A 55,536-nucleotide genomic window follows, 5' to 3' on the forward strand; every position below is an offset into this window, starting at 1 on the left:
GATGATCACTGATGGGCTGCGAGCCCTTCACGTCCGGGTCACCGCCAGCCGCGAACCCCGCTCAAGTTCGAAGAGCCCGCATGCGTCGTCCCGGAGGACAGGTCCTCGAGGCTGTTGACCAGCTTCGACCGGGCGACCTTTGAGTGGGTAGTTCACCAACAAGTGGGACACGAAGACAAGCGGGCATGCGGCACGAAGGCGCCAATGCCTGCCATTGCGAGCGCTTCCAATACCAGTCATAGGCCAACGCTAGATTGTTCAACGTGCAACTCCGGTACAACTTCCGCCTCTACCCGACTTCCGCTCAGCAAAAAGCGCTGGCGCGGGCGTTCGGGTGCGCGCGGGTGGTGTTCAACGACGGGCTGCGCGCACGCCGGCAGGCCCATGAGGCCGGCGAGGCGTACCTGCCGGACGGCGAGTTGTCGAAGCGGGTCATTACGCAGGCGAAGCGGACGCCCGAGCGGGCGTGGCTGGGTGAGGTGTCGGCGGTGGTGCTTCAGCAGGCCCTGGCGGACCTGAACACTGCGTACCGGAACTTCTTTGCCTCGGTCAGCGGTAAGCGCAAGGGGCGCAAGGTGGCGCCGCCTCGGTTCCGGTCTCGCAAGGACAACCGGCAGGCGATTCGGTTCACCGCGAACGCCCGGTTCACGGTCCTCGACAACGGCCGGCTCCGGTTGCCGAAGATTGGCGACGTGGCGGTGCGCTGGTCCCGGCGACTGCCGGCGGCATCCACGTCGGTCACGGTCATCCGGGACGCGGCGGGACGGTACTTCGCCTCGTTCGTCGTGCAGATGACGAACGAGCCACTGCCGCCCACGGACGTCGAGGTCGGCATCGATCTGGGTTTGACGAATTTCGTGGTCCTGTCCGACGGCACGAAGGTAGCCGCGCCGAAGTTTCTGCGCCGGGCTGCCCGCAAACTCCGCAAGCGGCAACAGGCGCTCTCGCGCAAGCAGCGAGGCAGCGCGAATCGTAAGAAGGCTGTCGTCAAGGTCGCGAAGGCGCATGCCCGGGTGGCTGACACGCGGCGGGACTGGCAGCACAAGCTCTCCACGGCGATCATCCGCGACAACCAAGCGGTGTACGTCGAGGACCTGTGCGTGACCGGCCTCGCCCGCACCCGGCTGGCGAGATCTGTGCACGATGCCGGCTGGTCGCAGTTCGTGCAGATGTTGGAATACAAGGCCGCCCGGTACGGGCGGACCTTCGCCAGGATCGACCGGTTCGCGCCGACCTCGCGGATGTGCTCGGAGTGCGGCCGGGTCGACGGGCCGAAACCGCTGTCCGTCCGGTCGTGGACCTGCCCCTGCGGGGCGGTTCACGACCGGGACGTCAACGCGGCGATCAACGTGCTCGCGGCGGGACGCGCCGAGAGCCTAAACGCCTGTGGAGCGCAGGTAAGACCGGCACCCGTGCCGGCACCGCGCCGAGAAGCAGGAATCCACCCGGACGTTGCGCGTCCCACGCGCAACGCAGAGGGAACCTCCGTCCTCTAGGACGGAGAGAACGTCAAAGCGAGGTCATCTCGCCGGTGTCGAGGGCCTCGTCCCGCTCCGCCTCGGGCTCCCACAGGTCGGGCTGGGCCGGCTCCTGCACCCCGATCCGCACCGCCTCCAACTGGGCGGCGAAGGCCAGCCCGCCGAAGAGCGCCATCCCGGTGAGGTTGGCCCAGAGCAGCAACGCCATCATCCCGGTGAGCGCGCCGTAGGTCTGCCCGAACTCGTCGCTGAACGCCACGTACCCGGCAAGCAGCAGGCTGGCCAGCCACCACAGCGCGGTGGCGATGGCGGCGCCGAAGATCAGCCAGGACAGCCCCGGCTGCTTGCGCCGGGGGGCGTGCCGGAACAGCACGGCCACGGCCAGCACGGTCAGCCCGAGGCTGAGCGGCCAGCGGACCACGTCCCAGACGCCGTGGACGGACTCGCCCCACGCGTAGTGCCGCTGCACGGAGTCGCCCATCGGGCCGCCGCCGACGAGGATCAGGAAGCCGGTCAGCGCCGGCACGCCCGCGCTCAACGCGAGGATCGCGGCACGCAGGTACTTCCACAGCGCCGGGCGGTCCCGCTCCACGCCGTAGATCCGGTTGGCGCCACGCTCGATCTGGGCCATCGTGGTGGTCAGCGCCACCAGCCCGGTCAGCAGGCCGAGGGTGAGCGCCAGCTCACCGGCGCGCTCGGTGCTCTCCCGCTCCCCCAGCAGTTCCGCCACCATCGGCTCGCTGGCGCCGGGGGTGAGCGCTAGCACGGTGTCCGCGACGACCTGCCCGCCCTCCTCCACACCGAGCTCGCTGATCAGACCGGTCAGCGCGATCATGAACGGCACCACGGCGAGGCAGAGTTGCAGCGCGAAGGCGCGCGAGTGGCTGAACCCGTCGCCGTAGCGGAACCGGATGAAGGCGTCCCGCAGCAGGTGCCAGCCGCCCTCCCGGCGCAGGGTGTGCCAGGCGTCGTCGGCGGAGAGTTCCTCGTCGGCCATCAGCCGGGTCTCCGGAACGATCCGGGTGCTACTCACGGCGGGCCTCCTCGATCAGCTGCTCGCCCCGCTCGGCCGCGGCGTCCACGTCCACGGTCAGGTCGCGCGCCCGCTCCGGCTGCGGTACGCACAGCCAGAGCGCCCGCCGGCGGATCTCCGCCTTGAGCGTGCGGCCGGGCGTGATCAGGTCGCCGTCGAGTTCCCGGGGCTGGGCCCGGTTGCTGGTGATCTCCACCCGCCGGCAGCGGAAGACCTCCATCCGCGGGACGCGGTCCCGCCGGCGCAGCACGGCCCAGCCGAGCGCGAGCCAGTGCCGCAGGGTGTTCGGGGTGAGCACGGCGACGTCGAGGTAGCCGTCGTCCGGCTCGGCCTCTGTCAGCAGGGTCAGCCCACCCTGGAGCCGGCCGACGTTGGCGACCAGCACCGAACGGGCCCGCCGCCGCAGCGGTGGCTGGTCGTCGAGGCTGATGGAGACCCGCATCGGCCGGTCCCGCAGGTGCCGGACGGCCCCCACCACGTACGCCGGCCAGCCGATCCGCGCCTTGGTCGTCTCGCTGGTCGCGGCCAGCATCTGGGCGTCGAAGCCCATGCCCGCCATCACGGTGAAGTAGTGGTCCTCGACCGCGCCGACGTCGAGCAGCCGCCGCCCACGCTCGACCGCGACCTCGATGCCGGCGGCCAGGTCGGTGGAGAGGCCGAGGTTGGCCGCGAGCAGGTTGCCGGTGCCCTGGGGCAGCACCGCCAGCGCCACGTCGGTGCCGACCAGCCCGCGGACGCAGGACATCACGGTGCCGTCGCCGCCGCAGGCGAAGACCACCTCGACGCCAGCCTTGACCGCCTGCTCGGTCTGGCCCCGGCCCGGGTCCTCGACGGTGGTCTCGTACCACAGCGGCTCCGGCCAGCCGGCGGCGGCGAGCGCGTCGGTGACGGTCCCGCGCAGCTCGTCGAGGTCGGCCACCTTGACCGGGTTGACCACCACGGCGGAGCGCGGCCCGCCGGCGTCCGCCGTCGGTCGGCTGTCCTGTCCAGCATCCACGGCGCCAGTGTGCAGCACCCGGGGGCGTTCAGCGAGCCCACGCGCACCCGCCGTCGGCAGTGCCACAAACAGGTTTGCCGCGCTCCGACCCGCTCACCGCGCCACCGGGGTCAGGCCGCGGTACGCAAGGCGACCTCCACCCGGCGACGCAGGTCGTCGAGGTCCAGCCCGGCCTCGGTGAGCACCTGCGCGGCCAGCCCCTGCCCCTCGCGGAGCAGCCCGAGCAGGAGGTGCTCGGTGCCGATGTGGTTGTGCCGCAGTCGGACCGCCTCGCGCAGCGACAGCTCCAGCACCTTCTTCGACCGGGGCGAGAACGGGCCGCCCGCGTACCGTCGGCGGCGTCCCCACCAGCGGCGCGGCGCCGGCACCGCCTCGCGGAGCGCGTCCGGGCCGAACGACGCCTCGATCCGGGCCACGATGGCGGCCAGATCGATGCCGATCTCCCGCAGCGCGGCGGCGTCGGCGTCGGCGAGGCCGCTGGCCCCGTGCGCGGTGTGCCGCCGGATCCGCTCCCGCAGGTCGTCGCCGCGGACGCCGGCGTCGGCGAGCACCCGCGCGGCGAGGCTGTCGCCGTCGGCGAGCAGCGCGAGCAGCAGGTGCTCGGTGCCGACCGGCCGCTGGCCCTCGGTCCGGGCCTCCTCGCGCGCCTGCCGCACCACGGTGCGGGCACGGTCGGTGAACCGCTCGAACATCACGCCTCCCAGGATTGTCCGACCGCCGGTCGCCCGGCGTGCTTCTTGTGGACCGCCTGCCGACTGACCTCGAGCGCGTCGGCGATCTCCTGCCAGGACCAGCCCTGTCGACGGGCGTTGTCCACCTGGACCACCTCGAGCCGCTCGAGCAGCCGGCGCAGCGCGTGGACGGCACGCAGGCCGACCCGGGGGTCGGTGCTGCCGGCGGCCGCCGCGAGTTCCGTCGCCTGACTCATGTCGTCAACTTACGTTGACAGTCGGGATCTGTCAACCCATGTTGACACCCGGTCCGCTCCGGCCGGTGCTACGGTCCGCGCGTGCCGCACGTCCCGTACCGTCCCGACCTGCCACTCCGGTGAGCGCCGTGGTCGGCGGATCCGGCAGCCGATGGTCGGCCGGCGGGGTCACCGTGGAGATCGCCGGTGGCAGCGTGGTCGGCAACCGCTACCGGGCCAACTACGACGTGCTGCACGTCGATCCGGCGCTGCCGTTCGCGGCCGTCGCCGACGGGATGGGCGACGGCGACGGCAGCCGGCGGGCCGGCGCGGCGGCGATGGGCACGCTGGTCGAGCAGGTCCGGGCCGGGTGGCCCACGTCCGGGCCCGGGCCGTTGCGCACCGCCGTGGCCCGGGCGCAGGCAGCCGTACGGGCCGCCGGGGCGGGCCGGGTCGAGCTGACCGGTTGCACGCTGACCGCCCTGCTCGTGGAACCGGACGGCGGCCGGGGCTGGCTGGCGCAGCTCGGCGACTCGCGCGCCTACCGGCTGCGCGGTGGCCTGCTGGAACTGCTCACCGTGGACCACACCGTGGCGTGGCTCGGCGTCGTGCACGGCTGGTATCCGGCCGACTCACCCGCCGCCGCCCGGGCCCGCTACCAGCTCACCCGGTACGCCGGCCACCCGGACGAGCCGGAGGCGGACCTGCTCGCCGTCACGCTGCGTCCCGGCGACACCTGGCTGCTCTGCACCGACGGGGTCAGCGACCAGGTCGGCTACCACCGGCTGCGGGAAATCCTGTCGACCCACCCGCCGGCCGACGCCGTCCACGCGGTCCTGGCCGCCACGCTGACCGCCGGCGGCGACGACAACGCCACGGCCGCCGTCCTGCGGGTGCAGCCCACCCCGGCATCCTGACCGTTCCACCTGAACCCGACCCACGCCGGCCGTGGCGGTCGGTGGCGGATACGCCGCTGGCCGGCACCCGTCACGGGTGCCGGCCAGCGGTCAGGTCATGCTTGTTCGGTTGTCAGCTCTTCCAGTACCTGGCGACCAGGTCGGCGGCCTGCTTCTCCCACTGGGCGTAGGCGTCCGGGTAGGCCGACACCTGCACCGTCTGGGCGGCCTCGGTCAGCGGCATGTCCTGCCACCCGTCGACCTGCTTCAGACCCTTGAGGAACGCCTTGGTCGAGTACTCGGGGTCCGTGATCTGCTTCGGGGTACCCCAACCGCTCGACGGCCGCTGCTGGAACAGGCCCAGCGAGTCGTGGTCGTTCCGGTCACCCAGGTGACCCAGGTTCTCCAGCTTCGACTCCTGCAGCGCGGTCGCGATGGCCACCACGGCGGCCCGCTCGTGCATGCCGGACTTCTTCGTCGCCTTGATGATCGCCTTCACGTTGCGGACCTGCTCGTCGTTCAGGTCGATCCGCGACTGCTTGCTCTGCACACCGTGCGGGATCAGCTTCGCCTTGTCCGGCTTGTCGGCCTGCACCACGGCGACCGGCTTGGCAGCCTCGACCGGGGCGGCCTGCGCGGTGGCCGGGCCGGCGAAGACGCCACCGGCGAAGGCCAGACCAGCAATACCCAGCACGCTCTTCCGCAGAATCGTGTTCATCAGAAAGCTCCTTGGGGGTCGGCACCACCAGCCCAGATGGGGGAAGGACTGAAGGCGCAAGCACCGTCCGGCGCTCTAAGACTTGGGGGAACGATCCGGCCACACTCGCGGGCGGGGGGCCCGTCGTGGCCGGGAGTCCGGCGATCTCCGCGGGGCGGGGGTGCCCTTGCGGCTCCGGGACCATGTGTAACGACCGGCCGGCCACCGTCATTCCGGGGCCTGGACCCCACGCGGCCTTGGTAGGCGGCGTGGTCCTGCTCGATCGTCCGCATGATGTAACGCCCCCGGCCCGGCCCCGATTCCACCGCCCGGATGCCCCCGGTCACACCCACAAACCCGACATCCGACCCATCACCCGACACGCGACGCCAGCAGATCGCACCGGTTCGGGGCATCGTGTGGCATCCGGCGGAGATCGACCCAATGGGCGGTATGTCGGGGTGTCCGGTTACCGCGCACACCGCAGGTTGCCGCACAACGAATGGATCTTGCCCGCCGGGCAGGCAGAGCGGGCGATCCCGCCCCACCGCCGTACGGTCGCGACTAACCTCGGATGGGAGTCAGTCGTGCCGGGCGCGACGCCTGCGGAGGTGATGCCGGATGGCCGCAGCCGCCGACGCAGCGGTGCTGGTCGGCGTCGGCTCGGAACGCAACTACCCGGTGGTCCGACTGGCCGCCCAGGAGGCCGCCGCGCACAACCGGGAACTGCAGCTGCTGCACGCGTTCAACTGGGCCGCCGCGTTCGAGGCGCCCACAGTGGCCAAATCCCGCGCCACGGTCGAGGAGTTGCTCGCCGAGGCCACCCGGATCGCCACGGAAGTCGCGCCGGAGTTGTCGGTGCGCCGCGAGATCGTGGAGGGGGCGGCGGTGGCGGTGCTGGTCCGCCGCTCGGAGACGGCGCTCCTGGTCGCGGTCGGCGACGGCGGCATGGCGGCCTGCGCCGACTGCGTGCCGGCCGACGCGCCCGGCGTACAGTTGGCCGCGCGGGCCGGTTGCCCGGTGCTGGTGGCCCGCCGGGATCCACCGCCGCAGGGGCCGGTGCTGGTCGGCGTGGACGGTAGCGCCAGCTCGGCGGGCGCCCTGGAGTGGGCGTTCGACTGCGCCGCCCGACGCGAGGCGCGGATGCTGGTCATCCGGGTGGTCGAGCCGGACGAGACCACCGAGGACGCGACCGGCCAGCTCGAACAGGTCGTGGCCCGGTACGCGGACCGCCACCCGGCGGTGCCCACCGAGTGCCACGCGATCCGTGGCGACCCGGGCACCGTCCTGGTCGAGCAGTCCCGGTCGGCCCAGCTGGCCGTGGTCGCCGCCCGGGGCGACGAGCCGGGGCGGGGCATGCTCGGCGCGGTGAGCCAGTCGCTGCTCTACCACTCGCCGGCGCCGGTGATCGTGATCCGGGGGCTGACCGGGATGCCGATGAACGGGGCGTAGCGCCCGCCCGACGCGGGACCAACGGCCCTGCGCCGTACCGGCACCGGCGGCGAAGCTGAGATCGGCCCGGACGGATCCGCGCCGTGAAGATGCAGGACTCCCCTACCCGCGAGAGGCTCAGGCAGTATGGACACCGCTGCGGACCTGCACGGCCCCCTGACCGGAGACGAGCTGCGCCGGCTGGACGCCTACTGGCGGGCGACGAACTATCTCACCGTCGGGCAGATCTACCTGCTGGACAATCCGCTGCTGCGCGAACCGCTGACCACCGAGCACGTCAAGCCGCGCCTGCTCGGCCACTGGGGCACCTCCCCCGGGTTGAACCTGCTCTACGCGCACCTGAACCGGGTGATCGTCACCCGTGACCTGTCCGCCATGTTCATCACCGGGCCCGGCCACGGCGGCCCGGCAATCGTGGCGAACACCTGGCTGGAGGGCACCTGGAGCGAGAAGTACCACGGCACCGGCCGCGACGAGGCCGGCATGGCCCGGCTGTTCCGCCAGTTCTCCTTCCCCGGCGGCATCCCGAGCCACGTGGCGGCGGAGGTGCCGGGTTCGATCCACGAGGGCGGCGAGCTGGGGTACGCGCTGATGCACGCCTACGGCGCCGCGTTCGACAATCCGGACCTGGTGGTGGCCTGCGTGATCGGCGACGGCGAGGCGGAGACCGGCCCACTGGCCGGCAGCTGGCTGTCCAACGTCTTCCTCAACCCGGCCCGGGACGGCGCGGTGCTGCCCATCCTGCACCTGAACGGCTACAAGATCGCCAATCCGACGGTGTTGGACCGGATACCCGAAGACGACCTGCTGGAGATGATGCGCGGCTTCGGCTACCAGCCGTACGTGGTGGCCGGTGACGAGCCGGCGCGGGTGCACCAGGCGCTGGCCGCCACGCTGGACCGCGCACTGGACGAGATCGCCGCGATCCAGCGCGCCGCCCGCTCCGGCGGCGCCGTCGAGCGCCCCCGCTGGCCGATGATCGTGCTGCGGACGCCGAAGGGCTGGACCGGCCCGCGCGACGTCGACGGCAAGCAGGTGGAGGGCACCTACCGCTCGCACCAGGTGCCCCTGTCCGCGGTACGCAAGAACCCGGACCACCTGGCCGAGCTGGAGCGCTGGCTGCGCAGCTACCGGCCGGAGGAGCTCTTCGACGCCACCGGCGCCCCGGTCGCCGAGCTGGTCGAGCTGCCGCCGAAGGGGGACCGGCGGATGAGCGCGAACCCGGTCACCAACGGCGGGATGGTGCTGCGCGACCTGAACCTGCCGGACTTCCGCGACTACGCGGTGGACGTGCCCCGACCGGGCGCGACGGTCGCCGGGGCCACCGGCGCGCTGGGCCCGTGGATCCGGGACGTGATCGCCGCCAACCCGGAGACGTTCCGCCTCTTCGGCCCGGACGAGGTCACCTCGAACCGGCTCGGCGCCGCCTTCGAGGTCACCGACCGGGTCTGGCTGGCCGGCACGGTGCCGGGCGACGACCACCTCTCCCCGGACGGCCGGGTGATGGAGGTGCTCTCCGAGCACCTGTGCCAGGGCTGGCTGGAGGGCTACCTGCTGACCGGCCGGCACGGCATCTTCACCAGCTACGAGGCGTTCATCCACATCGTCGACTCGATGGTCAACCAGCACGCCAAGTGGTTGAAGGTGACCCGGGGCATCCCCTGGCGGCAGCCGCTCGCGTCGCTGAACTACCTGCTCTCCAGCCATGTCTGGCGGCAGGACCACAACGGCTTCTCGCACCAGGATCCGGGCTTCATCGACCACGTGATGAACAAGAAGGCCGAGGTCGTCCGGGTCTACCTGCCGCCGGACGGGAACACCCTGCTCTCCACGATGGACCACTGCCTGCGCAGCCGGCACTACATCAACGTGGTGGTGGCCGGCAAGCAGCCCGCGCCGAACTGGCTGTCGATGGACGAGGCGGTCCAGCACGCCCGCCGCGGCATCGGCATCTGGGACTGGGCCAGCTCCGACAGGGGCAGCGAGCCGGACGTGGTGCTCGCCTGCGCCGGGGACGTGCCGACGCTGGAGACCCTCGCCGCGGCGGACCTGCTGCACCGGCACCTGCCGGACCTGAAGGTCCGGGTGGTCAACGTGGTGGACCTGATGCGGCTCCAGCCCGCCTCGGAGCACCCGCACGGCCTGGCCGACAAGGAGTTCGACACGATCTTCACCGAGAACCGGCCGGTCATCTTCGCCTACCACGGCTACCCGTGGCTGATCCACCGGCTCACCTACCGCCGTACCAACCACGACAACCTGCACGTGCGCGGCTACAAGGAGGAGGGCACCACCACCACGCCGTTCGACATGGTGATGCTCAACGACCTCGACCGGTTCCACCTGGTCATCGACGTGATCGACCGGGTGCCGGGGCTGGCCGCCCGGGCCGCGCACCTGCGCCAGGAGATGGTCGACGCCCGCCAGTCGTGCCGGGACTACACCCGCCGGTACGGCGAGGACGACCCCCGGGTGGCGGAGTGGCGCTGGATCCGGGAGACCGAGCCGGGTCTGCGGGGCGGGCAGTGAACGCGCGGCGCGCTCCGGCGGGCCCGGCGTACGGAGGGCGGACGCGATGAGCGGCGGGGAGATCCTGGTCGGCTACGACGGCTCCACCGAGGCCGCGGCGGCGCTGACGTGGGCGCTGGACGAGGCCCGCCGCAGCGCCCGCCCGGTCCGGCTGGCGTACGTCTACGAGTGGCTCACCGTGGCCGGCTGGATCGGCCCCGGGATCGCCCCCGGCGTCTGGCCCGACGAGACGGCCCGCCGGCAGGTCGAGGAGTTGGTACGCAAGGCGGCAACGGACGCCGGCGCGGCGAACCCGGGCGTGACCGTGCACGGCGAGGTGTTCGACGGACCAGCCGCGCTGGTGCTCGAGGAACGGTCGGCGCAGGCCGGCCTGCTGGTGCTGGGCAGCCGCGGGCACGGCGGCTTCACCGGGCTGCTCGCCGGTTCGACCGCGGTGGCGGTCACCGCGCACGCACACTGCCCAGTGGTGGTGGTCCGCGGCGAAGCCGGCCGGCGCTCCGGGCACGTCGTGGTCGGCGTGGACGGCTCCGAGTACTCACTGGTGGCGCTCGGGTTCGCGGTCGAGCAGGCCGCGGTACGGCAGGTGCCGCTGCGCGTGGTGCGGGCCTGGCACCCGCCGGCCGGCCAGCGGTCGCCGGCCGGCCCGGAGGCGCGGGAGGCGGCGATGGCCGACCGGGCCGAGCTGGACGAACCGCTGGCCCGCTGGCGCCGGGCCTTCCCCGACGTCGAGGTGGCCGTCGAGGTGACGGCCGCCGCCCCGGCCGCGCTGCTGGTCGACGCCAGCCGTGAGGCGCAACTGGTGGTGGTCGGCAGCCGCGGCCGCGGTGGGCTGCGCGGGATGCTGCTCGGCTCGGTGAGCCAGCAGCTCATCCAGCACGCCCACTGCCCGGTCGCGGTGGTCCGCGAGCGCTGACCACGCGCGGCCTCCGGGCGGCGCCCGCCGCAGCGATCAGGCACCACGCCGGCCGTCGCGGCGGCACTGCCCGCCGTCGCCCGATCTCCCGTGCATCTCCCGGTCGCGGCGGCCGCGGGAACGGGGACGGGCGGTGCGCTCCGGCCGTGGCGAGCGCGGCGGGACACCTGGGCGGAGGCCGAAGGACCCGGTCTCGACGGGACCTGCGTCCCGTGCGGCGGCGCGGCGGATGTCGCAGGATGGAGCGGCAGCCCGCCGGCGACGCCGCCCGGGTCGGGCCCGATGGGCAGAGACGAGAGGTCGTGACGATGAGCCACGAGACGCCGGCGACGGATCGCCCGCTGAGCACCGCGCTCGCGGAGGCGGCCGCCATGGCAGGTCACGCCCCGTCGGTGCACAACACCCAGCCGTGGCGGTGGCGGGTGCTGCCCGACGCGCTGGAGCTGCGGATGGTCCCCGAGCGCCGGCTCGCGGCGACCGACCCGGAGGGGCGGCTGCTGGCCGTCAGCTGCGGCACGGCGCTGCACCACGCCCGGCTGGCGCTGGCCGCCGAGGGCTGGACGGCGCTGGTGGAGCGGCTGCCCGACCCGGGCGACGAGGAGCTGCTGGCCCGGCTGACCGGGTTCTCCCGCACCGGGGCCGACCCCGACGCGATGCACATGGTGCAGTGCATGCAGGTGCGGCACACCGACCGGCGGCCGGTCAGCGACGAGCCGGTGTCCACCACGGTGCTCGGGCAGGTCGCCTCGGCGGTCTCCGCCGAGGGTTGCCGGCTGCAGATCCTCGATCGGGACCAGGTGATGCGGCTGGCCGCCGCGGCCGGGCACGCCGCCACGGTCGAGGCGGAGGACCCGAAGCTGCGCGAGGAACTCGACTACTGGACCAGCCGGGCCGGCACCGGCACCGGGCTGCCCCCGGAGGTGCTGCCCGAGCAGCCGCCGCAGACCACCGTGCCGGCCCGCGACTTCGGCCGCGCCGGCACCCTGCCGATCGGCCCGGGCCACGACCGGGCGGCGGTGTACGCGCTGCTCTACGGCGACGAGGACGAGCGGGACAGCTGGCTGCGCGCCGGCGAGGCGCTCTCCGCGGCGTGGCTGACCGCCACCCGGCATGGCGTGTCGGTGGTGCCGCTGAGCGGGGTGGTGGAGCTGGAGGGCACCCGGCAGACGCTGCGTCAGCTGCTGGCCGGGCTCGGCCACCCGTACCTCGTGCTGCGCCTGGGGATCGCGGACCCGGCGCACGCCGGACCGCCGCCCACCCCGCGGCTCGCTGTCGAGCAGGTGGTGGACACCTCCGCGGTCCGCGGCGGGCAGGGTTGACGGCCTCCTGCTCGCCGCCGGACGGCCGTTAGGCTCGGCCGATGGCGGCCGACACAGCGAACCCCCGGCAGGAGCCCTCGGCGACCCCGTCGCTCGGTCTGAGCCCGCTGTCCCGGGTCCGCCTCGACGAGTTGCTCCAGGAGATGCTCGACCGGGTCGGCGAGGTGGTCACCAGCCGCGAGCGGTTGCGGGCGCTGCTGGACGCGGTGGTCGGCATCAGCACCGACCTGGACCTGCGCAGCACCCTGCAACGGATCGTCGAGGCGGCCTGCGAGCTGGCCGGGGCCCGCTACGGCGCGCTCGGCGTGATCGGCCACGACCGGATGCTGTACGACTTCATCACCCACGGCATCGACCCGGAGCTGCACGCGAAGATCGGTGACCTGCCGCACGGGCGGGGCGTGCTCGGCCTGCTCATCGACGACCCGCGCCCGGTGCGGATGCCCGACATCACCCAGCACCCCAACTCGTACGGCTTCCCGCCGCACCACCCGCCGATGCACAGCTTCCTCGGCGTGCCGGTGCGCATCCGCGAGAAGGTCTTCGGCAACCTCTACCTGGCCGAGAAGCAGGGCGCCGGCGAGTTCACCGACGACGACGAGGAGATCGTGGTCGCGCTGGCCGCCGCGGCCGGCGTGGCGATCGAGAACGCCCGCCTCTACGCCCTGGCCCACCAGCGGGAACGGTGGCTCGCCGCGACCGCCGAGATCACCTCGGTGCTGCTCGGCGAGGTGCGCCGCACCGACGCGCTGGCGCTGGTGGCCCGGCGGGCCCGCGAGGTCGCCGAGGCCGAGCTGGCGCTGGTGCTGCTCTACGACCCCGAGGCCGACGAATTCACCGTCGAGGTCGTCGACGGGGCCGGTGACCAGTCCGGCGCGCTGGTCGGCACGGTGCTGCCGGCGGCCGAGACCAGTTTCGCGGCGGCCGTCGCCGAGCGCCGGCACGACGTGGTCGACGACCTGGCGCACGCCGCGCCCTGGCCGGCCCTGCTGCATACCGGGCCGGCGGTGGTCTCCCCGCTGGCCACCGCCGACACCCTGCACGGCGTGCTGCTGATCGCGCACCGGGCCGACCACGCGCTGCCCGCCGCCGACGACCAGGCGCTGGCCCTGCTCGGCAGCTTCGCCGGTCAGGCGGCGCTGGCCATGGAGCGGGCTCGGGGCCAGGAGGAGCGGGAGCTGCTGGTGGTCCTGGAGGACCGCGAGCGGATCGCCCGGGACCTGCACGACGTGGTCATCCAGCGGCTCTTCGCCACCGGCCTGCAGCTGCAGAGCGCCGCCCCGATGGCCACGAAACCCGAGATCGCCAAGCGGATCAACGCGGCGGTCGACGACCTGGACGCCACCATCAAGGACATCCGCCGCACCATCTTCGAGCTGCGTACGCCGATGAGCGCGGCGCTGCGCACGGAGATCCGCGAGGCGGTTGAGGTGGCCGCCGAGGCGCTCGGCCACCGGCCGAGCCTGGAGCTGGTCGGCCCGATCGACAGCGCCGTGCCGGACGCGGTCCGCCCGGACCTCACCGCCGTGCTGCGGGAGGCGCTGTCCAACGCGGTACGCCACGCCCGCGCCCGCCGGGTGGCGGTCGCCGTTCGGGTCGACGGCGGCCAGGTGGCGGTCACCGTCACCGACGACGGGGTGGGCTGCGACCCGGCCGGCGCCCGGGGCGGGCTGGTCAACCTGCGCGAACGCGCCGAACGGCACGGCGGCGTGTTCGAGGTACGCCCGGCCACCCCACGCGGCACCGAACTGCACTGGTGCATCCCCCTCCGCGACTGACCCTCCCCGCCCCACCCCCACCCCACCACGACCAGATGGGGCGCTCGTACAGAGAACGAGTGGCCTCCGGGCGCGGCGAAGCCACTCGTTCTCTGAAAGTGGGCGCCGGGGTCGGCGGGTGGGGCGGCGGGGTGGGGGTGGGTTAGGGGGTTTTGCGGAGGAGGCGGGTGGCGAGGACGGCGGCCTGGGTGCGGCGCTCCAGGCCCAGCTTGGCCAGCACGCTGGAGACGTAGTTCTTGACCGTCTTCTCCGCCAGGAACATCTTGCCGGCGATCTCCCGGTTGGTGAGCCCTTCGGCCACGTACTCCAGGATGCGCCGCTCCTGGTCGGTGAGGTCCTTCAGCTCCCGGGGCTGCTCGACGCCGCTGCGGATCCGCTCCAGCACCCGGGTGGTGATCGCCGGGTCGAGCAGTGACTGCCCGGCCGCCACCCGGCGCACCGCGTCGACCAGGTCGGTGCCGCGGATCTGCTTGAGCACGTAGCCGGCCGCGCCGGCCATGATGGCCGCGAACAGCGCCTCGTCGTCCTCGTACGAGGTGAGGATCAGGCCCTTGATGGAGGAGTCCACGGCCCGGATGTCGCGGCACACGTCGATGCCGTTGCCGTCGGGCAGCCGGGCGTCGAGGATCGCCACGTCCGGCCGGAGCGCCGGGATGCGCCGCGCCGCCTCCGGGGCGGAGCCGGACTCGCCGACCACTTCGATGTCGCCGCTGCTCTGCAACAGGTCGGCGAGGCCGCGACGGACGACCTCGTGGTCGTCGAGGAGGAACACCCGGATCATTCCTCGTTTCTACCCGCTGCCGGGCGCACCGGCACGGGCCGAAGGTCCCGAACCGCCATGACCTGCCGCCGGACGGACGCGAGCCGGGCCGACCACCGGCCGGCCGCCGACACTCGGGAGACTCAGCGCGCCGACCCTCGAGAGGCCCGGCTGGACCGGGCGGCGCAGCCGCGGCCGCCGAGGCGGGCGGATGCCGGTGGGCGGCGGTCACCTGACCGTTGACCTGCGGCGGAGGGCGGTCGGGCCCGGGCGGACGGGACGTCCGGCCCTGTCCGGCGGGGGCCCGGCCGGCGCACCGTCGAGGTGAACCCCGCCGAAGGAGCGCGACCATGGACACCGCCTACACCGTCGAGCAGTTGCGGGCCGCCGTCACCGACGCGGTACGCGCGCCGTCGCTGCACAACACCCAGCCGTGGCGGTTCCGGCTGCGCGACGGCGGGATCGAGGTGCTCGTCGACGCCTCCCGGCGGCTGCCGGCCACCGACCCGAGCGGCTGGGGCGTCCGGATCGCCTGCGGGGCGGCTCTGTTCAACCTGCGGCTCGCGCTGGCCGTGGCGGGCCGCCCCGCGAAGGTTCGGCTGCGCCCGTACCCGGCCGAGCCGGACGTGGTGGCCCGGCTGGCGCCCGACCTCCCCCGCCCGCCGACCCCGGCCGAGCAGAGCCTGCACGCGGCCATCCCCCGCCGGTTCAGCAACCGGGCGCCGTTCTGGCCCGACCCGGTGCCGGCCGACGCCCGGTGGCGGCTGGCCGAGGCGGCCCGGGCCGAGCAGTGCTGGCTGGAACTGCTGATCGGGGTGAGCGCGGTGAACGCGTTCGCCGAGATCGCCCGCGGCGCCCACCGGGTCCTCGAACGCGACCCGGCCCACCGGGCCGAACGCACCGACTGGGTGCGCGGCGAACCCGCCCCGGACGGGGTGCCGGCCGCCGCCGGCGGCCCGCGGAGCGAACCGCAGGACCTGCTGCCGTCCCGGGGCTTCGGCGGGCAGGACCGGGCCCTGGGGCGGGACTTCGAGCCGGAGCCGCTGGTGGCCGTCCTGGGCTCCGTCGGCAACACGGCGGTGGACCAGGTGCGCGCCGGGCAGGCGCTGCAGCGGGTGCTGCTCACCGCGACCGACGCCGGGCTGTCGGTGTCGATGCTCTCGCAACCGATCGAGGTGCCGGGGGCCCGGGAGCAGCTGCGGCTCTCGCTGGGCCGGTTCGGCACCCCGCAGATGGTGCTGCGGGTCGGCTACGGCCAGCCGGGGTCGCCGACGCCCCGCCGGGACGTCGACGACGTGCTGGACCTGCCCGTCCGGTCGTGACCGCCCGTCGGTCAGGCCGGCGTGAGGCCGGCCAGCAGCGCCGCCTCCCGGGCCGGGTCGAGCCCCACCTTCGCCCGCTGCGGCCGCCCGGCCCGCGGCGGCACCGTGCCCACCCGGCGCAGCCAGGCCCAGGTGTCGGCGACCGTCTCGGCGGCCGGGCGGCAGGTCAGCCCCGCCGCGTACGCCCGGCTGACGTCGCGCTCCTGCAACCAGCGGTACTCGTGCCCGAGCGGGATCCAGATCGGCAGGTCGTTCCAGGGCACCACGCCCGCGGCCAGGATCGGTTCCGGGTCGACCCAGCGCAGCCGGGCGTCCGAACCGGTGGCCGCGACGCACACGTCGAGCAGCTCGCCCATCGTGGTGTGCCCGGTGCGACCGACCACGTTGAAGGTGCCGCCGAGCCGGTCGGCGCCCCGGTCCAGCAGCCAACCGGCCAGGTCCCGCGCGTCGACGTACTGCAGCGGAAGGTCGGCCGGGCCGGGCGCGAGCACCTCCCCGCCGCGGGCGATCCGCTCCAGCCACCAGGGCAGCCGGCCGATGTCCTCCCCCGGCCCGAGGATCAGCCCGGCCCGGGCGATCAGCGCCGCCTCGCCGTACACCTGCCGCACGGCCCGCTCGGCGCCGGCCTTGAGGTGCGGGTAGTCGCCGTCGGTGGCGTCCGGGTCGGCGTCCACCACCGGCGCGTCCTCCGCGGAGCCCGGCTGGACCGGCTCGGCGTAGACCGACCCGCTGGAGACGTAGGCGTAGTGCCCGACCCGGCCGTGCAGCGCCCGCGCCGCGTCGCCCGCCGCCCGGGGCGCGCCGTCCCAGGTGTCCACCACCAGGTCCCACTCGCCGCCGGCCAGCGCGGCCAGCCCGTCCGGCGCCGTCCGGTCACCCCGCAGCCGGTGTACGCCCGGCGGCGTGCTCCCGTGCAGCCCCCGGTTGAGCACCGTCACCGACCAGCCCCGGCGGGCCGCCTCGGCGACCGTCGCCCCGCCCACGAAACCCGTACCACCCAGCACCAGCAGTCTCATGCGCTCCACTGTGCCGCCTCGCGGCGGCGCCCCGGCCCGATGTTCACGGTGAGCGGATCTGCTGACAGCAGAAGCCGCCCGGAGTGCCGGCGCCTCCTGCTGCCGGCCTCCTGCGGTCGGAGGAGGCGCGGCCGGTGGCAGGAGCTCGGTCCGGCCGCGCGGCAGGAGGTGCCGGCCATCGGCCACGACGATCGTCGAAGGCATGACGACCTCACTGCGCACCGCCTGGCGGGGCAGCCCCGCCCTGACCCTCCTCGCCGCCCTGATGGCCGGGCTGCTCCTGGTCAGCGCCGTCGGCCTGGTGGTCGACGGCCGTACCCTCGGCGGGCAGCCGATATGGCTGAAGCCCGCGAAGTTCGCCGCCTCGTTCGTGCTCTACGGGCTCACCCTGGCCTGGCTGATGGCGCACCTGCGGCGCGGCCGGCGCACCGCCCGCTGGACGTCGTACGCCGTCGTCGCCACCGCCGTCCTGGAGGTCGGCATCATCGTCACCCAGGCCGCCCGTGGCCGGGCCAGCCACTTCAACGAGGCCACCCCGTTCGACGAGGCGATGTGGCGAGCCATGGGCAGCTTCATCGCCGTGCTGTGGCTGGGCACCGCGATCCTGACCGTCCTGCTCTGGCGGGACGGCATGCCGGACCGGGCCGGCACCTGGGCGGTGCGGCTCGGCATGGTGGTGCTGCTGGTCGGCCTGCTGCAGGGCCTCACCATGGTGGTGCCGACCGAGGCGCAACTGGCCCTCGACGAGCGGGGACTGGGCACCACCATGGGCGCGCACGCGGTCGGGGTGCCCGACGGTGGGCCGGGCATGCCGCTGACCGGCTGGAGCACCACCGGCGGCGACCTGCGGGTCGGGCACTTCGTCGGCATCCACGGCCTGCAGGCGGTGCTGCTGTTCGCGATGCTGCTGCCCGGGCTGGTCCGGGACGCGGCGCGGCGCGCCCGCCTGGTGTTCGTCTTCGCGTTCGCCTGGACCGGGCTGCTGGTGCTGGTGACCTGGCAGGCGCTGCGCGGCCAGCCGCTCACCGCCCCGGACGCCACCACCCTCGCCGTGGTCGCCGCGCTGGTGCTGACCACGGCGGTCGCCGCGACGGCCTCCTGGCTGCTTCCCGTCCGGTCCGCCGCGCTACTGCCCGTCCGGCCCGCTGCGTAGGATGCCGGCATGCTCTGGGTGGAGCGGCTGTTCGAGGAGCGGTACACGGCGGTCAGGCTCACCCTGGTGAGCCTGACCGGGGTCGGCTACCTCGTGCTGACCCCGGACGGCGCCGCCCTGAGCCCGCTGGACCGGGGGCTCGCGGTGGGCGTCCTGCTCTTCGGCTACGTCGGGATCTGGTCCCCGTTCACCGTCGTCTGTGGAGTGTCCGCGGCGTTCGCGGTGGGCTACCTGTTCGGCGCCGACAACGACGCCGTCCCCGCGGTCGCGCTGGCCTGGGCGATGTTCGAGCTGGGCGCCCGGCGCTCCGGCTGGCAGGTGTGGACCGGGCTGGCCGTCGGCGTCGCCGGCAGCATGCTCTCCGACTACGACGAACTCGTCGACATCGCGCTCACCGTGGTCTACGCCGCGGCCGCCGGGGTGGCGGCGCCGCTGCTGCTCGGCATGCACGTGCGGGCCCTCGGCGAGCTGAACCGGCAGGCCGCCGACCGCGCCCGGCACGAGGTGTCCCGGGTACGCGCCGAGGAACGCACGGCCATCGCCCGGGAACTGCACGACCTGGTGGCCCACCACGTGGCCTCGATCGTGCTGCGGGTGGCGGTGGCCCGCAACGTGCTGCCGCTGGACGACCCGCGCGTGCGGGAGGTGCTCGACGACGTGCACGCCACCGGTTCCGGGGCGCTGACCGACCTGCGCCGGCTGGTGGCCGTGCTACGCGACCCCGGCGCCACCCGGGACGCCGCCTTCGTCGACCCGGAGGGGCTGCCGGTCGCCCTGCGTACCGCGGTGGACCGCAGCCACCGGATCGGCCTGGACGTGCAGGCGGAGATCGACCCCGACGTGGTCCGGTTGGACTCCCGCACCGCGCTGGCCGTGCTGCGGCTGACCCAGGAGGGACTGGCCAACGTGGCCAAGCACGCCGGCCCGGCGGCCCGGGCGCGCCTGTCGATCCAGGTCGACGACGATCGGGTCGAGTTCGACCTGCACGATTTCGGCGGCCCGACCGGGAGCCCGTCGGGCGGGCCGGCCGGGCACGGGCTGGTCGGCCTGCGCGAGCGGGTGGAGGTCCTCGGCGGCCGGCTGGACGCCGGCCCGGCCGGCGCCGGCTGGCGGCTGACCGCGCGAGTGCCCACCGGAGCCGCGGCATGATCCGGGTGCTGCTCGTCGACGACCAGCAACTGGTCCGCGCCGGCCTGCGGATGCTCTGCGGCTCCGTGCCGGACATGGAGGTGGTCGGCGAGGCGGCCGACGGGGCGGCCGCGGTCCGGCTCGCCGAGCAGTTGCGCCCGGACGTGGTGCTGATGGACCTGCGGATGCCCGGTGTCGACGGCACCGCGGCCACCGCGCGGATCCTGGCGCACCGGCCCTCGATCCGGGTGGTCGTGCTGACCACCTTCGACGACGACGACCACCTCTACCCGGCGCTGGCCGCGGGCGCCTGCGGCTTCCTGGTCAAGGACAGCAGCCCGGCCGAGCTGCTGGACGGGGTGCGGCGGGCGGCCGGCGGGGACAGCCCGTTCAGCCAAACCGTGCTGCGCCGCCTGGTCGAGCAGGCGGTCCGCACCCAGCCGAACCGGTCCCCGGTGGTCGCGCCGGCGGGCGTCACCGACCGCGAGCGCGAGGTGCTCGCGCTGGTCGGTCAGGGGCTCTCCAACCCGGAGATCGCCGCCCGGCTGCACCTCGGCGTCACCACCGTGAAGACCCACGTGGCGAACCTGATGACCAAGACCGGCAGCGCCAACCGGGTGCAGCTCGCCGTCTACGCCGCGACCGGCGGGCAACCCGGCTGACCGGTCCGCGGCTCGATGGTGGGCGATACTGGGTTTGAACCAGTGACCTCTTCCGTGTCAAGGAAGCGCGCTCCCACTGCGCCAATCGCCCCTGGTGACCACCCGGCGGCAGTGTCGGGGTGGATCGAGCGGACGACGGGATTCGAACCCGCGACCCTCACCTTGGCAAGGTGATGCGCTACCAGCTGCGCTACGTCCGCGTGCCGCCGGCGGTCCCGGCGACGGGCTGAACTCTACCCGATGACAAGATCCGCCGGTCCGTCGGCCCACCCCCGGCCCGGCCGCCCGGCCGGGCCACGGCATGGTTGCGCTGGTCAGCGCCGGGGTACTGAAGACCCTCGACAGCACACCACATTCCCTGACAAGGAGGCTGTCGTGGGTATCGGCACCAGCATCTTCCTGATCGCGGTCGGCGCGATCCTCACCTTCGCGCTGGACGCGAGCGTCGGCGGCATCGACCTCGACGTGGTCGGCTGGATCCTGATGGCGGCCGGCGTCCTCGGGCTCATCATGACCACGCTCATCTGGGGCCGGCGCCGCCAGGTGGTCAGCACCACCGAGCCCGTCGAGCCCGTGGAGTACCGGCGGGTCGAGGAGCGCCGGGACATCGCCCCGCCGCTCTGACCGGCGTCGGCGCGGCCGACGGAGCTGGACGGTCGCGGCGGTGACGTGCCGGCCACCACCCCGGTGGCCGGCACGTCACCGTGCGCCGGTCAGCCCATCAGGGCGTTCAGCGTGCCGTAGTCGAGCCCGTCGGCGAGCGCCCCGTACGTCCCCGCGCCGAGCGCCTCGTCGGTGGCCCGCCGGGCCACCGCGTACGCCGCCTGGGCGACGGACGACCCGAGGCTGACCCGGGCGACCCCCAGCCGGGCCAGCTCCGCCACCGCCGGGGCGCCCGGCCCGGCCATCACGTTGACCGGCGCGGACAGGCCGGTGACCAGGGCCCGGATGGTGTCCGGGTCGACCACGCCCGGCACGAACACCCCGTCCGCGCCGGCGGCCAGGTACGCCTTCGCCCGCACCACGGTCGCCTCGGCCCCCTCGACGGCGCGCAGGAAGGTGTCCGTGCGGGCGTTGACGAACACCGGCACGCCGGCGGCGTCCGCGGCCGCCCGCACCGCGGCGATCCGGGCGCACTGGTCGTCCACGTCGCGCAGGACCGGCCCGCCGTCGTACCGGGCGTCCTCGATGTTCACCCCCACCGCGCCGGCGGCGATCACCGCCCGGGCGGTCTCGCCGACCTCCGCCGGGTTCGCCCCGTAGCCGGACTCGATGTCCGCGGAGACCGGCACCGGCACCGCGGCGACGAGCCGGCGCACCAGGTCGACGGCCGCCTCGCGGCCGAGGGCGTCGCCGTCCGGGGCACCGAGGCTCCAGGCGACGCCGGCGCTGGTGGTGGCCACCGCGCGGGCGCCGGCGGCGGCCACGATCCGGGCGCTCGCCACGTCCCAGGCGTTGACCAGGACCAGGGGCGACCCGGCGGTGTGCAGGGAACGGAACAGTTCTGCTCGGCTGTGTTGATCGCTCACCCGGCCAGTCTGGGCGGGTCCACCCGCCGGCAGTATCGTTTCAGTCCCAGCTGAATCCAACGGGGGGTGCCGTGGTCGCCATCGGCCTGTCGGCGGGCGGGGTCGCCCGGATCCGCTTCGCCGTCTCCTGCCTGTGGGAGGTGGCCGCCGGCGTCCGGGTGCTGCGCGCGCCGGGCCGTCACGCCGTGCATCTGCCCTGGGTGCGCCGGGTCCGGCCGCGCCTGGCCGAGGCCGGGCTGGTCGGGTCGGACGGCGGGCTGCTCTGGCAGCTGATCCCGGCCGCCCCCGGCTACTTCCCCGACTTCCTCACTCCGCCACCGGCCGGGCTCAACCCCGACCTGGCCGCCGAGCTGGCGGCGCTGCGGGCCACCCCCGCCGCGACCGTACGGGCGCAGCTCGACCTCTGCCCCGGCGACCGGCCGCCCGCGGTGGCCGCCCTGTACGCCGACCCGGAGGCGGGCCTGCGCCGGCTGGCCGGGGAGATCGAGGCGTACTGGCGGACCGGGGTGGCCGCCGACTGGCCCCGGATCCGGGTGCTGCTCGACGCGGAGGTGTTCGCCCGGGCCCGCCGGCTGGCCGAGGACGGCGCCGCCGCGCTCCTCAACGACCTGCACGAGTGGGTCCGCTGGGAGGACGGCACGCTCCGCATCGACCAGCGGCACTGCACCGCGCCCGACGTGCCCGCCGGCGGCGCCCTCGTGCTGATCCCGTCGGTCTTCGTCTGGCCGTCGGTGCTCAGCGTCGCCGCCGGGGACGCCCCGCAGCTCGGCTACCCGGCCCGCGGCGTCGGCACGCTCTGGGAGAGCCCGGCCGCCACCCCCGCGGCGCTGGCAACCGTGCTCGGGGCGGGGCGGGCCCGGTTGCTGGCCGAGCTGGCGGCGCCGACCTCCGGCAACGAGCTGGCCCGCCGCACCGGAATGTCCCCGGCCGGCGTGTCGCAGCACCTCACCGCGCTGCGCGCGGCCGGGCTGGTGGCCACCCACCGGCAGGGCCGGACGCTGCTCAGCGTCCGCACCGAGGTCGCCGAGGCGCTGCTCGCCGCCGCGGGCTGACCGTCGCCCGCAATGCGGGCCGCCCGGCCCGACGTGCTGCGGGCGCTGGCCCACGAGTGGGAGCATCCGGGGAAACCGAACGGCTCGTTACCGGATGTCCGGTAACGAGCCGTTCGATGTACTGACTTACCTGGTGGGCGATACTGGGTTTGAACCAGTGACCTCTTCCGTGTCAAGGAAGCGCGCTCCCACTGCGCCAATCGCCCGCGTCTGTGTCGAGGTGGGGACGGGATTTGAACCCGCGTACACGGCTTTGCAGGCCGTTGCCTCGCCTCTCGGCCACCCCACCGAGGTTGCCCCCGTCATGCGTGGCGGCAGCTCCGAGCGGACGACGGGATTCGAACCCGCGACCCTCACCTTGGCAAGGTGATGCGCTACCAGCTGCGCTACGTCCGCGTGCCCCCGGCATTACCCGGTGACGGATGAGAACTTTAGCCGAGCCGGCGAACGGTTGCCAACTCGGGGGGCGACTCGGCGCGTCCGTGTCCGCGGGCACGCACCCCCGGGCTTCCTAGGAGGGTCGCCGGGCCCGGGCGACCGGCGAGCGTCGATCTTGACGACGAACTGACAGGCGACGATACGTGATTCACGTTTCCGCAGGTCAGGAACTGTCTGGCATCTGACTTTAGGGGCGCGGCAGGCCGTTTCGGTAACGGACTGTGTTCGGACAGATGGGCTACGGTAACGGACGTGACGAGACGTGCGGCCGAGATCCGCCTGGATGCCCTGCTGCGCACCGCCTGTGAGGTGATCGTCGAACGCGGCCTGGCCAACACCCGCACGGCCGACGTGGCACAGGCCGCCGGGGTGAGTCAGGCCTTGGTCTTCTACCACTTCGCCACCAAGGAGCGACTGCTCTCGCAGGCGTTCGCGTACGCCGTCGAGCAGGACCTGGCCCGGCTGGGCGCGGTGGTCCGGTCCAGCGCCCCGCCACTGACCAAGCTGCGGCGGATCCTCAAGCTCTACACCCCGGCCGGGCGGACCATCTCCTGGGCGATGTGGATCGACGGCTGGGCCGAGTCGCTGCGCACCCCCGAGCTGGAGAAGATCTCTCGCCGGCTCGACCTGCGCTGGCGGGAGGATCTCGCCACGGTGATCTCCGACGGGGTCCGCGACGGCACCTTCGAGTGCGCCGACCCGGCCGGTGCGGCGTGGCGGATCAGCGCGCTGATGGACGGGCTGGCGGTGCAGCTCGCGGTGCACGACCGGGTGATCTCCCGCCGCCAGTTCGCCGAGTGGGTCCGCCTGGTGACCGCCCGGGAACTCGGCCTCGACCCGGCCGAGCTGGACTGACCCCGGCCGGGGTCGGCCGGCCCGGCCCGGGAAGCTGGACCGACGCCCCCCCCGATCCGGTCGAAGGGGGCGGGACCGCTCAGCGGGCGTACCGCCCGGAGCCGGCCGCGGCCCGCCGGCGCTGGCGCTCCCGCAGCCGGGGCAGTGCCGGCCGGTGGACGTTGGCCCGCTCGATGTCGCCGCCGTAGTGCTCGACCACCCGGTGATCCATCATCCGCCGCCACAGCGGTGGCACCAGCGCCGCGACCACCATGGTGGCGTAGCCGGCGGGCAGCTGCGGCGAGGAGTCGAAGCTGCGCAGCGTCTGGTAGCGGCGCAGCGGGTTGGCGTGGTGGTCGCTGTGCCGCTGGAGCTGGAAGAGGAAGACGTTGGTGACCACCCGGTCGCTGTTCCAGCTGTGCCGCGGGTCGACCTTCTCGTACCGGCCGGCCGCGGTGCGCCACCGGGCCAGCCCGTAGTGCTCCAGGTAGTTGACCGCCTCCAGCAGGGAGAACCCGACCACCGCCTGGAGCAGCAGGAAGGGCAGCACCCCGGGGCCGAACGCGACGACCAGCGCCACGAACAGCGCGACCGTCATCGCCCAGGCGTTGAGCACCTCGTTGCGCCAGGTCCACCGGGAGCGGCCGCGGATGGCGAACCGGCCGGTCTCCAGCCGCCAGGCCGAGCGCAGACTCCCGGCGACGGTACGCGGCCAGAACGCCCAGAAGCTCTCCCCCAGCCGGGAGCTGGCCGGGTCCTCCGGGGTGGCCACCCGGACGTGGTGGCCGCGGTTGTGCTCGACGTGGAAGTGTCCGTACCCGGTCGGCGCGAGGGCCACCTTGGACAGCCAGCGCTCCAGCCGTTCCCGCTTGTGGCCCAGCTCGTGCGCGGTGTTGATGGCGATGCCGTTCACCACCCCGACGGTGAGCACCAGGCCCGCCGCGCCGAACGGGGACAGCCCGCCGCGGGCCCACACCGCGCAGCACAGCACCAGGGCGGCGTACTGGGCCGGCAGGTAGAGGTAGGTCAGCCAGCGGTAGTAGCCGTCCGCCGCCAACTGCGGCACCGCCGCCTCCGGCGGGTTGCTCCGGTCGTCGCCGATCAGCAGGTCGACGATCGGGATCAACCCGAAGACGATCGCCGGGGTGAGCCACCAGGCCCAGCCACCGTCGGTGCCCCGCCACGTCGCGTAGCCCAGGAAGGGCAGCGCCGGGACGAGCAGCGTCAGCGGCCAGAACGGCCGGCGCGGGTCGCGCCAGCGGGTGGGAGGGACGGTCGCGGGAGCACCGGTCGCCATGGTCGACCTCCGATCCGGGGACTGCCCCGACCCTGGCACCCGAGCCAACCCTTTACAAGACCTGTCCTTTTGTAAAGAGGCTGACCGCGAAAACGGACAGTGGCGGACCTTGTCCCCACCGCGACCGGCTGGTATCCACAGATGCGCATGCTTCACCGCGCTGCACCGGTCGGCGAAGGGCCGGCCATCCCGCTCCCACGAGGAGGACCCGTGCCACAACCGGAGTGGACACCCTGGATGAGCCGGCGCCGACGCCGGCTCATCCCCGTTCTGGCGGCGACCGCGGTGGTCGCCGCCCTGCTTCCCGCCGGCCCCGGCGCCGCCGCGCCCACCGGCGGCGGCGCCACCACGGAACGGCGCTCCGGCCCGTTCGCCGAGGGCCATCAGCACGCCGACGTCGACAACCGCGCCGGCACCGCCGCCCCGGACGCCCGCCAGCGCGGGCTGGCCCGCAAGGCCGACCCGGACGTGCGGTGGAACCGGCTCGGCACCCCGCACGCGCTCGGCCCCGGCCGCGCCCCGCTCGCCACCGGCCTGCCGGCCGACCCGGAGGCGGCCGCCCGCGCCTACCTGACCGGCAACCAGGACCTCTTCGGCCTCGACGCCGCCGAGGTGGCCGCGATGGACCGGGTGCTGGTCCGCCCGATCGGCACCGGCGCGGTGGTCACCCTGCGGCAGCGCTTCGGCGACCTGCCGGCCGGGCACGACGGCCTGGTCACCCTCGCCGTCGCCGACGGCACGGTGCTGTCGGTGAGCTCCTCGCTGGCCCGCGACGCCGCGGCCCCGGCGCCGGCCACCCTCACCCGGGAGCAGGCGTACGCGGCCGCGCTCGCCGACGCCGGCCTGGACGCGGCCGGGGTACGCAGCCACAGCGTGCAGCGGGTCGCCGTGCCCACCCCGCTGGACGGGGCCCGGGACGCGTACGAGGTGACCCTGATCGGCGCCGACACCGACCACCCGACGGCGTACACCAGCTACGTCGACGGGATCACCGGCCAGGTGCTGGTCCGCGAGGACCTGGTCGACTACGACTCCGACAACCCGAGCTGGGCGGTCTTCCCCGCCACCCCGCCCCGCGACCTCGGCCCCGGGGTGGACCCGCGGGTGCGCTGGTGCGGCGACCCGGCGCCGGAGTGCCAGGCGGCCTTCCGCGACCCGGCCACCGGGCAGCCGTGGGACGTCGACGCGGCCACCGGCACGCCGACCGGCACCTCGCGCGGCAACTCGGCCAACACGGTGCGCTCCTGGGGCGCCGGCACTCCGGTCGTCCCGGCCACGCCGAGCCCGGAGCGCCGTTACGAGTACCCGTTCACCGACCAGTGGCACCAGGCCCGGTGCAACCCCGAGGTGTTCACCTCCGCCCAGCGCAACGACGACGACGCGGCGATCAGCAACCTCTTCGCCATGCACAACCGGATGCACGACTGGGCCTGGCACCTCGGCTTCACCGAGGCGACCTGGAACCTCCAGGCGGTCAACCTGACCCCGGACGGCCTGGGCGGGGACGCCGAGCAGGGCCGCGCCCAGCAGGGCGCGCTGAGCGGCAACCGGAACAACGCCAACCAGGGCACGCCGCGCGACGGCCTGCCACCGACCACCAACATGTACCTGTGGCAGCCGCAGGCCGGCGGGCCGTACCCGCCCTGCGTCGACGGCGACTACGACATGACGGTGATCGGGCACGAGTACACCCACGCCATTACCAACCGCATGATCGCCGGCCCGAACAGCGGCATCGGCGGGCACCAGGGCGGTTCGATGGGTGAGTCGTGGAGCGACCTGCTCGCCGCGGAGTACCTGTTCCAGCACGGGCTGCGCGCTCCGGGCGAGACGCCGTACATCACCGGCGGGTACGTCACCGGCAACCTGGTCAGCGGCATCCGCAACCACGACTTCAGCCGCAGCCCGCTGAACTACTCCGACGTCGGCTACAACACCGGCGGCCCGGCGGTGCACGCGGACGGCGAGATCTGGAGCGCGACCAACTTCCGGGTCCGCGCCGCCCTGCTGAAGCGGTACGGCGTCGGCACGCCGCAGCGGCAACTGGACTGCGCGCGCGGCGTGGTGCCGGTCGAGCAGTGCCCGGGCAACCGGCGCTGGTCGCAGCTGGTCTTCGACTCGTTCCTGCTGCAGGCCGCCAGCCAGGTGAGCATGCTCGACATGCGGGACAACATGCTCACCGCCGACCTGCTCCGCTTCGGCGGCGCCAACCAGGACCTGATCTGGGCCGAGTTCGCCCGCTCCGGGATGGGTCGGGACGCGGCCACCGACGGCGCCTCCGACACCGACCCGACGCCGAGCTTCGCCGCGCCGAACGCCGACAACGCGCTGCTCACCCTCCGGCCGAAGGGCGACAGCGCCGACGCGCCGATCCGGGTGTACGTCGGGGCGTACGAGGCGCGGGCGGTGCCGGTGGCCGACACCGACCCGGCCACCGCGCTGCCGGACACCGTCGAGCTGGTGCCCGGCAGCTACCAACTGCTCGCCGTCGCGCCCGGCTTCGGCCACCAGCGACTGACCGTGGTCGCCAAGGCTGGCCAGGAGGGGTACGTCGACCTGCGGATGAGCCGCAACCTGGCGTCCATCGCGTCCGGCGCGACGGTCACCGGGGACGGGGTCAACCTGGACCGGATCGCCGACGACACCGAGGCGACCAACTGGGCTTCCCTGGACGGGGTGGCCGGGCGGCAGGTCACCGTGGCGCTGCCCGGGGACGCGCCGCAGGTGGTGAAGCGGGTCAACGTCAGCGCCATGCTGCGCCCGGCGATCACCGACGACGCCGACCCGGGCAGCCAGAACGCGCTCAGCGCGCTGCGGTCGTTCGCGGTCTCGGCGTGCAACGCGAAGACCACCGACTGCGCGGATCCGGCGAACTGGCAGCGGATCTACACCAGCGCGGCGGACGCGTTCCCGGGCGGGGCGTACCGGGCGTACGTGCGGGACATCAACCTGCGCGAGTTCCCGGTGCCCACCACGCTCGCCACCCACCTGCGACTGGAGGTGCTGGCCAGCCAGTGCACCGGCGGCCCGAACTACGCCGGTGAGCAGGACGACGATCCGGCCACGACCACCGACTGCGCGACCGCCAGCCCGGCGCGCACCCAGGTGCGGATCGCCGAGTTCCAGGCGTTCTCGCAGTGACGGGTCCCGGGGCCGGCCGACGTATGCCGGCCGGCCCCGGGCCTATCTTCCGGTCACCACCGCCGCGGACCGGCGGGCCGCTCCCACCGGTCCACCGGCCCCGGTTCGCCGTCCCCGCCGGCGGTCCGGGTCAGGTGCCGCAGCCGCAGCAGCAGCCCGACGCCGAGGAAGAGCAGCAGCCCGCCGAGCAGGAAGGCGGCCTGCGCCATCCCGAACTCGCCGGCCTGTGCGACCGGTCGACCGGCGGCCGGGGGCACCTCGGCCACCGGCTCCTCGGTCGGCTCGGCCTCCTCGCTCTCCTCGGCCGGCTCGCTGGGCCGCGCCGGCTGGCTGCTCTCCGGCGCCGGGGTGGCCGTGGCCTCCGGTCCCACCACCGACCGGGTCGCCGTCTGCCGGGCCAGCAGGCGCAGGTTCGCGTCGTACGCCTCGGCCGCCAGGGTGACCCGCCCCCGGGCGACGTCCTCGGCGAAGGCGAGCCGGTAACGGGCGGTCACCGTCCGGTTCGGGCAGAGCGTGCCCGGGTCCAGCTGCCGGTCGGTCAGCCGGGCCACGTCCCCCTCGGTACGGATCTCCAGCGGGAACGAGCCGGTCTCCTCGACCCGGTCCACCTTCACCTGGTCCAGCCGGATCCCGCGCACGCTGAGCACCATCGACCAGCGCACCTTGACGCAGCGCCCAGGGTCGGTGCGGGAGACCACCGCCGAGACAGTCTCCACCCGGTCGCCGGCGGTGAACTCGTCCGGCAGGCCACTCAACTCGGTGGCGAAAGCCGCCCGCGCGGGCGCGGCCGGGCCGAGCGCCATCCCGCCCAGGCAGGCCAGCACCACCCCGGCCCGTAGCGCGTACCGTCGCATCGTCACCGTTCCGCCCTCCCGGTCGCCTCCACCCGGCAACGCTAGGAGCCCGCCGGGCCAGGGACCAGACGGGTGTGTTCGCGCCGATCGCCAAGCGCGGGGGTGGTTATCACCGAGCGTGGTGAACCGGTCACCCCTCCCCCGCGACACGCCCGGAGCGGGCCACGGGAGAATCACCCGGTGTCCGAGCTTCCCGCCGCCTTCGTCCGACTGCACGCCCGCCTCGCGCCGGTCGCCTTCGTCCCCGAGGTGCGGCTGCACCAGGCGGACGAGCCGATCGGGCTCTGGGAACTGACCGAGGGCGAGTTCCGCAGCGCGCAGCCGCCGCCGTTCTGGGCCTTCGCCTGGGCCGGCGGGCAGGGGTTGGCCCGGTACGTCACCGACCATCCGGAGGTGGTCGCCGGGCGCCGGGTGCTCGACCTGGCCGCCGGCTCCGGCCTGGTGGCGATCGCCGCGGCCCGGGCCGGCGCCGCCGCCGTCCGCGCCGTCGAGGTCGACGAGCTGGCCGTCGCGGCGGTCGCGCTCAACGCCGAGGCCAACGGGGTACGCGTGGCCGCCGAACTCGGCGACGTCCTGGACGGTGACGCAGGGGACGCCGAGGTGGTGCTCGCCGGGGACGTCTTCTACAGCGAGGCGATGGCCAACCGGATGCTGCGCTTCCTGCTGCGGGCCGCCCGCTCCGGGGCGCGGGTGCTGGTCGGCGACCCGGGCCGGGCGTTCCTGCCCCGCGACCGCTTCGACGAGGTGGCCCGGTACGACGTGCCGGTGCCGGAGGCGCTGGAGAGCGTCCGGGTGAAGCGCACCACGGTGTGGCAGTTGCGGCCCGGCCGGCCGAGGGCCGCCGACTAACGTGTCGGCGTGCTGTTCCGCAGCTGGGCGCAGGCCGTCGACGCACCCTGGCCCGACGTGGCCCGGGTGGCCGACCACACCGGCGTCGAACACCTGGTGGTGACCCGGCACGCGTTGGTCCGCCGGGTGCTCACCGACCCCGGGACGTACCGGCCGGACAACGCCCTGGACGCGGTGACCCCGATGCCGGTGGCCGCGCTGCGGGTGCTCGCCGGGCACCGGTTCCGGCTGCCGCCGACGCTGGCCAACAACTCCACCGCCAGCCATCCGGGGATCCGGGCGATCGTCGCCGACGCGCTGCACCCGACCCGGGTCGCCGCCCAGCGGCCCTGGTTGACCGGGCTGGTCCGGGAGCGGGTCGGCGCGCTCGCCGCCGAGTTGAACGCCGGCGAACCGGTGGACCTCTACGCCCGGCTCGCCGCCGACCTGCCGCTGCTGGTGCTGGCCCGGCTGATGGAGCTGCCCGACGCGCCGGTCGGCGCGGTGAAGGAGTTCGCCCGCGCCGCGCTGGAGCTGTTCTGGGCGCCGCTGGACGCCGACCGGCAGCTGGCCCTCGCCACCGAGGTGGGCCGGTTCCACCGGGTGCTGCGGGAGTTCGCCGCCACCGGTGGCGGGCTCGCCGCCGACCTGCGGGCCGTCGGGCACCCGCCCGACCAGGTGGTGGGCGCGCTCTTCTTCCTGCTGGTCGCCGGCCAGGAGACCACCTCACAGTTCCTCACCCTGCTGCTGCACCGGCTGGCCGGCGAGCCGGCCGTGCTGGCCGCCCTGCGCTCCGGCGCCGTGCCGGTCGCCGACGTGGTCGAGGAGGGGCTGCGGCTGGAGCCGCCGATCGTCACCTGGCGCCGGGTGGCCGCGACGGACACCACGCTGGGCGGGACGGCGGTGCCGGCGGGCACCAGCATCGTGCTCTGGCTGGCCCGCGCCGGCCGGGACCCGGCCACCGTGGACGCGCCCGGCGAGTTCCGGCCCGGCCAGCGCGGGTCCCGCCGGCACCTGGCCTTCGGGGCGGGCGCGCACCGCTGCGTCGGCGACCAGTTGGCCCGGATGGAGGCGGCGGTGGTGGTCACCGAGGCGGCCCCGCTGCTGGCGGGCGCGACGGTGGTCCGGCCGCCGTGGTGCCCGGACAACCTCACCTTCCGGATGCCCGACGCCTTCGTCATCCGCCGCGACTGACGGGCCGGGCCAGTGCCATCCGTCAGCCGCCGCGCTGAACGGGCGGGCGATGCCTCACCGCTCCGGCGCCGGCTCGAGACCGAGGCGGGCGGGCAGCCCGGCCACCACCGCCGCCAGCCCGGGGGGCATGGGACGGCGGGTGACCAGGAAGAGGGTGAGCCGACCCGGCACCGGCACGGGCAGCACCCGCTCCGCCGGCTCGGCGTAGGCGACGCCCAGCCCACGGGGCAGGACGACCGGGGCCCGCAGCAGTCGGCCCATCCGCACCGCCGTCTCGGCGGTGGCAGCCGGGCGCGGTCGGGCGCCCAACTCCGAGAGCCGCCGGTGCAGCGTGTCGGTGGACATGTCGTAGGTGTAGACGACCACCTCGACCCCGGCGAACGGCCGGCGGCCGGTGCCGGGCTCCAGGTCCGGCGGGGCGAGGAGGGCCAGCCGGTCGTACGCCAGGGGCAGCGCGGTCACCGTGCCGGGCAACCGCATCTGGTTGGCGATCGCGACGAAGGCCGCGTCCAGCGACCCCTCGCCGACCCACTCGACCAACCGGTCGCCGTGGTCGGCGACCTGGTGCACCGTCGCCTCACCCAGCAGTTCCTGCAACGCGGGGAACAGCCACGGGGCGAGGCTGCCGAAGGTGCCGACGGTGAGGGCGCCCGCCCGCGCCGCCGCCCGGGTCCGGTCGAAGATCGCCTCGAGGTGCCCGAGGACGTGCGCCGCCTCCGCGGCCAGCGCCCGGCCGGCCGGCGTCGGCCGGGCCCCGGTGGTGTCCCGGTCGAAGAGCCGTTCGCCGATCCGCCGCTCCAGCGCCGCCAGCCGGTTGCTCGCGGCCGGCTGGCTGATCAGCAGTTCCCGCCCGGCCGCACCGAGCGAGCCGTGCCGCACGAGTGCCTCGACCAGTCGCAGATCCTCAACCGAGGGCACCGAGGTCATATCCCGAGGTTATGAGCTGCCGGGACGAAGTACCAGCTAGCCGGCGCTCCGGCCGGATTCGAGGATCTGTCCGTGACCTTCCGACGCGACATCGCCGCCATGCTGACCACGACGTTCCTCACCTGGCTGGGGCAGCGCACCACGGCCGTCGCGCTCCCCCTGGTCGCGCTCGCCGAGACCGGGTCCGCATGGACCACCGGTCTGGTCGGCGGGGCGGTCGGGCTGCCCATGCTCACCTCGGCCTGGTGGGCGCGTGGCCTGCGGCAGCGGCTGACCACCGGTCGCGCGCTCGCCGGTGTGCTCGCCGTCCAGGTGCTCGGCCTGCTGGTCGTCCCGGTCGGCGCCGCACTCGGCACGGTCGGCCCGCTCCAGCTGGTCACCGCCGGGCTGGTCAACGGCGTCGCCGCGACGCTCAGCGGGCCGGGCCAACGGGCGCTGCTCGCCGACATCTGTGACCGGCTCGGGCCCGGCGTCGCCGCCCGGATGCTCGCCTGGCAGGACTTCGCGCACCGCGCCACGATGATCCTCGCGCCGCCGCTGGCCGGCTGGGCGATCGCCGTCGGTGGCCCGTACCAGCTGCTCTGGGCGGAGGCGGCGGGCGTCGGCCTCGGCGCCGCCGCGCTGCTGACCGTGCGCGGCGCCGCAATCGGCACCACCGGCGGGACGAGCGACGCGCCGGCCCTCCGGCATGTGCTCGCCCGGCACCCGGAGATCCGCCGCGCGGTGACCATGTCCGGGGTCGGTGGCCTCGCCTGGTTCGCCTTCACCCTCGGGCTCGCCATCCTGGGCGCCGAGACCGGCCGGCCCGGGCTGCTCATCTCGGTCGGGATGACCGGTTACGGCGTGGGCTCGCTCGCCGGCGCGCTCCTCGCACCGGTGCTCGTACCGCGGCTGCCGGCGCTGGGCACGATGGCCACCGGCTGGGTCGTGCTCGGCGCGGCCTTCGCCGCCCTGCCCGCCGTCACCTCGTCGTACGCGCTGGTCGGCGCCCTGGCCGCCGCCGGCGGCCTGGCCATGCCGCTCGGCATCGGCGCGCTGAACCGGCTGATCAGCACCCGCACCGGCGGCCCGGAACGGCGGGCCGCGTTCGCCGCGGAGAGCCTGGTGCACGACGGGGCGGTGTCGGTCGGACTGCTCGCCGGCGGGGCGGTGATCGGCCTAGCCGGCGCGGGCCCGACGCTGGTGGTCGCCGGTGCCGCGCAGATCGCCGTCGCGCTCCTCGCCGGGCCCTGGCTGATCCCGATACGCCGTCACCGGCGCCCCGCGGCGCCGGCCCCCGCCCGGGCCGACCGTGACCGGGTGGCAGCACGTACCTGACGAAAGTGGGGGGCGGCCGGTGCCGTTCGGGCGCGGCGGCGGGCCGCGCCGCCCACCTAGCGTCGGCGCATGATCACATTACGTGGGTTGACCAAACGGTTCGGGGCCACCACCGCGGTCGACGACCTGACCGTCGACGTCGCGCCCGGGCGGGTCACCGGGTTCCTCGGCCCGAACGGGGCCGGCAAGTCCACCACCATGCGGATGGTCCTCGGTCTGGACCGGCCGACGGCCGGGCGGGCCCTGGTGAACGGCCGGGCCTACCGCGAGCTGCGGCGACCGCTGCGCGAGGTCGGCGCGCTGCTGGACGCCCGGGCCATCCACCCGGCCCGGTCCGGCCGGGCCCACCTGCTGGCCATGGCCCGCAGCAACGGCCTGCCCACCCGCCGGGTGGACGAGGTGCTCGGCACCGTCGGGCTGGACGCCCGCGCCGCCGCCAAGCCGGGCCGGACCCTCTCGCTCGGCATGGCGCAGCGGCTCGGCATCGCCGGCGCCCTGCTCGGCGACCCGCCGGTGCTGATGTTCGACGAGCCGGTCAACGGCCTCGACCCGGACGGGGTGCGCTGGGTCCGGCAGCTGATGCGCTCGCTGGCCGACGAGGGCCGGACGGTCTTCGTCTCCAGCCACCTGATGAGCGAGATGCAGCTCACCGCGGACCGGCTGGTGGTGATCGGCCGGGGTCGGCTGCTCGCCGACGCCCCGATCGACGAGGTGATCGCGGGCAGCGCGGTGGCGGTGCGGGTACGCAGCCCGCAACCGGCCGGCCTGGCCGCGCTCGCCGAGCGGCTCACCGCCACCGGGGCCACCGTCGAGCCGGCCGGCCCGGACGAGCTGACCGTCACCGGCGCCAGCGCGGACCGGATCGGCGACCTGGCGTACGAGCTGGGGGTCCGGCTGCACGAGCTGAGCCCGCACGGGGCCTCGCTGGAGCAGGCCTTCATGGAACTGACCGCCGGCAGCGTCGAGTACGCCGGCACCCCGACCGGAGGTACCGACCGATGAGCACGATCGCCGCCGAATGGACCAAGTTGTGGTCGGTTCGTTCCACCTGGTGGACGATGTTGGCCGGGGTGCTGGTCACCGCCGCGACCGCCGGCCAGCTCGCCATCTACGCCGCCAACGCGAACACCAACGACGACCCGGCCGACGACGCCGGCGTGGTGACCGTCGGCAGCATCGTGATCGGCTCGGTCGAGCTCACCCAGTACGCCGTGCTGGCGCTCGGTCTGCTCGTGATCACCAGCGAGTTCACCAGCGGCACCATCCGGACCACCCTGCAGTGCGCGCCGTCGCGCGGCCGGGTGCTGCTGGCGAAGGCCGCGGTGACCGGGGCGGTGACCTTCGCGCTCGGTCTGCTGCTGGGCGCGGTCGGGGTGGCGGTGGCCGGGCCGGTGCTGGGCCGCTGGGGCACCGCGCCGGCGGCGGACACCCTCGCCGACGTCGCGGCGGTGGCCACCTACCTGGCGCTGGTCGGCGTGCTGGCGCTCGGCCTGGCCGCGGCGCTGCGCAGCGCGGTGCTCACGCTGACCGTGCTGGTCGCCACCCTGATGATCGTGCCGCTGTCGTTGCAGGAACCGGACATCACGGTGCTCAACCGGATCGCCGACGCCTTCCCGGGGGTGGCCGGGGCGCACTTCCTGGCCGGCGACGGCGACCCCTACCCGGCGGCCGTCGGGCTGCTGCTGCTCACCGGCTGGGCGGCCGCCGCGCTCGCCCTGGGCCGGGTCGCGCTGCGCCGCCGGGACGCCTGACGTGCGCGGGCGGGGCGGGTCAGCCGGCCGGCTCGACCAGCCCCGCCTCGTACGCGAGGATCGCCGCCTGCACCCGGTTACGCACCTCCAGCCGGGTGAAGATGCTGGTCAGGTAGCTCTTCACGGTCCCCTCCACCAGGTGCAGCCGGCGGGCGATCTCGGCGTTGGACAGCCCCGCCCCGACCAGCGCCAGCACCTCCCGCTCCCGGTCGGTGAGCCCGGCCAGCCGGTCCCGGGCGGCCGGCCGCCGGGCCAGCCGCCCACCGCCCAGCTCGATCACCCGGCGGGCCACCCGCGGGGACAGGTACGCCCCGCCGTCGGCGACCGCCCGCACCCCGGCGATCAGCTCGCGCGGGTCCCCGGCCTTGAGCAGGAAGCCGCTCGCCCCGTGGCCGAGCGCCCGGGCGACGTGGTCGTCCTCGCCGAAGGTGGTGAGCATGACCGTGGCCGTCTGCGGGACCAGCCGGCGGATCTCGGCGGCGGCGCTGAGCCCGTCCAGCTTCGGCATCCGGATGTCCAGCAGCGCCACCCGGGGCCGGTGCGCCCGGACCAGCTCCACCGCCGCCCGGCCGTCACCGGCCTCGGCGACCACCTCGATGCCCGGGTCCGCGGCGAGGATGGCCCGGACGCCGGCCCGGATCATCGCCTCGTCGTCGGCGAGGACGATCCGGACCGGCTCGGTCCCGGTGGTGTCGGTGCTCATTGGTCGATCCGCTCCTTGCTGACCAGCCGGCCGTCGGCGAAGCAGAGCCGCCAGGTCGGCTGGGCCAACGGGAAGTTCCCGTCGGTGTAGTACTCGCACCCGGCCGGGTCGGTCCCGGCGGGTCGGTCGAGCTGCCGGCGGGGCAGCCCGGTCAGGTCCGCCCGGGCCGTGCCGACCCGCATCGCGTCGAAGGTGGCCCGGTCCAGGACCGTCCCGGCGGTCGCCACCGGGTAGTAGACGAGGGAGAGCACCAGGGCGAGGCCGGCCGGCGCCCCGAGGGCCGCCAACAGGCTGCGCCGGACCCGTCGGCGGGCGTCGCGCAGCCGCCGCTCCGCCTCGGCCGGCCGCTCGGTCCGGCCGGGCCGGTCGCCATCGGGCGGGAGCGCGGCTCCGCGACCTGCCGACCCGGGCGCCGGGTCCGCCGAGCCCGGGTGCGCCGGCGCCGGCTCGTCCGCCGGCCCGGTCGGGTCGGCCGGCGGCGGACCGGTGACCGGCAGCCGGACGCGCACGGCGAAGCCGCCGTCGGCCAGCGGTCCGGCGTCGAGGGATCCGCCGGCCAGGCGTACCCGCTCGGCCAGCGCGAGCAGCCCGCTGCCGTGTGACGGTGGGCCGGGCAGCGGGCCGGCCGGCGGTGGCGCGTTGACCACGGCCACCTCGACCCGGTCGCCGGCCCGGGCGAGGCGCACCTCGACCGCGGCGCCCGGGGCGTACCGGGCCGCGTTGGTCAGCGCCTCTCGGACCACCCGGTGTGCGGTGTGCCCGACCCGCGCCGGCAGCTCGGCCGTGTCCGGCGTCGCCGCCAGCCGGACCGCCATGCCCGCCTCCCGGGCGCCGTCGACCAGGTCCGCGACGCTCTCCCCGGCCGGCCGGGTGGTGCTCGCGCCGCCGTCCTCCCGGAGCAGCCCGATGATCTCGTGCAGCCGTTCGGTGGCGGTGGCGACGCTGGCCCGCAGCTCCCCGGCGGCGGCCCGGTGCCGCGGGTCGAGGTCCGCCGCGACCTCCAGGGCGGCCGCGCGAAGGGCGATCAGGCTGAGGTCGTGGCCCAGCGAGTCGTGCATCTCCTGGGCGATGCGGGCCCGTTCGCGCAGCCGGATCCGCTCGGCGGCGCCGCGCTCCTCCCGGGCCAGCGCGTCGGCGTGCCGGTGGCCGGCCTCGGTCAGCTCGTGCTGCTGCCGCCGGTACCGGCCGACCAGCCAGGGGAACACCCCGGCGAAGAGCAGCACCGAGGCGAGCAGGAACCAGGTCGCCGCCCCGGTGCCGAGCAGCCCCAGGTTCAGCGCGGTGCCGCCCGCCGCGATCAGGGCGAAGACCACGGCGGCGGGGCCGGCGGTGGCGCTGCGTCGACCGACCAGGTAGCTGAAGACCGGGATGGCGAAGACGAAGTTGCCGTCCAGCAGCGAGCCGAGCACCACCAGCACCAGCGCGGCCAGCGGCGCCCGCCGGCCGGCCGCGACCGCCGTGCCGAGCAGCAGCAGCGACCCGACCAACGTCGCCACGCCGTAGCGGTGGTACGGCGGCGTGACCCCGGCGTAGCCGACCGGCGTCGCGACCACGGCCCAGAGCAGCACGTCCGCGACGATCCGCCGCCGCCGGGCGTCCGCCGGCGCCCCGGCGCCCGGCCACCGGCCCTGCCCCCACATCCGCACGGCGGCCAGGCTACCCACGCCGGACCTGCCCGGACACAGACGAAAGTCAGGTGTTCAGCTGATCTCCTCGGCCCAGGCCCGCCAGTCGTCGAGCACCCCGTAGAGCGCCGGGGTGAGCCAGCCGGACGCGGACCGCCGGAACACCCCCGGGTCCATCGCGCCGGCGCCGGCCGGCACCGCGCCGAGCAGGTTCGGCACCAGGTCGGTGAGGTTGGCCCAGTGCACCAGCTCCGGCTCGGCGGGCCAGGCGCCGATGACCACCCCGGCCGGCACCGCCCGGCGGTCCAGCGCCTCCAGGGTGAGCGCGGTGTGGTTGAGCGTGCCCAGGCCGGCCCGGGCCACCACCACCGCCGGGGCGCCCAACGAGACGGCCAGGTCGGCCACCGTCCACGGCTCGCCCGACGGGCGCAGCCCCATCGGCACCAGCAGCCCGCCGGCGCCCTCGACCAGCACCAGGTCGTGCTTGTCGGCCTCCTCGCGGACCGCGTCGACGGCGGTGTAGAGCTCCAGCGGCTCCAGCTCGGCCACCCGGGCCGCGGCCAGCGGGGCGAGCGGGTCGGGGAAGCTGGCCAGGGTCCGGCCGGTCAGCGGGGCGGCCAGCCGGGTCACCTGGTCGACGTCGCCGGGCTCGCCGGTGGCCGTACCGGTCTGGCCGGGCTTGACCACCGCGACCCGCAGCCCGGCCGCCTGCGCGGCGGCGGCGATCGCCGCGGTGACCACGGTCTTGCCGACCTCGGTGTCGGTGCCGGTGACCAGCACCGGCCCCCGCCACGGCTGGGTCATGGCGCACACTCCACGACGACCTCCAGGGCCCGCTCGAAGTCCGCCCGGGGCACCCCGGCGCCGATGGTGAGCCGCAGCCGGGAGCGGCTGTCCGGGGTGGACGGCGGGCGGAAGCAACCGACCGCGACGCCGCGGTCACGGCAGTCGGCCGCCCAGGCGGTGGCGGCCTCCGGGCCGGGGGCGGTCACCGAGACGACCGCCGCGTCCGGGGCGGAGACGTGCAGCCCGGCGGCGCGCAGCCGGCGCACCGCGAGCGCGGCCCGCTCGGCGATCTCGGCGCGCAGCCCGTCGCCCGACCGGGCCCGCGTGACGGCGGCGTGCACGCCGGCGGCGACCGCCGGGGGCAGCGCGGTGTCGAAGATGAAGGTGCGCCCGGTCTCCACCAGGTGCCGGACGAACTCGGCCGGGCCGGCGACCACCCCGCCGGCGCCGCCGAGGGCCTTGGACAGGGTGGCGGTGACCACCACGTCCGGCTCCCCGCGGAGCCCGGCGGCGGCCACGCCGCCGGCCCCGGCCGGGCCGATCACCCCGAGCGCGTGCGCGTCGTCGACCAGCAGCAGCGCACCGTGCCGGCGGGCGACCGCGTGCAGCCGGGCCAGCGGGGCGAGGTCACCGTCGACGGAGAAGACCGACTCGGTGACCACCACCGCCGGTCGGCCGGGCGCGGCGGCCAGCGCCGCGGCCACCGCGGCGACGTCGTTGTGCGGGGTCACCACGGTCTCCGCGCCGGAGATCCGGCAGCCGTCGATCAGGGACGCGTGGTTGTGGGCGTCGGAGACGAGCAGCGTACGGGGTTGCACGAGCGCCCGGACCGCGCCGAGGTTGGCCAGGTAGCCGGAGGAGAAGACCAGGGCCCGGTCGGTGCCGAGCCAGTCGGCGAGGGAGTCCTCCAGCGCGTGGTGGGCGTCGGTGGACCCGCGCACCAGCCGTGACCCGGTGGCCCCCAGCCCGTACGCCGCCAGCGCCCGCCCGGCCGCGGCGGTGACCTCGGGGTGCGTCGCCAGGCCGAGGTAGTCGTTGCCGGCCAGGTCGACCACGGCGTCGTCGGCCGCCCGGGGCCGCAGCCGGCGGGTCAGCCCCGCCTTCGCCCGCAACTCGGCACGGCGGTGCAGCGCTGCCAGCCAGTCCGCCACGTCACCCCCACACCGCCGGTCGCGGCCGCCGTCGGAGCACGGCCGCCGGGCGAAATTACCATCCGTGACCCGCGGCCCGGCGCGTCCACCCCGGGCGCCATCGGCCCGGTCACGCCCCGGCCGCGCGGCCATTTCTCCCGACCGGGGGCCTTGTAGGGTACGAGCCATGCCAGAGATCCTCGACCAGGCCCGTACGCAGGTGCTGGAGAACGGCGTCGGCCTCGACGAGGCCGGTGTCCTCGCCGTGCTGAACCTGCCCGACGAGCACCTGCCCGCCGCCCTCCAGCTCGCCCACGACGTGCGGATGCGCTGGTGCGGCCCGGAGGTGGAGGTCGAGGGGATCGTCTCGCTGAAGACCGGCGGCTGCCCGGAGGACTGCCACTTCTGCTCCCAGTCCGGCCTGTTCACCTCGCCGGTGCGCTCGGTCTGGCTGGACATCCCGTCGCTGGTCGAGGCGGCGAAGCAGACCGCGGCGACCGGGGCCACCGAATTCTGCATCGTGGCCGCCGTGCGCGGCCCGGACGCCCGGCTGATGAAGCAGATGCGCGAGGGCGTCGCCGCGATCAAGGCCGAGGTCGACATCCAGGTCGCCGCCTCGCTCGGCATGCTCACCCAGGAGCAGGTCGACGAGCTGGTCGACATGGGCGTGCACCGCTACAACCACAACCTGGAGACCTGCCGCTCCTACTTCCCGAACGTGGTCACCACGCACTCGTGGGAGGAGCGCTGGGAAACGCTGCGGATGGTCCGCGAATCCGGCATGGAAGTGTGCTGCGGCGGCATCCTGGGCCTGGGCGAGACGGTGGAGCAGCGCGCCGAGTTCGCCGCGCAGCTCGCCGAGCTGGACCCGCACGAGGTGCCCCTGAACTTCCTCAACCCGCGGCCGGGCACCCCGCTGGGCGACCGGCCGGTGGTCGAGGGCAAGGACGCGCTGCGGGCCATCGCCGCGTTCCGGCTGGCCATGCCGCGCACCATCCTCCGGTACGCGGGCGGCCGGGAGATCACCCTGGGCGACCTGGGCACCCGCGACGGTCTGCTCGGCGGCATCAACGCGGTGATCGTCGGCAACTACCTGACCACCCTGGGCCGGCCGGCCACCGAGGACCTGGCGCTGCTCGACGACCTGAAGATGCCGGTCAAGGCGCTCTCCGCGACGCTGTGAGGGGTTGACGGTGACGGACGCTGCGGGGCTGGCGGTGACCGGTGGCACGGCACCGGCCTGGTGCGACCGCTGCGGCGATTCCGCGGCGGCCGGACCGCACGACGCCTGCGCGGCGGCGCGCGCCCTGGAGCCGCCCCGGTTCTGCGCGCGCTGCCGCCGCCGGATGAAGGTGCAGGTGCTGCCGGTGGGCTGGTCGGCGGTCTGCGTCGAGCACGGCGAGATCCGCGGCTGAGGCCCCCGGTGGCGCCCGCTTCCCTCGTCGCCGGCGGGCCGTGCCCGCTGCGCCGGGCCCGATGGCGCCGGTGACCGGGGAACTGCGCGGGCGGGCGGTGACGCTGCGGCCGGCCACCGCGGCGGACGTGCCGGCGCTCGCGGCGATCCGGGCCACCCCGCAGGTGCGCCGCTGGTGGCGCGGCGGCGACGACCTGGCCGCGGCCGTCCGCGCCGACCTCGCCGACGACGACCTGGCGGTGTACGCGGTGGAGCACGGCGGCCGGGTGGTCGGCGCCATCCAGTGGTACGCCGAGGACGACCCGGACTACCGGCACGCCAGCATCGACATCTTCCTCGACCCGGCGGTGCGGGGCGGTGGGCTCGGCGGGGACGCGATCCGCACCCTGGTCCGGCACCTGATCGACGCGCACGGCCACCACCGGTTCACCATCGACCCGGCGGCGGCGAACACGGCGGCCGTCCGCGCGTACGCCAAGGTCGGATTCCGCCCGGTCGGGGTGCTGCGCCGCTACGAGCGCGGCGAGGACGGGCGCTGGCACGACGGCCTGCTGATGGACCTACTCGCCGACGAACTGGTCGACTGACCCCAGTCCGGCACGTTCCGGGCAGCCCGTCCCATGTCCCGATCCGAGGGTCACCTGTCCGTCCGGCCGGCCATCGGCCACCGGCTCCCCCCGGTTCCACCTGATCAGCGGGTCAACGAGCCCGCCGACCAAGGAGGAACCAACCCATGTCCCGATCCCTGCGATGGCGTGACCCGCTGATCGCGCTCGGTCTGGCGGCCGGGCCGGTCGTCGCGCTCGGCTTCACCCGGTTCGCGTACGCCCTGTTGCTGCCGGCGATGGGCGGCGACCTGCACTGGACGTACGCCCAGGCCGGCGGATTGAACACGGCGAACGCCGCCGGCTACGTGATCGGCGCCGGGACAGCGGTGTTCTGGGCCCGGCGGTTCGGTGACCGGGCGGCCTTCCTCGGCACCCTGGCGGTGAGCGCGCTCGTCCTGCTGCTGACCGGGTTCACCGCGAACTACCCGGCGCTGAGCCTGCTGCGGTTCGTCGGTGGCGTCGCCACGGCCGTCGCCTTCGTCCTCGGCTCCGCGCTGGCCGCCCGGATCGCCCACGGCGCCGGGCAGCGGCGGGCGGCCCTGCTCGTCGCCCTCTACATGGCCGGGGTCGGCGTCGGCGTGGTGCTCTCCGGGGTCCTCGTGCCGGCGGTGCTCGCCGGCGCCGGCGACGCCGGCTGGCGGGCGGGCTGGCTGGTGCTCGGGGCGATGGCGGTGCTCGCGGTCGGCCCGGCGCTGATGGCCGTCCGGCGGGTGCCGCCGGCCACCGAGACGCCCACCACCCGTCTGCCCCGGGCGGCACTGGCCCGGCTCGCGCCGACCTTCGCCTGGTACGTCCTGTTCGGCGCCGGCTACGTCAGCTACATGACCTTCGTGATCGCGCTGCTCCGGGAGCAGGGGCTGGGCACCACCGGCACCGCTACCTTCTTCGTGGTCCTCGGCCTGGCCTCGGTGCTCGCCACGCTCACCGTCTGGGGCCGGGTGATCGGCCGGCTGCCGGGTGGCCGGGCGCCGGCACTGGTCTCCCTGCTCGTGCTGCTGGGCGTCCTGCCGCTGCTGCTGCTACCGGCCGGCCTGCCCGCGGCCCTGGTCTCGGCGGCCGTCTTCGGCAGCTCGTTCATGGCCGGTCCGACGGCGGCGACGGTGCTGGCCCGCCGGGCCCTGCCACCGGCCGGCTGGACCGCCGGCATCGCGCTGCTCACCGTGGCCTTCTCGGTGGGCCAGGCGATCGGCCCGCTGCTCTCCGGTGCGCTCTCCGACTCCGGCGGTGTCGCCGTCGGGCTGTGGCTGTCGGTCGGGCTGCTCGCCGCCGCCGCCCTGGTAGTGCTGCGCCAGCGCGCGGACCACCCGGCACACCTTCCGGAAACCCCCCGACCGGCGCCGAGCGGCGCCTGCTGAAAGGACGACACCATGTATCGACACATCCTGGCCGCAGTGGATGCGACCCCCGTCTCCGAGCGGGTCCTGGACGCGGCGACCGCACTCGCGACCGCATTCGGCGCCACCGTGCACGTCGTGCACGTCGACGAGTCCGAGGCGGTCTACGACCAGGTCGTCGACCTCGAGGACGACACGCTGGGCCGCGAGCGGGTGGCCGGGGCGGTGGACCGGCTACGCGCTTCCGGCGTCGCGGCCACGAGCGCGGTCGTCGACGGGCTCGACACCGACGTGCCCGCGCTGATCCTGGACGCCGCCCACGCCCAGGGCGCGAACCTGATCATCCTCGGCCCGCATCACCGTGCCGGGCTGGCCCGGTTGCTGGAACCCAACGTCAGCGACCTCGTCGGCCGGCGCGCCGACGTGGCGCTGCTGCTGGTGCGCTGAGCCGATGCCGGTGGTGCGGAACCGCTCCCGGTAGGCACCCGGCGTCACCCCCAGGTCCCGCACGAACGCCCGCCGCATCGTCTCCGGTGACCCGAAGCCGGTGCGGCGGGCGACCACGTCGAGGGTGTCCCCTCCGCTCTCGAGCATCGCCCGAGCGGCTTCCACCCGGATCCGCTCGACGTACGCGGCGGCGGTGGTGCCGAGTTCGGTGCGGAAGAGCCGGCTCAGGTGCCGGACGCTCACCCCGGCGAGCGCGGCCATCGACGACAGGTCGTGGCTGGCGGCCGGGTCGGCGGCAACGGCGTCGAGCACCCGGCGCAACGTCTCCTCGCGGGTGGCCGCGGCGCTGGTGCGGACGCTGAACTGGGACTGGCCACCGGGGCGCTGCATGAAGACCACCAGGTGGCGGGAGACCGCCCGGGCGGTCTCCGGGCCGAGGTCCGCCTCGACCAACGCCAGGGTCAGGTCGATGCCGGCGCTGATCCCGGCCGAGGTGATGACCCGACCGTCGGTGATGAAGATCGGGTCGGCGTCGACGGTGACCGCCGGGAAGTGCGCCGCGAGGTCGCCGGCGAGGTCCCAGTGTGTGGTCACCCGGCGGCCGTCGAGCAGACCGGCGGCCGCGAGAGCGAACGCCCCGGCACAGACCGAGGCGGTCCGGTCCGACCCGGCGGCGAGCCGGCGGATCTGGTCCAGCAGGGGCTGGTCAGCGGCGGCCGCCTGCCAGTCCGGCGCCCCCGGCACGACCAGCGTGCCCACCGGCGCGGCGACGTCGGGCAGCGCCAGATCGGCGCCGAGGCGGGCGCCGGCGCTGCTCACCACGTCCCGGCCGTCCGGCGAGGCCAGCACCGGGTGGTACGCCCCGCCGTGCTCGTTGGCGACGGTGAGCACCTCCAGCGGCCCGGTGACGTCGAGCAGCCGCACCCCGTCGTAGACGACGAAGACCACGGTGTGGCGCCGGTCGGGAGCTGTCACGGCTCGACCCTAGTCAGCCGCCGAGGTCTCCGAGCCGTCCCAGACGAGATCGTGGTCGCGGTCCCGGCGGGCGCCGGCGGCCGGCCGGTGCGCGGCGAGCCGGCCGTCCGGCATCAGGTGGTTCACCGGCACATCGTGGCCGAGCACCGCGACGTCGGCGATCAACCGCCGGTGGCACCGCCACCAGACGCTCTCGCTGCACATCACCGCCGTGGTCCGGGCCGCCGCGTCGGCGAGCACCGCGTCGAGCGCCGCCCGGAAGTCGGGGGTACGGGTGTACGCCGCGTACGCCCGGAACGCCGCCACGGTCCACCAGGTGTCCGGCTCCGGCGTGCCGGCCGGGGTGTGCCGCCGTCCGCCGAGGCGCGGCTCCCAGCGGTAGTCGACCCCGGCCGGCGGCAGCCAGCGTGCCAGTTCCTCCCGACGGACGTCGGGGTTGGCGCGGCTGGCGGGAAACCGCCGCACGTCGACGACCAGCTCGATCCCCGCCCCGGTCAGCAGCTCCGCCAGCCGCGCCCGGTCGGCCGGCCCGTGCCCGACAGTCACCACGCGCTCCACCACCGCATCCTGCCGTTGCCTTTCATAAAGCGCTGGCTAGCTGTACTGCCCAGGGACGTTGGTCAACCTGGTGATGGGTGGTCCCGGTCTGGCCCGCCCAGGCGGTGCCGGGTAGACGCTTCACAGCCACCGGCCCGCCGGGGCGGGTCTCGCGGTCGGCTCCACGTCCGTTTACGGTCTCCGAGCCACTCCCGGCGACCACTAGCTGAGCGAGGTTGCGTGCGGCGTTGAGGTCCCGATCCAGGACCAGGTCGCACGCCTGGCAGGTGAAGGTCCGGATCCGCAGCGGCAGTTTGGGTTTCACCGCACCGCAGCCCGAACAGGTCTTGGAGGATGGATACCAACGGTCAGCGACCGCGAGCTGGCCGCCATTCCAGACGGTCTTGTAGCCGAGCTGTCGGCGGATCTCGCCGAACCCGGCGTCGCTGATGACTCGGGCCACGCGGCGGTTGCGCACCATCCCGGCCACATTGAGGTCCTCGACCACGACGGTGCCGTACTCGTCAGCTAGCCGACTGGTGAGCTTGTGCAGTCCGTCGCGGCGCAGGTTCGCCACCCGGGCATGGTGTCGGGACAGCCGCTTCGATGTCCGCTCCCATCGCCGGGAGGCGGTCATGGGGGTGCGGGTGGCCGGGTCGTAGGGGCCGCGCTTGCGGGCCAGGGCGCGCCCGATGCGGCGAAGTCTTCGCTGGGCAGCATCCAGGTGGCGGGGATTGGGTTCGACATCGCCGGTGGACAGCACCGCCAGATGGTGGATGCCGACGTCGACACCGACCACCCCCGCCGGTCTGCTCGGCTTACGCTCTGATCGTTCAACTTCGCAGGTGAACGCCACATGCCAGCGGCCCGCCTCGCGCCGCACCGTGGCGGACAGGATCCGGGCGGTGCCGGCCTCGAGCCGGCGGGCCAGCTTACGGGCCGACTCGTGCAGCTTGAGCCGACCCAACCGGGGCAGGGTCACATGCTTGCGGTCGGGCTCCACGCGGATGACCCCGGTGGTGAACCGCACGGACGGGGTCGTTCGGCGCTTCGACTTACGCCGCGGGAAACCGACCGACCTACCGGCCCGTTTGCCGCAGCGGGAGTCGGACCAGTTCCTCAACGCGCGGGCAAGCCCGTCCAGGCCGGTGTTGTACGCCTCCTTCGAGCACTCCCGCCACCACGGCGCCACCTCGTCCTTGGCTTGGTTCCACTCACGGCGTAGCGCCGGTAGCGTCCAACCAACGGCCGGGGTGAGCTGATCATCGCCGATGCCGTAGGTACGTTCGGCGGCCCGCTGCGCCATTACCGCCTTCACACGGTCCAGGGCCCAGTTGTGAGCCTTCCTTGCCGCACCGGCGTGACGGGCCAGGTCCCGTTCCTGACCGGGGGTCAGGTCCAGAGCGAAGCGATACGCCTGCATCACTTTCACGCGACACCACTCACGGCCTCGTCAACGATCTGCTTGGCCTGGCCGAGAGCCATGATCGCCCGAGCACGAGCGATCGCGTCCATGTCCTCCTGGGTCGGCACGACGTCACGCCAACCCCAAAATCCGCCGGCGGCGTTGATGATCAGCTCACGTACCAGCCCTGGAGGCCGGTCATCCTTCGGCCCGTGCTCGGGTATGCAGTAGTAGCCGTCACACGGCTCAATCTTGGACGGCCTGAGCGTCTGTGTCCTCGCGCAGCCATTGCACCCCACCACGACCTTCCGTACAACCATCAGCGCTCACCCGCTTGTGACGGCCTCAACTGCACGGCGGACACGGCTCACCGCCGCACGACGCCCATACAGGCGGGCGCAAAGACTGGTCAAAATCTCGGTTACATCCCGCGCCAAGTCGTCGTCAACCTCCGCGGGGTCGACGACCAGAAGGCGCCGCCCCTGCGCGGCCAGCGCCGCCTCGACATACTCGGCGCCGAAGCGAGCGAACCTGTCGCGGTGTTCCACCACGATGGTGGTGACCGACGCCTCACGCAACAGGGCGAGGAACTTCCTCGCGTGCCCATTGAGTGCGGAGCCGACCTCAGTCACCACCCGCGACACCACCAGCCCTTGGCCAGTGGCCCACCCTGTCACCCGGGCAACCTGACGGTCCAGGTCGGCGCGCTGGTCCGCCGACGACACCTGCGCATACACAACGACCGACTCCGCTGCGGGCTCCGTCGAGCCCGGCACCTCCACCAGGATCAGCCGTCCAACTTTGCGAGCGGGGACGGTAGCCGGCCTTCCCGGAACCACCGGTACGCGGTGACGTGGTGCACGCCTTCGCGCTCCGCCCACTGCTTCAAGTTCACTCACACATCATAAAACATCATCAATAGACATTTGTTGACAGCCCGGAATCGTGGCAGTCACCGTTCGCCGCGAACGGTGACGATCCGCGATCTGATCGCAGGTTCGTGGCCAGCGGAGCAGAGTCGGCGGATGGTGCGAGCCGGCGCGACAGCGGCCGCAGAGGCACGCATCCGCGGGCACCGGCGGGAACTGCTGCACGTGCTGGTGCCGACGGCGCGACGCGCAGCCCGTACCACCGTTGCGCCGGCTGCCGATCGACATGGCGGCGGTGGTCGTGCACCGGACCTCCCTGCTGCCCGACGAGCATGTGCAGCTGGCCCGCCCGCCCCATACGACCACCGCCCGCGCTGATCGACGTGGCCGGCTGGGCGACGGGGGTGCGTCAGGCGCAGGCGTTACTGGCAGCCGGCTGCCAGCAGCGGCGGGTGCTGCCCGAGGAATTCGGCACCGTGCTCGAGCAGTGCCGCTGTAGATCATGGACAGTTACCTTTCGCCGTGAACGGAAGGTGCCCAAGATCTCGACTCCGGCGGTGGTCAGCCGAGCGAGCGAAGAGACCGTAGCGTCCGGGCGGTCATTCCCGTTACACCGACACGCCTGCGGAGAGTGATGAATTTTGCCGAACCGGTGGCTTCCGGTGGCACGTCCGCGCAGGTCAGACCGATCACCTGATGTCGACGTCCGTCACGCCCTGTGCCATCATGTGCTGTCCCCTCGATCCACTCCGGAGGAATCCTCATGCCACAGCGTCGGCGCGTGGCGCGCGCGGCCGTTTCTGCTGCCGCCGCCGCGGCCTGCCTCACCCTTGCCACCCCGGCCTGGGCGTCCAGCACCACCATTGAAATCAACCCGGACCACAAAGACGAGACGGCGGCCGGGTTCGAGACCCAGGACTGCAACGACGAGAAGTTCGACGACCTGCCGGCCGGCTACGACGGCTGGCACTTCGTGCTGCCCCAGGGCGGCGGCGACTTCAAGAGCCTGACGCTGACCTTCTCGAACGGCAGCGGCACGGTGACGGTGAAGGTGCCGGATCCCACGGACCCCTACACCGACTTCCTCGACTCGACCGGCGGCAAGGACCCGCAGGTCAAGCACGCCTACGTCTTCACCCCGGCCGGGTGGACGCTGGTCGACGGCAGCGCCGTGGTCGACGGCGAGGCCGACAAGTTCAACCTGAGCCACACCTGCGCCGGCACGTCGACGCCGACCACCCCGACCACGCCGACCACCCCGACCACGCCCACGACCCCGACCACGCCCGCGACCCCGACCACGCCGGCTTCGCCGTCCGGGTCCGTGACGCCGTCGACCTCGGTCACGCCGTCCACCTCGGTCACGCCGTCGGAGAGCAGCGGCGTCGGGGGCGGCAGTGGCGAGAACGGCGGCGGCCTGCCGCTGACCGGTGTGGCCACCACCAGCATCGCGCTGGGCGGCCTCGCCCTGATCGGTGGCGGCACCCTGCTGGTGCTGCGCCGCCGGCGGGACAACATCACCTTCACCAGCTGATCTGACGCAGCGCCCGAGCGGCCGCCGGACACCTGTCCGGCGGCCGCTCGCGTGTCCGGGTCCGTACCGCCGACCGGCCGCGCGACCCACCCGACGGCACGCCCGTCGCGGTCGTCGGCGGCGCCGGGCGGGCACCCGCGGCAGTCCGGATCTGATCCGTTCCCAGCCGCGATCCGTACTCACGGGTAACCCGGTCGACGGCGCCCGGAGATACATCACATCATCGATAGTATTAGATGCTCTGACCGCGTACGCCCAGCTCAGTGCGACTGGACGCGACCGTTTGTCGCGGTCGGGACCGGCTTTTCGCGGGCGTCGCGTTCCGGCATACGAACGTACTGTTGCCGGGCCGCAGCACGGCGCGCGACAGTACGCGACACCAGCGGTGCCATCGACGCCGCCGCTCCCCGGACGACCCTGAGGAGATCGCGATGGCTCTACGACTCGCCGACGGCACCGCCTGGTCGGACACCCTCGCCCGCGCGGTGGCCGCCGCCCCGGAGGCGTTCGGCCCACCGGCCGACGGCATCACCACCCTGCACAACCTCGTCGAGGGTGACTGGCGCGCGGTCGGGGCGCCGACCCCGGTCCGCACGCCGGTGGACAACACCGTCCTGGTCAACCTGTCCCGGTTGGACGCCGGGACCGCCCGGGCCGCCGTGGCGCACGCCGCCGCCGCGCACCGGGACTGGGCCGCGACGCCGCTGGCCGAGCGGAAGGCCCGGGTCACCGACGCGCTGGACGCGCTCACCGCGCACCGCGACCTGCTCGCCCTGCTGCTGGTCTGGGAGATCGGCAAGCCATGGCGGCTGGCCTGCGCCGACGTGGACCGGGCGCTGGACGGCGTGCGCTGGTACGTCGGCGAGATCGACCGGATGCTCGCCGACGGCCGGGAGCCGCTGCCCGGCCCGGTCAGCAACATCGCCTCCTGGAACTACCCGATGAGCGTGCTGGTGCACGCGGAACTCGTGCAGTTGCTGGCCGGCAACGCGGTCATCGCCAAGACGCCGTCGCAGGGCGGGGCGGTCTGCCTGACCGTCGCGCACGCGCTGATGCGCCGGGCCGGGCTGCCCGCCACGCTCCTCTCCGGCAGCGGCGAGGAACTCTCCGAGGTGCTGGTCCGGGCGCCGGAGATCGGCGCGGTGGCGTTCGTCGGCGGGCGGTCCAACGGTGGCAAGGTGGCCGCCGCGCTGCTCGACTCCGACAAGCGGCACTTCATCGAGCAGGAGGGGCTCAACGCCTGGGGCGTCTGGAACTTCTCCCAGTGGGACCTGCTCGCCGGACACCTGAAGAAGGGCTTCGAGTACGGCAAGCAGCGCTGCACCGCGTACCCGCGGTTCGTGGTGCAGCGGGACCTGGTCGACGAGTTCCTCGACATGTACCTGCCGGTGGTGCGTTCGGTCCGGTTCGGACACCCCCTCGCCGTCGACGAGGACTGGTCCGCCGGCGACCCGCTGCCGGAGCTGGATTTCGGCCCGCTGATCAGCGCCGCCAAGGCCGACGAGCTGCGCCGCAAGGTCGACGAGGCGGTACGCGGCGGCGCGGTGCCGCTGCACCGGGGCAAGCTGGACGGCGCGCCGTTCCTCGACGGGCAGGACACCTCCGCGTACGTGGCGCCGGCGGTGCTGCTCGCCCCGCCCGGGCGGTCCCGGCTGATGCACGCCGAGCCGTTCGGGCCGGTCGACACCATCGTGGTGGTGGACACCACCGACGAGCTGCTGGCCGCGATGAACGCCTCCAACGGCGCGCTGGTCGCCTCGCTGGCCTGCGACGACGAGGACGAGGCGGCGAAGCTCGCGGTGGACCTGCAGGCGTTCAAGGTGGGCATCAACAAGCCCCGTTCCCGGGGCGACCGGGACGAGCCGTTCGGCGGCCGCGGCGCCTCCTGGAAGGGCGCCTTCGTCGGCGGCGACCTCCTGGTGCAGGCGGTCACCCAGAACGGCGACGACCGCCTCTACGGCAACTTCCCCGACTACAGCAGCTACCCCGCCACCTGACCCGACCGCTTCCCACTCGCGCGATCCTGCCCTTTCGGCCCGCGGCATGTGCCGGTCCGCCGGGGGCGGAAAGTGCGGGATCGCGCGTGGGTTCCCCGGGGTCAGCGGGGGTGGACGGCGGTGGGGGCGGTCAGGGGGACGGTGAGGGTGAGGAGGGCGGCGTCGCGCTCGCTCCTGGTCGGCCGGGCCAGGCGCCGCAGGGTGTGCAGCATCGGGGTGTTCTCCGCCTGGACGTGCAGCACCAGGGCCGCGTACCCGGCCCGCTCGGCGTGCCCGACGAGTCGCCGCAGCAGCGCCGAGCCGAGCCCGCGCCGCTGCCAGTCGTCCCGGACCAGCAGCGCCACCTCGGCCTCGTCCCCCTCGGCGAGCAGGTTCGCCATCGCCACCACCGGCTCCCCCGCCCCACCGCAGCCGGGCGCGGCGGCAAGCAGGGTCAACCCGCGCGCCGGTTCCAGCAGCCGGCGCAACCGGGTCGGCGCCGGCGTCGCCGCCCCACCCAGGTAGCGCCGGTGCCGGCTGCGCGCCGAGCACGCCTCGTGCAGCTCCACCACGCCCGCCAGGTCGTCCGCGCCGGCCGGTCGTACGCCCACCTCGGCGCCGTCCGGCAGGACCAGGGTCACCTGCTCGGCCGCCCGGCGCCCGACGGTCGCCGCCAGCTCGACCAGGGCCTGCGCCCGGGCGTACTCGGCCGGGGTGAAGTCGGGGGCGGTCCGACGCAGCACGAAGGACCCGCCGCCCGGGTCGGCCAGCAGCATGGTGCGCTCGGTGCTGCCGCCGCGGACGCCGGCCGGCGCGGGCCGCCAGCTGACCGTGTCCGCGCCGAGCAGAGTGCGCAGCGCCTCCCCGGTCGCGTCCGGGTCGCGCACCAGCCGGTTGGCCAACCCGAGCACCCGGGTCGGCTGGTCGGCCAGCCCGCGCGCCTCGCTGCGCGCGACCCAGCAGTCCCGCCCCCGCCCCCGCTCCACGGCGGCGACGAGGTCGGCCTCCTCGAGCGTGTCCGGCGCGTCGACCAGGAAATCGTCGACCGCGCCCCGCTCGGTGGTGTGCACCTGCACGGTGAGGATGTTGACCCCGCGCAGCGCGAGGCTGGCCGTGAGCACCGACAGGTAGCCCGGCCGGTCGTCCACGGTGGCTCGGATCCGCCACAACGTCATGGTTGCCTCCCTTCCCCGGGTACGACCCTCGCCGGTGGCTGTTGCCGGCCGGTTGCCCCGGGGTGACGGCCCGGGAACCGCGGACGCGACCTGCGCCACAGCGGTGCCGGCGGCCGGACCGCCACCGGCCGGCGGCGGGGGGTCGCCGCGGGTCAGGGGCCGGCGACCACCGGCGGCGCGCCGACCAGGTCCAGCCGGTCGCCGAGGATCACCGCGCTGGCCCGGACCAGCTGCGCCAGCCGGTCCACCTCGGTGGTGTGGAACGCCGGCGCGGCCAGCGGGTCGGTGCGTTCCCGGGCGACCACCAGCACCAGGCCGGCCCGGCCGAACGGGGCGACCGCGAAGTGGCCGCCGTCGGGCGTGTCGACCGCCCGGGCGCGCAGCGGGGTCACCTCCGGCAGCCGCGGCGGTACGGGCGCCCGCCAACTGGCGTGCCCGACCGTGGGTTCCCCGCCGCCGGCCCGGGTGGCCCAGTTCAGCGGCACCACCGCGGCGACCGCCCAGTCGGCGGCGAGCAGCCCGGGCACCGCGTCGACCAGGGTGGCGACCCCGTCGACCGGGTTCGCCGCCACCTGGGCCAGCAACTCGGCGTCCTGCCCGGTGGTGGTGGGCGCGCCGATCGCCCGCCACACCCCGTCCACCCGCACCCCCGGGATCGCGGCCAGGCCGGCCAGCAGCCGCTCCACCCGGGCCGCGCCCGGCCAGACCACGGTGAAGTCGTCCACCGCCCGCCCGCCGAGCCGTTCCAGCACCACCACCTGGACGATGTCCGCACCGGAGACGCCCATGGTGCGCGCCACCTGGCCGAGCGTGCCCGGACGGTCCGGCAGGGTGACCCGAACTCGCAGCAACATCTGTGTACCCTCCGCTCGGCGGGCCGGCAGCGCGGCCGGCAGGCTGGGCACCAGCCTGATCGTTGCCCATTTCGTCCCTGTTGCCGCGGCATGTCCCGGGGGCAAAATCCGACCTTGACAAGCCGGTCGGGCTGCCATCAACTAGTCGGATGACCGATCCGGCCGTCGACGCGCTCCGGCCGGGGACCGCCCCGGCCACCCCGCCGGAGCGGGGCTCCACCCCCACCGCGTCCCCCGTCGGGCTCGACCTCGACCGGCTCGCCGGCTACCTCGCCGAGCACCGGCCCGAGCTGGCCGCCGGCCCGCTGCGGGCCCGGCTGATCGCCGGCGGCAAGTCCAACCTGACCTACCTGCTGCACGCCGGCGAGCACCAGGTCGTGCTGCGCCGCCCGCCGCTCGGGCACGTGCTGGCCACCGCGCACGACATGGCCCGGGAGTTCCGGGTGATCTCCGCCCTCGCTCCCACCGACGTACCGGTGCCGGCGGCGCTGCTGCACTGCCCGGATCCGGAGGTGATCGGCGCGCCGTTCTACCTGATGGAGCGGGTGCCCGGCGAGGTGTTCCGCACCCGCGCCCAGACCGACCCGCTCACCGCCGACCAGCGGCGGGAGCTGGCCATGGCGATGATGGACACGCTGGCCGCGCTGCACGCCGTCGAGCCGGCCTCGGTCGGGCTGGCCGACTTCGGCCGGCCGGAGGGCTACCTCGCCCGGCAGGTACGCCGCTGGGCCGGCCAGCTGGAACGCTCCCGCAGCCGGCCGCTGCCCGGCATCGAGGAGCTGCGCGACCGGCTCGCCGCCACCGCGCCCGAGGGCGCCAACGCCGGCCGGATCGTGCACGGCGACTACCGGCTGGACAACCTCCTCGCCACCGTCGACCCGGTCGCCGTCCGGGCGGTGCTCGACTGGGAGATGGCCACCCTCGGCGACCCGCTGGCCGACCTGGGGCTCCTGCTGACCTACTGGGACGTGCTCGGCGACAGCGAGACGGCCGCCGGCAACCCGGTCGCCGACGGGCTCGGCCCGCGGGCCGGCTTCCCCACCGGCGCCGAGCTGATCGAGCGCTACGCCGGCCGCGGCGACGTCGACGTCGGCCCGCTGCACTGGCACGTCGCGCTCGGCTGCTTCAAGCTCGCGGTGATCTGCGAGGGCATCCACTACCGGCACACGCTGGGGCAGACCCTCGGCGAGGGCTTCGACCGAATCGGCGAGATGGTGGCACCGCTGGTCGCGCACGGGTTGACCGCCGCCAGGGAGCGCTGATGGACTTCGCGTACGACGCCCGCACCGAACAGCTGCGCGGGGAGCTGACCGCGTTCCTGGAGCAGCACGTCTACCCGGCCGAGCCGGTGCACGCCGAACAGGTCGCCGCCACCGGCGACCCGTGGGCCCGGCCGCCGGTGATGGCCGAGCTGAAGGCCGAGGCGCGCAGGCGCGGCCTGTGGAACCTCTTCCTGCCCGACCCGCGCTACGGCGCCGGGCTGACCAACCTCCAGTACGCGCCGCTGGCCGAGCTGACCGGGCGCAGCCCGCACCTCGCCCCGGAGGCGGTCAACTGCGCCGCCCCGGACACCGGCAACATGGAACTGCTCGCCGAGTTCGGCTCCGAGGCGCAGCGGAAGCGCTGGCTGGAGCCGCTGCTCGAGGGCGAGATCCGGTCGGCGTTCTGCATGACCGAGCCGGAGGTCGCCTCCTCCGACGCCACCAACATCGCCACCCGGATCACCCGGGACGGCGACCACTACGTGATCAACGGCCGCAAGTGGTGGTCGTCCGGGGCAATGGACCCGCGTTGCGAGGTCTTCATCGTGATGGGCAAGACCGACCCGGGCGCCGACCGCCACCGCCAGCAGAGCATGGTGCTGGTCCCGCGGGACACCCCCGGGGTCACGGTCCGCCGGGGCATGACCGTCTTCGGCTACAGCGACGCCCCGCACGGCGGGCACGCCGAGGTCGACTTCGTCGACGTACGGGTGCCGGCGGAGAACCTGATCGGCGCGGAGGGCACCGGGTTCGCCATCGCCCAGGCCCGGCTCGGCCCGGGGCGGATCCACCACTGCATGCGGCTGGTCGGGATGGCCGAGCGGGCCCTGGAACTGCTCTGCCGGCGGGCCAGCGAGCGGGTCGCGTTCGGCCGGCCGTTGGCCGAGCAGGGCGTGGTGCGGGAGTGGATCGCCGAGTCCCGGGTGCGGATCGAGCAGGCCCGGCTGCTGGTGCTCAAGACCGCCTGGCTGATGGACACGGTCGGCAACAAGGGCGCGCACACCGAGATCCAGGCCATCAAGATCGCCACCCCGGCGATGGCCGAGTGGGTGATCGACAAGGCGATCCAGGCGCACGGCGGCGCCGGGGTCAGCCAGGACACCCCGCTGGCCGCCCTCTGGGCCCAGGCCCGCACCCTGCGCCTGGCCGACGGCCCCGACGAGGTCCACCGCGCCTCCCTCGCCCGTCGCGAACTCCGCCGCTGGACCCCCGCCCCCGCCTGACCAGGATGTGCCGGGTGGGCTCGGCCCACCCGGTCTCCCGGCCGCTGCCAGGTGGCGGCGGCCGGCTGCCCGGTAAGAATCGCATCACCGCGAAGGTGATCGAGCCGATCCACCAGGCGGCCACCGCCATCGCCCTGCCGAGCTACTGATCACCCCGGCGCCGTCCGGGTGATCGGCCGGGGCGCGGTGCGGGTCAGGCGGAGGCGCGCTCGATGAGTTGAGTGTCGAGGAGGATGTGCGGGGAGGGCAGCTCGTCGCCGCGGATCCGGGCGACCAGCAGGCGGGCCATCTGCCGGCCCATCTCCTCCACCGGCTGGAACACGGTGGTCAGCGGCGGGTCGGCCTGCCGGGCGACCGGCGCGTCGTCGAAGCCCACCACCGCCACGTCCTCAGGCACCCGCCGACCCGCCTCGCGCAGCGTCCGCAGCGCGCCGAACGCCATCAGGTCGGAGGCGACGAAGACCGCGTCGAGGTCGG

At 74.6% G+C, this 55,536-nt stretch carries 51 protein-coding genes, 5 tRNA genes and 2 pseudogenes (1 of these 58 only partly in view); 30 read left to right on the plus strand and 28 right to left on the minus strand.

The window, feature by feature from the left end; genetic code table 11:
- Positions 1-263: 263 nt before the first annotated feature.
- Positions 264-1,496: an RNA-guided endonuclease InsQ/TnpB family protein gene (locus ACVCAH_RS07660; protein ID WP_447135347.1), complete on the plus strand. Its 1,233-nt coding sequence runs from the start codon at positions 264-266 to the stop codon at positions 1,494-1,496.
- 13 nt (positions 1,497-1,509) lie between these two features.
- Here the strand turns inward: ACVCAH_RS07660 and ACVCAH_RS07665 are convergent, their stop codons facing one another.
- The 4 genes from ACVCAH_RS07665 to ACVCAH_RS07680 form a co-directional block, all read right to left on the minus strand.
- The gene (locus tag ACVCAH_RS07665; protein WP_447135348.1) at positions 1,510-2,511 is read right to left on the minus strand and encodes a YihY/virulence factor BrkB family protein; all 1,002 of its coding nucleotides are present in this window, start codon (positions 2,509-2,511) and stop codon (positions 1,510-1,512) included.
- Entirely contained in the window at positions 2,504-3,508 is a 1,005-nt protein-coding gene (locus ACVCAH_RS07670) for a diacylglycerol/lipid kinase family protein (RefSeq protein ID WP_447135349.1), read from the minus strand. The genes ACVCAH_RS07665 and ACVCAH_RS07670 overlap by 8 nt, the downstream gene beginning before the upstream one ends.
- Before the next feature lie 110 nt (positions 3,509-3,618).
- A complete protein-coding gene (locus tag ACVCAH_RS07675; RefSeq protein WP_447135350.1) occupies positions 3,619-4,200 on the minus strand; it encodes a Clp protease N-terminal domain-containing protein in 582 nt (193 codons plus the stop codon).
- Positions 4,200-4,436 (minus strand): helix-turn-helix domain-containing protein, encoded by a 237-nt coding sequence (locus ACVCAH_RS07680; RefSeq protein WP_447135351.1) that lies wholly within the window; start codon positions 4,434-4,436, stop codon positions 4,200-4,202. Before ACVCAH_RS07680 ends, ACVCAH_RS07675 begins: the two co-directional genes overlap by 1 nt.
- Positions 4,437-4,564: 128 nt before the next feature.
- Between ACVCAH_RS07680 and ACVCAH_RS07685 the strand changes: the two genes are divergently transcribed.
- A complete protein-coding gene (locus ACVCAH_RS07685; RefSeq protein WP_447135352.1) occupies positions 4,565-5,332 on the plus strand; it encodes a PP2C family protein-serine/threonine phosphatase in 768 nt (255 codons plus the stop codon).
- Positions 5,333-5,444: 112 nt separating this feature from the next.
- On the opposite strand, the gene ACVCAH_RS07690 is transcribed toward ACVCAH_RS07685, so the two are convergent.
- Positions 5,445-6,029, minus strand: a complete 585-nt coding sequence (locus tag ACVCAH_RS07690) for a hypothetical protein (protein WP_447135353.1) — start codon at positions 6,027-6,029, stop codon at positions 5,445-5,447.
- Positions 6,030-6,629: 600 nt separating this feature from the next.
- Here ACVCAH_RS07690 and ACVCAH_RS07695 point away from each other — a divergent pair.
- The 5 genes from ACVCAH_RS07695 to ACVCAH_RS07715 all read left to right on the plus strand — a co-directional run bounded on the left by ACVCAH_RS07695 (position 6,630) and on the right by ACVCAH_RS07715 (position 13,999).
- Positions 6,630-7,460 carry a universal stress protein gene (locus ACVCAH_RS07695; protein WP_447135354.1) on the plus strand — a complete coding sequence of 277 codons (831 nt, stop codon included), beginning with the start codon at positions 6,630-6,632 and terminating at the stop codon, positions 7,458-7,460.
- A gap of 126 nt (positions 7,461-7,586) precedes the next feature.
- Positions 7,587-9,989 (plus strand): phosphoketolase family protein, encoded by a 2,403-nt coding sequence (locus ACVCAH_RS07700; RefSeq protein ID WP_447135355.1) that lies wholly within the window; start codon positions 7,587-7,589, stop codon positions 9,987-9,989.
- Positions 9,990-10,035: 46 nt separating this feature from the next.
- Positions 10,036-10,902, plus strand: coding sequence for a universal stress protein (locus tag ACVCAH_RS07705; protein WP_447135356.1), 867 nt, complete (start codon positions 10,036-10,038; stop codon positions 10,900-10,902).
- A gap of 308 nt (positions 10,903-11,210) precedes the next feature.
- On the plus strand, positions 11,211-12,221 hold the full coding sequence (locus ACVCAH_RS07710; protein WP_447135357.1) for an Acg family FMN-binding oxidoreductase: 1,011 nt from the start codon (positions 11,211-11,213) through the stop codon (positions 12,219-12,221).
- A 41-nt stretch (positions 12,222-12,262) separates the two neighbouring features.
- A complete protein-coding gene (locus ACVCAH_RS07715; RefSeq protein ID WP_447135358.1) occupies positions 12,263-13,999 on the plus strand; it encodes a GAF domain-containing protein in 1,737 nt (578 codons plus the stop codon).
- A gap of 142 nt (positions 14,000-14,141) precedes the next feature.
- Here ACVCAH_RS07715 and ACVCAH_RS07720 read toward each other — a convergent pair whose 3' ends face one another.
- Positions 14,142-14,780: a response regulator gene (locus ACVCAH_RS07720; protein ID WP_447135359.1), complete on the minus strand. Its 639-nt coding sequence runs from the start codon at positions 14,778-14,780 to the stop codon at positions 14,142-14,144.
- A gap of 329 nt (positions 14,781-15,109) precedes the next feature.
- Between ACVCAH_RS07720 and ACVCAH_RS07725 the strand changes: the two genes are divergently transcribed.
- On the plus strand, positions 15,110-16,081 hold the full coding sequence (locus tag ACVCAH_RS07725; RefSeq protein WP_447135360.1) for an Acg family FMN-binding oxidoreductase: 972 nt from the start codon (positions 15,110-15,112) through the stop codon (positions 16,079-16,081).
- A gap of 11 nt (positions 16,082-16,092) precedes the next feature.
- Here ACVCAH_RS07725 and ACVCAH_RS07730 read toward each other — a convergent pair whose 3' ends face one another.
- Entirely contained in the window at positions 16,093-17,097 is a 1,005-nt protein-coding gene (locus ACVCAH_RS07730; RefSeq protein ID WP_447135361.1) for an NAD-dependent epimerase/dehydratase family protein, read from the minus strand.
- Positions 17,098-17,299: 202 nt separating this feature from the next.
- Here ACVCAH_RS07730 and ACVCAH_RS07735 point away from each other — a divergent pair, with 202 nt between their 5' ends.
- The 3 genes from ACVCAH_RS07735 to ACVCAH_RS07745 are packed head-to-tail and all read left to right on the plus strand — an operon-like array spanning position 17,300 to position 20,040.
- Positions 17,300-18,250: a hypothetical protein gene (locus tag ACVCAH_RS07735; RefSeq protein ID WP_447135362.1), complete on the plus strand. Its 951-nt coding sequence runs from the start codon at positions 17,300-17,302 to the stop codon at positions 18,248-18,250.
- A gap of 9 nt (positions 18,251-18,259) precedes the next feature.
- Positions 18,260-19,399 (plus strand): sensor histidine kinase, encoded by a 1,140-nt coding sequence (locus ACVCAH_RS07740; protein WP_447135363.1) that lies wholly within the window; start codon positions 18,260-18,262, stop codon positions 19,397-19,399.
- Positions 19,396-20,040, plus strand: a complete 645-nt coding sequence (locus ACVCAH_RS07745; RefSeq protein ID WP_447135364.1) for a response regulator — start codon at positions 19,396-19,398, stop codon at positions 20,038-20,040. Before ACVCAH_RS07740 ends, ACVCAH_RS07745 begins: the two co-directional genes overlap by 4 nt.
- 16 nt (positions 20,041-20,056) lie before the next feature.
- Here ACVCAH_RS07745 and ACVCAH_RS07750 read toward each other — a convergent pair.
- Both ACVCAH_RS07750 and ACVCAH_RS07755 read right to left on the minus strand, forming a co-directional pair.
- Positions 20,057-20,131: transfer RNA gene (locus ACVCAH_RS07750), tRNA-Val, on the minus strand.
- A 36-nt stretch (positions 20,132-20,167) separates the two neighbouring features.
- A tRNA-Gly gene (locus ACVCAH_RS07755) sits at positions 20,168-20,240 on the minus strand.
- 175 nt (positions 20,241-20,415) lie between these two features.
- On the opposite strand from ACVCAH_RS07755, the gene ACVCAH_RS07760 reads away from it, so the two are divergent.
- Entirely contained in the window at positions 20,416-20,664 is a 249-nt protein-coding gene (locus ACVCAH_RS07760) for a DUF6458 family protein (RefSeq protein ID WP_447135365.1), read from the plus strand.
- Between the two features lie 89 nt (positions 20,665-20,753).
- Here the strand turns inward: ACVCAH_RS07760 and ACVCAH_RS07765 are convergent, their stop codons facing one another.
- Entirely contained in the window at positions 20,754-21,569 is an 816-nt protein-coding gene (locus tag ACVCAH_RS07765; protein WP_447135366.1) for an isocitrate lyase/PEP mutase family protein, read from the minus strand.
- Between the two features lie 71 nt (positions 21,570-21,640).
- Between ACVCAH_RS07765 and ACVCAH_RS07770 the strand changes: the two genes are divergently transcribed.
- Positions 21,641-22,621: a helix-turn-helix domain-containing protein gene (locus ACVCAH_RS07770; RefSeq protein ID WP_447135367.1), complete on the plus strand. Its 981-nt coding sequence runs from the start codon at positions 21,641-21,643 to the stop codon at positions 22,619-22,621.
- A 131-nt stretch (positions 22,622-22,752) separates the two neighbouring features.
- On the opposite strand, the gene ACVCAH_RS07775 is transcribed toward ACVCAH_RS07770, so the two are convergent.
- The 3 genes from ACVCAH_RS07775 to ACVCAH_RS07785 form a co-directional block, all read right to left on the minus strand.
- Positions 22,753-22,827 (minus strand) — tRNA-Val (locus tag ACVCAH_RS07775).
- A 12-nt stretch (positions 22,828-22,839) separates the two neighbouring features.
- Positions 22,840-22,910 (minus strand) — tRNA-Cys (locus ACVCAH_RS07780).
- Between the two features lie 34 nt (positions 22,911-22,944).
- Positions 22,945-23,017 (minus strand) — tRNA-Gly (locus ACVCAH_RS07785).
- Between the two features lie 294 nt (positions 23,018-23,311).
- Between ACVCAH_RS07785 and ACVCAH_RS07790 the strand changes: the two genes are divergently transcribed.
- Positions 23,312-23,914, plus strand: coding sequence for a TetR/AcrR family transcriptional regulator (locus ACVCAH_RS07790; protein WP_447135368.1), 603 nt, complete (start codon positions 23,312-23,314; stop codon positions 23,912-23,914).
- 79 nt (positions 23,915-23,993) lie between these two features.
- Here the strand turns inward: ACVCAH_RS07790 and ACVCAH_RS07795 are convergent, their stop codons facing one another.
- A complete protein-coding gene (locus ACVCAH_RS07795; protein WP_447135369.1) occupies positions 23,994-25,190 on the minus strand; it encodes an alkane 1-monooxygenase in 1,197 nt (398 codons plus the stop codon).
- Between the two features lie 210 nt (positions 25,191-25,400).
- Between ACVCAH_RS07795 and ACVCAH_RS07800 the strand changes: the two genes are divergently transcribed.
- Positions 25,401-28,331, plus strand: a complete 2,931-nt coding sequence (locus ACVCAH_RS07800; RefSeq protein ID WP_447135370.1) for a M36 family metallopeptidase — start codon at positions 25,401-25,403, stop codon at positions 28,329-28,331.
- A 53-nt stretch (positions 28,332-28,384) separates the two neighbouring features.
- On the opposite strand, the gene ACVCAH_RS07805 is transcribed toward ACVCAH_RS07800, so the two are convergent.
- Complete coding sequence (locus ACVCAH_RS07805; RefSeq protein WP_447135602.1) at positions 28,385-29,185, minus strand: hypothetical protein; 801 nt, start codon at positions 29,183-29,185, stop codon at positions 28,385-28,387.
- A 180-nt stretch (positions 29,186-29,365) separates the two neighbouring features.
- On the opposite strand from ACVCAH_RS07805, the gene ACVCAH_RS07810 reads away from it, so the two are divergent.
- Both ACVCAH_RS07810 and ACVCAH_RS07815 read left to right on the plus strand, forming a co-directional pair.
- On the plus strand, positions 29,366-30,034 hold the full coding sequence (locus ACVCAH_RS07810; RefSeq protein WP_447135371.1) for a class I SAM-dependent methyltransferase: 669 nt from the start codon (positions 29,366-29,368) through the stop codon (positions 30,032-30,034).
- Between the two features lie 9 nt (positions 30,035-30,043).
- On the plus strand, positions 30,044-31,207 hold the full coding sequence (locus tag ACVCAH_RS07815) for a cytochrome P450 (RefSeq protein WP_447135372.1): 1,164 nt from the start codon (positions 30,044-30,046) through the stop codon (positions 31,205-31,207).
- 54 nt (positions 31,208-31,261) lie between these two features.
- On the opposite strand, the gene ACVCAH_RS07820 is transcribed toward ACVCAH_RS07815, so the two are convergent.
- A complete protein-coding gene (locus ACVCAH_RS07820; RefSeq protein WP_447135373.1) occupies positions 31,262-32,134 on the minus strand; it encodes a LysR family transcriptional regulator in 873 nt (290 codons plus the stop codon).
- 72 nt (positions 32,135-32,206) lie between these two features.
- On the opposite strand from ACVCAH_RS07820, the gene ACVCAH_RS07825 reads away from it, so the two are divergent.
- From ACVCAH_RS07825 to ACVCAH_RS07835, 3 genes are all read left to right on the plus strand, one after another.
- Positions 32,207-33,451, plus strand: a complete 1,245-nt coding sequence (locus tag ACVCAH_RS07825; protein ID WP_447135374.1) for an MFS transporter — start codon at positions 32,207-32,209, stop codon at positions 33,449-33,451.
- A gap of 69 nt (positions 33,452-33,520) precedes the next feature.
- Positions 33,521-34,453, plus strand: coding sequence for an ATP-binding cassette domain-containing protein (locus tag ACVCAH_RS07830; protein WP_447135375.1), 933 nt, complete (start codon positions 33,521-33,523; stop codon positions 34,451-34,453).
- A complete protein-coding gene (locus ACVCAH_RS07835; RefSeq protein WP_447135376.1) occupies positions 34,450-35,202 on the plus strand; it encodes an ABC transporter permease subunit in 753 nt (250 codons plus the stop codon). Before ACVCAH_RS07830 ends, ACVCAH_RS07835 begins: the two co-directional genes overlap by 4 nt.
- Positions 35,203-35,221: 19 nt before the next feature.
- On the opposite strand, the gene ACVCAH_RS07840 is transcribed toward ACVCAH_RS07835, so the two are convergent.
- From ACVCAH_RS07840 to ACVCAH_RS07855, 4 genes are read right to left on the minus strand one after another with little or no spacing between them, the layout of a single operon-like run.
- The gene (locus tag ACVCAH_RS07840; protein WP_447135377.1) at positions 35,222-35,905 is read right to left on the minus strand and encodes a response regulator; all 684 of its coding nucleotides are present in this window, start codon (positions 35,903-35,905) and stop codon (positions 35,222-35,224) included.
- Complete coding sequence (locus ACVCAH_RS07845; protein ID WP_447135603.1) at positions 35,902-37,545, minus strand: sensor histidine kinase; 1,644 nt, start codon at positions 37,543-37,545, stop codon at positions 35,902-35,904. Before ACVCAH_RS07845 ends, ACVCAH_RS07840 begins: the two co-directional genes overlap by 4 nt.
- 60 nt (positions 37,546-37,605) lie before the next feature.
- The gene (gene bioD / locus ACVCAH_RS07850) at positions 37,606-38,334 is read right to left on the minus strand and encodes a dethiobiotin synthase (protein WP_447135378.1); all 729 of its coding nucleotides are present in this window, start codon (positions 38,332-38,334) and stop codon (positions 37,606-37,608) included.
- Entirely contained in the window at positions 38,331-39,467 is a 1,137-nt protein-coding gene (locus tag ACVCAH_RS07855; protein ID WP_447135379.1) for an 8-amino-7-oxononanoate synthase, read from the minus strand. The genes bioD and ACVCAH_RS07855 overlap by 4 nt, the downstream gene beginning before the upstream one ends.
- 166 nt (positions 39,468-39,633) lie before the next feature.
- Between ACVCAH_RS07855 and bioB the strand changes: the two genes are divergently transcribed.
- The 5 genes from bioB (at position 39,634) to ACVCAH_RS07880 (ending at position 43,249) form a co-directional block, all read left to right on the plus strand.
- Positions 39,634-40,629: a biotin synthase BioB gene (bioB, locus tag ACVCAH_RS07860; RefSeq protein ID WP_447135380.1), complete on the plus strand. Its 996-nt coding sequence runs from the start codon at positions 39,634-39,636 to the stop codon at positions 40,627-40,629.
- A 10-nt stretch (positions 40,630-40,639) separates the two neighbouring features.
- Positions 40,640-40,861, plus strand: a complete 222-nt coding sequence (bsaP, locus tag ACVCAH_RS07865) for a biotin synthase auxiliary protein BsaP (protein ID WP_447135381.1) — start codon at positions 40,640-40,642, stop codon at positions 40,859-40,861.
- Positions 40,862-40,922: 61 nt separating this feature from the next.
- Positions 40,923-41,447, plus strand: coding sequence for a GNAT family N-acetyltransferase (locus ACVCAH_RS07870; protein WP_447135382.1), 525 nt, complete (start codon positions 40,923-40,925; stop codon positions 41,445-41,447).
- 146 nt (positions 41,448-41,593) lie between these two features.
- Positions 41,594-42,823 (plus strand): YbfB/YjiJ family MFS transporter, encoded by a 1,230-nt coding sequence (locus ACVCAH_RS07875; protein WP_447135383.1) that lies wholly within the window; start codon positions 41,594-41,596, stop codon positions 42,821-42,823.
- A gap of 12 nt (positions 42,824-42,835) precedes the next feature.
- Positions 42,836-43,249 carry a universal stress protein gene (locus tag ACVCAH_RS07880; RefSeq protein WP_447135384.1) on the plus strand — a complete coding sequence of 138 codons (414 nt, stop codon included), beginning with the start codon at positions 42,836-42,838 and terminating at the stop codon, positions 43,247-43,249.
- A gap of 33 nt (positions 43,250-43,282) precedes the next feature.
- Here ACVCAH_RS07880 and ACVCAH_RS07885 read toward each other — a convergent pair.
- The 5 genes and pseudogenes from ACVCAH_RS07885 to ACVCAH_RS07905 all read right to left on the minus strand — a co-directional run.
- A pseudogene (locus tag ACVCAH_RS07885) lies at positions 43,283-44,224 on the minus strand (GlxA family transcriptional regulator); the annotation flags it as partial.
- A 9-nt stretch (positions 44,225-44,233) separates the two neighbouring features.
- Positions 44,234-44,782: a DUF488 domain-containing protein gene (locus tag ACVCAH_RS07890; protein ID WP_447135385.1), complete on the minus strand. Its 549-nt coding sequence runs from the start codon at positions 44,780-44,782 to the stop codon at positions 44,234-44,236.
- A 22-nt stretch (positions 44,783-44,804) separates the two neighbouring features.
- Complete coding sequence (tnpB, locus tag ACVCAH_RS07895; RefSeq protein WP_447135604.1) at positions 44,805-46,184, minus strand: IS607 family element RNA-guided endonuclease TnpB; 1,380 nt, start codon at positions 46,182-46,184, stop codon at positions 44,805-44,807.
- 5 nt (positions 46,185-46,189) lie between these two features.
- Positions 46,190-46,486, minus strand: a complete 297-nt coding sequence (locus ACVCAH_RS07900) for a hypothetical protein (protein WP_447135386.1) — start codon at positions 46,484-46,486, stop codon at positions 46,190-46,192.
- Between the two features lie 6 nt (positions 46,487-46,492).
- Positions 46,493-47,061, minus strand: a pseudogene (locus tag ACVCAH_RS07905) (IS607 family transposase).
- A gap of 755 nt (positions 47,062-47,816) precedes the next feature.
- On the opposite strand from ACVCAH_RS07905, the gene ACVCAH_RS07910 reads away from it, so the two are divergent.
- A complete protein-coding gene (locus ACVCAH_RS07910; RefSeq protein ID WP_447135387.1) occupies positions 47,817-48,569 on the plus strand; it encodes an LPXTG cell wall anchor domain-containing protein in 753 nt (250 codons plus the stop codon).
- Between the two features lie 431 nt (positions 48,570-49,000).
- Positions 49,001-50,566 (plus strand): aldehyde dehydrogenase family protein, encoded by a 1,566-nt coding sequence (locus ACVCAH_RS07915; RefSeq protein WP_447135388.1) that lies wholly within the window; start codon positions 49,001-49,003, stop codon positions 50,564-50,566.
- A 101-nt stretch (positions 50,567-50,667) separates the two neighbouring features.
- Here ACVCAH_RS07915 and ACVCAH_RS07920 read toward each other — a convergent pair whose 3' ends face one another.
- Both ACVCAH_RS07920 and ACVCAH_RS07925 read right to left on the minus strand, forming a co-directional pair.
- Positions 50,668-51,720: a GNAT family N-acetyltransferase gene (locus tag ACVCAH_RS07920; RefSeq protein WP_447135389.1), complete on the minus strand. Its 1,053-nt coding sequence runs from the start codon at positions 51,718-51,720 to the stop codon at positions 50,668-50,670.
- A gap of 152 nt (positions 51,721-51,872) precedes the next feature.
- Positions 51,873-52,574, minus strand: coding sequence for an amino acid-binding protein (locus ACVCAH_RS07925; RefSeq protein ID WP_447135390.1), 702 nt, complete (start codon positions 52,572-52,574; stop codon positions 51,873-51,875).
- A 149-nt stretch (positions 52,575-52,723) separates the two neighbouring features.
- Between ACVCAH_RS07925 and ACVCAH_RS07930 the strand changes: the two genes are divergently transcribed.
- From ACVCAH_RS07930 to ACVCAH_RS07940, 3 genes are read left to right on the plus strand one after another with little or no spacing between them, the layout of a single operon-like run.
- The gene (locus ACVCAH_RS07930; protein ID WP_447135391.1) at positions 52,724-53,836 is read left to right on the plus strand and encodes a phosphotransferase family protein; all 1,113 of its coding nucleotides are present in this window, start codon (positions 52,724-52,726) and stop codon (positions 53,834-53,836) included.
- A complete protein-coding gene (locus tag ACVCAH_RS07935; RefSeq protein ID WP_447135392.1) occupies positions 53,836-55,059 on the plus strand; it encodes an acyl-CoA dehydrogenase family protein in 1,224 nt (407 codons plus the stop codon). Before ACVCAH_RS07930 ends, ACVCAH_RS07935 begins: the two co-directional genes overlap by 1 nt.
- Positions 55,060-55,073: 14 nt before the next feature.
- Positions 55,074-55,208, plus strand: a complete 135-nt coding sequence (locus ACVCAH_RS07940) for a hypothetical protein (protein WP_447135393.1) — start codon at positions 55,074-55,076, stop codon at positions 55,206-55,208.
- 44 nt (positions 55,209-55,252) lie between these two features.
- Here the strand turns inward: ACVCAH_RS07940 and ACVCAH_RS07945 are convergent, their stop codons facing one another.
- A protein-coding gene (locus ACVCAH_RS07945) for a LacI family DNA-binding transcriptional regulator (RefSeq protein WP_447135394.1) crosses the window boundary here: on the minus strand, positions 55,253-55,536 show its 3' end. The gene runs 763 nt beyond the window's last position; 284 of the gene's 1,047 nt are visible here — the last part of the coding sequence; the start codon falls outside the window, past its right edge; it ends in the stop codon at positions 55,253-55,255.

Source organism: Micromonospora sp. LZ34 (genome assembly GCF_052981855.1).

What these genes read in the sequence shown, in the direction of transcription:
- ACVCAH_RS07675 (WP_447135350.1), bottom strand. Translation starts at nt 4,200, where the DNA reads ATGTTCGAGCGGTTCACCGACCGTGCCCGCACCGTGGTGCGGCAGGCG.
- ACVCAH_RS07680 (WP_447135351.1), bottom strand. Translation starts at nt 4,436, where the DNA reads ATGAGTCAGGCGACGGAACTCGCGGCGGCCGCCGGCAGCACCGACCCC.
- ACVCAH_RS07690 (WP_447135353.1), bottom strand. Translation starts at nt 6,029, where the DNA reads ATGAACACGATTCTGCGGAAGAGCGTGCTGGGTATTGCTGGTCTGGCC.
- ACVCAH_RS07695 (WP_447135354.1), top strand. Translation starts at nt 6,630, where the DNA reads ATGGCCGCAGCCGCCGACGCAGCGGTGCTGGTCGGCGTCGGCTCGGAA.
- ACVCAH_RS07700 (WP_447135355.1), top strand. Translation starts at nt 7,587, where the DNA reads ATGGACACCGCTGCGGACCTGCACGGCCCCCTGACCGGAGACGAGCTG.
- ACVCAH_RS07705 (WP_447135356.1), top strand. Translation starts at nt 10,036, where the DNA reads ATGAGCGGCGGGGAGATCCTGGTCGGCTACGACGGCTCCACCGAGGCC.
- ACVCAH_RS07710 (WP_447135357.1), top strand. Translation starts at nt 11,211, where the DNA reads ATGAGCCACGAGACGCCGGCGACGGATCGCCCGCTGAGCACCGCGCTC.
- ACVCAH_RS07715 (WP_447135358.1), top strand. Translation starts at nt 12,263, where the DNA reads ATGGCGGCCGACACAGCGAACCCCCGGCAGGAGCCCTCGGCGACCCCG.
- ACVCAH_RS07720 (WP_447135359.1), bottom strand. Translation starts at nt 14,780, where the DNA reads ATGATCCGGGTGTTCCTCCTCGACGACCACGAGGTCGTCCGTCGCGGC.
- ACVCAH_RS07725 (WP_447135360.1), top strand. Translation starts at nt 15,110, where the DNA reads ATGGACACCGCCTACACCGTCGAGCAGTTGCGGGCCGCCGTCACCGAC.
- ACVCAH_RS07730 (WP_447135361.1), bottom strand. Translation starts at nt 17,097, where the DNA reads ATGAGACTGCTGGTGCTGGGTGGTACGGGTTTCGTGGGCGGGGCGACG.
- ACVCAH_RS07735 (WP_447135362.1), top strand. Translation starts at nt 17,300, where the DNA reads ATGACGACCTCACTGCGCACCGCCTGGCGGGGCAGCCCCGCCCTGACC.
- ACVCAH_RS07740 (WP_447135363.1), top strand. Translation starts at nt 18,260, where the DNA reads ATGCTCTGGGTGGAGCGGCTGTTCGAGGAGCGGTACACGGCGGTCAGG.
- ACVCAH_RS07745 (WP_447135364.1), top strand. Translation starts at nt 19,396, where the DNA reads ATGATCCGGGTGCTGCTCGTCGACGACCAGCAACTGGTCCGCGCCGGC.
- ACVCAH_RS07795 (WP_447135369.1), bottom strand. Translation starts at nt 25,190, where the DNA reads ATGGCGACCGGTGCTCCCGCGACCGTCCCTCCCACCCGCTGGCGCGAC.
- ACVCAH_RS07805 (WP_447135602.1), bottom strand. Translation starts at nt 29,185, where the DNA reads ATGCGACGGTACGCGCTACGGGCCGGGGTGGTGCTGGCCTGCCTGGGC.
- ACVCAH_RS07820 (WP_447135373.1), bottom strand. Translation starts at nt 32,134, where the DNA reads ATGACCTCGGTGCCCTCGGTTGAGGATCTGCGACTGGTCGAGGCACTC.
- ACVCAH_RS07830 (WP_447135375.1), top strand. Translation starts at nt 33,521, where the DNA reads ATGATCACATTACGTGGGTTGACCAAACGGTTCGGGGCCACCACCGCG.
- ACVCAH_RS07835 (WP_447135376.1), top strand. Translation starts at nt 34,450, where the DNA reads ATGAGCACGATCGCCGCCGAATGGACCAAGTTGTGGTCGGTTCGTTCC.
- ACVCAH_RS07840 (WP_447135377.1), bottom strand. Translation starts at nt 35,905, where the DNA reads ATGAGCACCGACACCACCGGGACCGAGCCGGTCCGGATCGTCCTCGCC.
- ACVCAH_RS07845 (WP_447135603.1), bottom strand. Translation starts at nt 37,545, where the DNA reads ATGTGGGGGCAGGGCCGGTGGCCGGGCGCCGGGGCGCCGGCGGACGCC.
- bioD (WP_447135378.1), bottom strand. Translation starts at nt 38,334, where the DNA reads ATGACCCAGCCGTGGCGGGGGCCGGTGCTGGTCACCGGCACCGACACC.
- bioB (WP_447135380.1), top strand. Translation starts at nt 39,634, where the DNA reads ATGCCAGAGATCCTCGACCAGGCCCGTACGCAGGTGCTGGAGAACGGC.
- ACVCAH_RS07870 (WP_447135382.1), top strand. Translation starts at nt 40,923, where the DNA reads ATGGCGCCGGTGACCGGGGAACTGCGCGGGCGGGCGGTGACGCTGCGG.
- ACVCAH_RS07875 (WP_447135383.1), top strand. Translation starts at nt 41,594, where the DNA reads ATGTCCCGATCCCTGCGATGGCGTGACCCGCTGATCGCGCTCGGTCTG.
- ACVCAH_RS07880 (WP_447135384.1), top strand. Translation starts at nt 42,836, where the DNA reads ATGTATCGACACATCCTGGCCGCAGTGGATGCGACCCCCGTCTCCGAG.
- tnpB (WP_447135604.1), bottom strand. Translation starts at nt 46,184, where the DNA reads ATGCAGGCGTATCGCTTCGCTCTGGACCTGACCCCCGGTCAGGAACGG.
- ACVCAH_RS07900 (WP_447135386.1), bottom strand. Translation starts at nt 46,486, where the DNA reads ATGGTTGTACGGAAGGTCGTGGTGGGGTGCAATGGCTGCGCGAGGACA.
- ACVCAH_RS07915 (WP_447135388.1), top strand. Translation starts at nt 49,001, where the DNA reads ATGGCTCTACGACTCGCCGACGGCACCGCCTGGTCGGACACCCTCGCC.
- ACVCAH_RS07920 (WP_447135389.1), bottom strand. Translation starts at nt 51,720, where the DNA reads ATGACGTTGTGGCGGATCCGAGCCACCGTGGACGACCGGCCGGGCTAC.
- ACVCAH_RS07925 (WP_447135390.1), bottom strand. Translation starts at nt 52,574, where the DNA reads ATGTTGCTGCGAGTTCGGGTCACCCTGCCGGACCGTCCGGGCACGCTC.
- ACVCAH_RS07930 (WP_447135391.1), top strand. Translation starts at nt 52,724, where the DNA reads ATGACCGATCCGGCCGTCGACGCGCTCCGGCCGGGGACCGCCCCGGCC.
- ACVCAH_RS07935 (WP_447135392.1), top strand. Translation starts at nt 53,836, where the DNA reads ATGGACTTCGCGTACGACGCCCGCACCGAACAGCTGCGCGGGGAGCTG.